Origin of the sequence: Rhizobium sp. AG207R, from assembly GCF_027109195.1 — a bacterium.
GTDB classification, from domain to species: domain Bacteria; phylum Pseudomonadota; class Alphaproteobacteria; order Rhizobiales; family Rhizobiaceae; genus Rhizobium; species Rhizobium dioscoreae.
Map to the genome: position 1 here is coordinate 228046 of NZ_JAEPVT010000010.1, position 57671 is coordinate 285716.

Below are 57671 nucleotides of genomic sequence, written 5' to 3' on the forward strand. Positions count from 1 at the left end.
GAACCGGCTCGTTCCTGATGCTCGCCTTCGTGACCCTCGCCGGCTTCGGACTCTTGAAGGCGACGGCGCATACGAAGCTGCTCAATTTCGGCTCGAATCTCGGCGGCCTGATCGTCTTCATCTTCTCCGGCGCCATCCTCTGGAAAGTCGGGCTGACGATGGGGGCCGGCCAATTCCTCGGCGCCCAGCTCGGTTCGCGGCTCGCCATGCGCATCGGTGCGAAACTGATCAAGCCGCTGCTCGTGATCGTCTGCATAGCCTTTGCGATCAAGCTGCTGGCGGATCCCACCCATCCCGTCAGGATCTGGCTGGGACTGTAAGAAACGCACCTTTGATTACCTCCGACGTAATTGATAGTGCTTCGGTACGCGCCGATGATCGCTCTGCCTGAACGGTTCAGGCGATCCAAAGGAGTTGACCGATGATTGATGCGAACACCATCGCAGACCGCTATATCGCCATCTGGAACGAGGCCGATACCGACCGCCGGCGTGCGCTCATCGCCGAGGTATGGACGGAAGACTGCAGCTATGTCGACCCGATGATGCGCGCGGGCAATCGCGAAGAGATTCACGCGCTGGTCACGGCGGCGCACGAGCGCTTCCCGGGCTTTCGCTTCACCCTCCTCACGAACGGCGATCGCTACGGCGACCATCTCCGCTTCTCCTGGGGTTTTGGCCCGGCCGATGCGGAGCCGCTGATCAAGGGCACGGATTTTGCAATTCTAGAAGGCGAACAGCTGAAATCCGTTCACGGCTTCATCGACCAGCTGCCGGCCGCCGCATGATGAACCCGGCCCGCTCTCTCGGCGACCACCTGCGCGAATGGCGGCAGCGCCGCCACCTGAGCCAGCTCGAGTTCGCCCTTGAAGCCGAAATATCGCAACGGCATCTGAGCTTCATCGAGAGCGGGCGGGCGCTCCCAAGCCGCGAGATGCTGATGCATCTCGCCGAACGGCTCGGCGTTCCCTTGCGTGAACGCAATCCGATGCTTCTGGCGGCTGGATTTGCGCCGGTCTTTCCAGAGCGCAAACTGGACGACCCGGCGCTTGCTCCGGCGCGGCGCGCCATCGACATGCTGCTGAAAGGACACGAGCCCTTCCCAGCCCTGGCTGTTGACCGTCACTGGACGTTGATCGCTGCCAATGCCGCCGTCGCACCATTGCTTGCCGGCGTGACGGATGCCTCGCTGACCGAAGGGCCGATCAATGTCCTGCGGCTGAGCCTGCATCCACATGGCTTGGCGCCGCGGATCGCCAATCTCTCCGAATGGCGTGCGCATCTGCTGGAGCGCCTGCGCCAGCAGATATCGGCAACCGGCGATCCCGTGTTGACAAAACTGCTGGCGGAATTATCCGCCTATCCCGCACCGGCTGCGCCAAAATCGACGGCTCCGGAACGGGATTTCGCCGGCATTGTCGTGCCGCTGGAGCTTGTCACCGATACGGGACATCTCTCGTTTCTGTCCACAACGACCGTCTTCGGAACGCCTGTCGATGTCACCCTGTCGGAGCTGGCGATCGAATCCTTCTTTCCCGCAAACCCGCAGACGGCGGAAAAACTGAAGACGATGCTGCCGGGCGGTTGACAGCCGCCCGCGATCAGAACTCGACGCCCGGCTGCCCTTTGATACCCGAGCGGAAAGGGTGCTTGATCAATTCCATCTCGGTTACGAGATCGGCAATCTCGATCAGCTCTTCCTTGGCGTTGCGGCCCGTCAAGACGACATGGGTCATGTAAGGCTTTTCGTTCTTGAGGAACTCCAGCACCTCGTTGATGTCGAGGTAATCGTAACGAAGCGCAATATTGATCTCATCCAGCAGCACCATGGAGTTGCGCTCATCGCGGATCAGTTCCTTGGCCTTTTCCCAGGCAGCCGTGGCCGCCGCAACGTCGCGGGCGCGATCCTGCGTCTCCCAGGTAAAGCCTTCACCCATCGTATGGAACTGGCAGAGGTCGGAGAAATGCTTTTCGATCAGGTCGCGCTCGCCGGTCCACATGGCGCCCTTGATGAATTGCACCACCGCGCTCGGCTTTCCATGGGCGATGTGGCGGAAGATCATACCGAAGGCGGAGGAGGATTTTCCCTTGCCCTTACCTGTATGGACAATGATCAAGCCCTTCTCGTCGGTCTTGGTCGCCATGATTTTGTCGCGCGCGGCCTTCTTCTTGGCCATCTTGTCGGCGTGACGGGCATCGTCGTTCTTCGGCACGCCCGCACCGGTTTCGGCCAATTCGTCGCTCATTGCATTCTCCCTGATATTATCGATTTCTGTGCCAGCGGCCCGCCACGCCAGATGTAGAGCGCGACAAGCGGCTGATCTTCCGTGCGCATCGCGTGGCGGATATTCGAGGGGTGATGGATGATCTCACCCGACCAGCGCGGCAGGAACGGTTGGGCATCCTTGCTCCACAGCGAGCCGTCGGTCAGAGGAATATAGATTTCCTCCGCCTCGTGATGATGATCCGGATAGTGCACGCCGGGACCAAGCAAGAGAAAACCGCCGGCCATTTCTTTGTTTGTGAAATGCCCGCGCGTGCCAAAAAGCTCGACCCAGCCGTATCTCTCGAGGAAATCCGCGTCGAAATCGGTGATGCTGTAGGTCTGTGCCCAATGCAGTTCGTCCGCGGCTTGAAAGAGCCTGCCAAGCAGCACGCCTTCCGCCCCATCGCGAGACTGATCATGTTTTCGAAGATAATCGACGACGGGCATGTCCTGCGGCACGAGCAAGCGCTTCTTCATCGACCAGTCGAAGCCTTCAATGAAATGCCGTAGCACTGGATCACTGCGCGATTGCAGATAATCCCGAAAGGCGGTCAGAAGCTCGTCGACCGTACTCATACCGCCGCCTCCCGGCCCTCCTTCAGGCTTTCCAAATCGAACCGCGCCGAATTGCTTCTCGGTGTCCAAAGCTGGCGATCGATCGCCTCGAGCAGACGTTCTCGCATCTCCCTGAGTGCAGCCGGATTCTTCTCTGCCATGAAATCACGCACGCGCTGATCGATGATGAAGGCCTGGTAGACGGCCTCGAAGTGATGATTGCCGACAGCACCCGTCGTCGCGGCAAAGGCAAAGAGATAATCCACCGTTGCCGCAATTTCGAAGGCGCCCTTGTAGCCATGGCGCATGATGCCCTCGATCCACTTGGGGTTGACGACGCGCCCGCGCACGACCCGGCCGATCTCCTCTTCAAGCGAGCGGATCACCGGCTTTTCCGGCCTCGAATGGTCGTTATGATAGATCGAGGGGCGCGCGCCGCCAAGCTGCTCGGCCGCGGCTGCCATGCCGCCCTCGAACTGATAATAATCGTCGCTGTCGAGCAGATCGTGCTCGCGATTGTCCTGGTTCTGCACGACCGCCTGGATCGAACGCAAACGCTCTTCGAAGACGCCCCGCTCCGCCCTGCCCTCCTCGCCGGCGCCATAGGCATAGCTGCCCCAGACGAGATAGGCCTCCGCCAGATCCGCGCGCCGCTCCCAGCCTTTCTCATCGATCAGCGCCTGCAGACCAGCTCCATAAGCGCCGGGTTTCGACCCGAAGATGCGATAGCCCGCACGACGACTGGCAGACGCGGTGTCCAACCCGGCGACCTCAAGCCGCGCGATCTCGCCGCGCATACGCGCCGCAATCGGATTATCCGTTGCATCCTCATCGAGCATGCCGACCGCGCGGACTGCCCTATCGAACAAGGCGATCTGCTCGGGAAACGCATCACGGAAAAAGCCGGAGATGCGCAGCGTGACATCGACTCGCGGCCGCCGGAGCATGGCCGGCGGGATGATCTCATAGCCGGTGACGCGGCGTGAAGTCATGTCCCATACGGGCTTAACACCAATCAACGCCAGCGCCTGCGCGATATCGTCGCCACCCGTGCGCATGTTCGATGTGCCCCAGGCTGTCATGCCGAAGGAAACGGGCCATTCGCCATGATCCTGCACATAGCGGCGGATGAGCAATTCGGCCGACTTCCTGCCAAGCTCATAGGCAGCCGGCGTCGGAACCGCACGGCTGTCGACCGAATAGAAATTGCGCCCCGTCGGCAGAACATCCGGCCGGCCACGGGTCGGTGCGCCGGATGGGCCGGGAGGTACGAAACGACCGTCGAGGCCTTTGAGCAGAGCTGCGATTTCCGCGTCGCCGCAAGCGAGGATGGAAGGCTGGAGCTTCGAGCCAATCTCGCCGAGAACCATGCGAGTGTTGGGCCAGTTCTCCGGGCAGGCCGTTTCGCCATTCACGAGCTTTGCGGCCAGGAGTTCGATGCGTTCGACGGTATCGCCTTGGGTACGCCAGGAGGCGTCGGAGATGTCTTGGAGAATTGTGGGGCGCGGGCCGGTCCATTCGGCGGCCATGTCACAGTCTAGCGGGTCGAATGGCTTGTTCGGAGGGATACCCCCCTCTGTCAGCTTCGCTGACATCTCCCCCACAAGGGGGGAGATTGATTGGAGTGTGCCGCTTCGTTCTCCCGATTTATTACCAACAGCATCTGCGGATTCGACAGTCACTTGAGGCGATGGGGCAGCACGAGCAACCAATCTCCCCCCTTGTGGGGGAGATGTCGCGAAGGCGACAGAGGGGGGTATCGCACTCCCCACATCCTCGAACGCATCCCGAGCAATCGCCCGCTGCAGACTCTGATCGCCACCCTCGCCCAGCCCGCGCGGCACCCTTGCCAGCGCCACCGTCAAATCCGTCAACAACCGCCCAGCGGGCGAGACGCCGAAAATGTGCAACCCATCGCGGATCTGCATTTCCTTGAGGTCGCAGAGATAGGCATCGAGCTTGCGCAAGGCCTCGTCTTCGCCCTCGCCCTTGGCGATGCCGGCATCCTGATCTAGCCCGATATCGGCGACGAGATCGAGGATCTGTTTACGCAGCAGACGGATGCGGCGGGGATCGCCGCCGGAAGCCTCGTAATATTCGTCGACCAGCGCTTCCAGATCCTTCAGCGGGCCATAGCTTTCGGCACGCGTCAGCGGCGGCGTCAGGTGATCGATGATGACGGCGCTCGTGCGGCGCTTGGCCTGCGTGCCCTCACCAGGATCGTTGACGATGAAGGGATAGAGGTTCGGCAGTGGTCCGAGGATTGCTTCCGGATAGCAATTTTCCGACAGCGCCAGTGCCTTGCCCGGCAGCCATTCGAGATTGCCGTGCTTGCCCATGTGAATGATCGCATGTGCATCGAAAGAGCGGCGCAGGAAGGCATAGAAGGCAAGATAGCCGTGCGGCGGCACGAGATCGGGAGAATGGTAGCTCTCCTTCGGATCGATATTGTAGCCGCGCGCCGGCTGGATACCAACGAGCACATCCCCGAAGCGGGCGAACGGCAGGGCAAAGCCGTCATCCAACGCATAGGGATCGGCCTCAGGCTCCCCCCAGCGCGCGGTAATCTCATCTTGAATCGGTTTGGGAAGCGACGAGAAGAAATGCTTGTAGTCGCTGAAGGAAAGCGTCTCGCCGACCACGCGGCCATCGTACCCCGAATTTGTCGGCCCTTCCGCCAAGTGCCGCATCAGCGCATCGCCGTCGGCAGGCAGATCGGCAACGCCGTAGCCGGCCGCCCGCATCGCCTTCAGCACTTCGATCGTGCCGACCGGCGTATCGAGCCCGACACCGTTGCCGAGACGTCCATCACGATTGGGATAGTTCGCCATGACAAGCGCAACACGGCGATCGCCGGGCAGCGTATTGCGCAGCCGCGCCCAATTGGCTGCAAGCCGCGCCGTATAGCGCATGCGATCCTCAAGCGGTTCGCTGGCGACGATATTGGCCTCGACTCTCTCGTCATAGCGGGCCGCAGCCTTGAAGGACACGGCGCGGGCGAGAACGCGCCCGTCGACCTCGGGGAGCGCCACGTTCATGCCGAGATCGCGCGCCGAAAGCCCCTGCGAAGATTCCTCCCACGCCTCCTTCGATGAAGCCGAGAAGATGGCCTGCAGAACAATGGCGTCACCAGTCTCCAGCACTGTTGGCTGCCGATCCGCGCCCGGAGCTGAAACGGCAAAGCCCGTGGCATTGATGACCACGCCCGGTTTCAGCTCGGTAAAGACACTTTCGAGAATACCGACCGACACGACGTCCTTGAGGCTATAGGCAAAGACCGGCAACGGCCGCATGCCCTCAGCGATAAGCGCCTCTATCATGGCTTCGACAGGTCTGGTTTCACCGCTCTGAACCAACGCCCGATAGAAGGAAATCGCGACGGTCGGAGGTTCGAATCCTGCAGGGATCACCATCTCCGCTTTGGAGACTCTCCTCCACTCCTCGACGCCGATCACGCCCCGCCCTGGCCACCAGATCCCGGCCTTCATCAAGGGTACGGCGGGCATCGGCTTCTCGGCGCCTGAGAGCATCGCCTCGGCATAGGCGAGAAACGCCCGCGAATTCGCCTCGCCGCCCTCGATCAGATAGGACCAGAGCGCATTGAGATCATCGAGTGCGACGTTGGAAAATGGCGTTAGCCCGGGATCGGGTTTCGAATCTCCCGGCAGCACCGCGATCAAGGCACCCTGGCGCGCTGCACAGGCATGCAGCGCTTCCAGCGCATAGTGGAAGTAGCTTGCTCCTCCGAGCGCCCGCACGATGATGAGCTTCGCATACCGCGCCGTTCTGTCAATATAGGTATCGACGGACATCGGATGCTTGAGGCTCATCAGGCTTGCAAGCCGAAGGGAACGGCCGCCCTCTCCGTGGGCTGCGGCAATCGCCGCAAGCTCGGTATCGGCGGCCGACAGAAAGAGGATATCGCCGGGCGACTGCCCAAGGTCGATCGCCTCCTCTCCGTCGCTGATGGTTCCCTTTTGGGCTAGAAGGAGGTGCATGGACGTCCCTTAGACCAATGCTTCGATCGCCTTGCGAACGATCGTCTCGTCCATCTCGTGCAGGCCGATCACGACAAGCCGGGTCGCGCGGGCTTCACCCGGCGTCCAGGCGCGATCGAAATAGGTGTCGATGCGGCTGCCGACGGCCTGAAGCTGCAGGCGCATGGGCTTGCCGGGGACATCGACGAAGCCCTTGAGGCGCAGCACATCATGCTCCGCAATCACGCCCTTCAGCGCATCGACGAAGGCGGCCGGATCGGCAATCGGGCCGAGTTCGACGACGAAGCTGTCGAACTCGTCGTGGTCATGCGGCGTGCCATCCTCGTGCTCCAACTCGTGGTGAGATTTGCGGTTGACGATATCGTCTTCCGTGCCGATCCCGAGGCCGAGCAGGACAGTGGCGGGCACATCGCCGTTCTTGGCCTCGATGATTGTCGGCTTGCGGGCGGTGCGCGAGGCTACTTCGGCGCGGACGCGGCCGAGACCATCAGTGTCGATCAGATCGGTCTTGTTGAGCACGATCAGATCGGCGCAGGTCAGCTGATCCTCGAACAGTTCCTCGATCGGGCTTTCGTGATCAAGCGAGTCGTCCTCGACGCGAGCAGCCTCTACGGCGTCGTGATCGTCGGCGAAACGGCCGGCGGCAACAGCCGCGCTGTCGACCACCGTGATGACGCCGTCGACGGTGACATGGGTGCGAATGTCAGGCCAGTTGAAGGCGGCAACCAGCGGCTGCGGCAGGGCAAGGCCTGATGTTTCGATGACGATATGATCCGGGCGCGCATCGCGCTCCAGAAGCTTCGTCATCGTCGGGATGAAGTCGTCGGCGACGGTGCAGCAGATGCAGCCATTGGTCAGCTCGATGATGTCATCTTCCGTGCAGTTCTCCGCACCGCAGCCCTTCAGCACGTCGCCATCAACGCCGAGGTCGCCGAACTCGTTGATGATCAGCGCGATCTTCTTGCCGCCGGCATTCTGCAGGAGGTTGCGGATCATCGTCGTCTTGCCGGCTCCCAGGAAGCCAGTGATGACGGTGGCGGGAATCTTTTCCTGGTTCATATGGATCAGCCCTTCATTTTCAGCGGCAAGCCCGCTGCGATAAAATAAACTTCGGCACTCGCCGCCGCGACCATCTGGTGCAGGCGGCCGGCATGATCGCGAAATTCGCGCGCCATGCGATTTTCTGGTACGATTCCCAAGCCCACCTCGTTGGAGACGAGAACGAGCCTTGATCGCGCAGTCGGCAGAAATGCAGTGAGAGCGGCAAATTCTGCCGCCATATCCCGCTCGGCCATCATCAGATTGGTCACCCAGAGCGTCAGGCAGTCGATAAGCACCGCCCGCCCCTCCGCGTCGATAGCGGCAAGCTGCCCGACGAGATCCATAGGCTCCTCATGCGTCTGCCATAGATCGCCGCGATCGGCACGATGCTTGGCGATGCGCTCGCGCATCTCGTCATCCCACGCCCGCCCTGTCGCCACATAGTGACATTCGAGGCCGGTATCCGACACCAGCGATTCTGCAAACCTGGATTTGCCGGAGCGCGCGCCGCCAAGAACGAAGACCGCTTGGGAAATCGAAGACGACATGCGTTATGCCCGCTCTCGAGCAAAAGCGAGGGTCGGCAGCACGTCGCTGGAACCGGGAAACAGGCGCCTACACGCCGAAAACTCGTCTTGCGCCATGACAACCTCCGTGCTGGCAGCGGAACTCGCGTCCCAAAACAGGCTCTGCGCCCGGCACGCATGGCAGGTCTCCTGGCTCGCGGATGAGGCGACGCGACGGGGGCGGACCGAAACCGGTCGCCCCCGATCGTGCGCCAGCGGATCTTTCTCACCTTCCCGGCAATGCATCATGAAAAGGCGGACGATTCGTAGAATAAGAGGCGTCCAGCCCCGGTTAATCATGATGCCACACCAGTGGCTTTTTCGATTTGCGCCTGCCTCGCCCCCGTTCGCCCCATGCGAACCATCGACGAAATAGACTTCAAACCGAACGAAAGACCCTGACCGCTCTACAGTCGCGGGGTCGGCTGTGATGAGAACGCCCGGATTGGGTCCGCCCCTTCACATTCCCTTTTCATCCCATGCGGCAGATCGCCGCTCAGGAACCATTCGTTATGCCGCAATGATTAGGCTTTCACTGAGTTCAAGTCAATCAAGGGCATGGATGCGACCTGCGCCATCCTGATTGCGAATTCGGTTGAAAATTCCCATAAAACCAGCGGCTTTTTTGCCGTATTTCTTTGATGTTAGGAGTTTATAGAGGGTAACCCCTCACATTCGAGCAAAACGTATCGTCCGCTTCCAATGCTGCAGAAATTCCAACCGCGACGTCTCGGCGTCTTCTCGGTCCTATTCGATCTCGGTCGCTTCAGGGCATTGCTGCGCCGTGGCGAGCTGGGACTTGTTTTTGCCGGCGCGCTGGTGGGAATAGCGTCCGGCTGTGCCGTCACCGCGATGAGCTATATCTCGCGCAAGCTTCACAGCGTCATCTACGGTATAACCGACTACGAACGCTTGAGTTCGGCAGCAATGGCGATTCCCGACAAATCGGTGTTGTTCATCGCACCGATCGCAGGCGGCATCATTCTCGGCATATTGCTCTACATATTGTCGCGCACGCGCAAGAAGCCGATGGTCGACCCGATCGAAGCCAATGCGCTGCATGGCGGCCGGATGTCGCTTACCGACAGCATCATCGTCGCCGTGCAGAACCTGATCTCGAATGGATTCGGCGCGTCCGTCGGGCTTGAAGCGGGTTACACGCAGCTCGCGGCCGGCATTGCCTCCAAATTCGGCTATAAGATGCAGATGCGCCGCGCAGACCTGCGCATGCTCGTCGGCTGCGGTGCTGCGGGTGCTATTGCCGCAGCATTCAATGCGCCGCTCACCGGTGCCTTCTATGCCTTTGAGCTCATCATCGGCAGCTATTCGATCCTGACGCTAACCCCTGTCGTCGTCTCGGCACTGATATCGACGATGATTGCAAGACTGCTTGCCGGCGATGACTTCGCCATCGATATCGATCATTTCGGGGCGATCGTTCCGGCGGATTATCTTCCAGCTATCCTGCTTGGTGCCTTCTGCGCCGGTATCGGCATCCTGATCATGCAGGGCGTCGCCTGGGTCGAAGAATTGGCACGCAAGAGTTCCATCGCGCCGCCTTTCCGGCCCGCGCTCGGCGGCCTGGTCGTCGGAACACTGGCGTTGATTTCGCCGCAGGTCCTATCTGCCGGCCATGGCGCGCTGCATCTCAATCTGTCTACGGACGTGACGCTGGGCGCCTTGCTGGGTCTATTCCTGCTGAAATCGCTCGCCTCCGCAATATCGATCGGCTCCGGCTTCAGAGGCGGCCTCTTCTTCGCTTCGCTGTTCATGGGCGCACTGCTCGGCAAGATCTTCGCCTATTGTGCACCCTATTTCGATCATGCCACGCTGACGCCGGTCGTCTATGCCGTCGTCGGCATGAGCTCGCTGGCCGTTGCCATCATCGGCGGCCCGCTGACCATGACCTTCCTGGCGCTTGAAATCACCGGGGACTTTCCGATCACTGCCCTGGTGCTGGCTGCCGTCATCACCTCATCGCTGGTGGTGCGCACGACCTTCGGCTACTCCTTCGCCACATGGCGCTTCCATTTGCGCGGCGAGAGCATCCGCAGCGCCCACGATGTCGGCTGGATCCGCAATCTGACGGTCGCCCGCATGATGCGCCCCGACGTGCACACGGGCAGCATCGACATGAGCATCGAGGAATTCCGCAAGAATTTTCCGATCGGCTCGGCGCAGCGCGTCATCCTGATCGACAAGAACGAGAAATATTCCGGAATGGTTCTCGTGCCCGACGTCTATGCGAGCCCGATCGAAAAAGACGACGAGGAGCACGGCCTTTCCGATTTCATCCGGCTGCGTAACGAATTCCTGCAGCCGCAGATGAACGCCAAGCAGGCAGCCGCCATGTTCGAGCAGACGAAGAGCGAAGCGCTCGTTGTGGTCAACGATTTGATCGAGCGTAAAGTCATCGGTCTGCTGACGGAGAGCTATACGCTGCGCCGCTACAGCGAAGAACTCGACCGCCGGCGGCGGGAAGTGTCGGGGGAACTTTAGGCGACCAGACCGTCGAGCCAGGCGGGATCGAGTACACTTTCCAGCTCTGCCGCAACTTCGTCCAGCGCCGCATCGACGCTGGCGCGATAGTTCATGCGCTCGCCGGAAAGACCGAAGCTTGCCAGCAGCTTCGCCCGGTAAGCATCGCTGCCGAAAAGACCATGCAGGTATGTGCCCATAACACGGCCATCCGGCGATATGGCTCCATCGGGCCGCCCGTCGATCATGGTCGATGGCCGCTCGCAGTCCGGACCCCGCGTGACGCCAAGATGGATTTCATAGCCCGATAGCGGCACATCATATTCCTTGGAAACGGCAGTGCTATTCCGTACCGTCTTTTCTGGAGCCATTTCCGTCTCGATATCCAAAAGACCCAATCCGGGCGTCTCGGTCACCGATCCCTCGATACCGAGCGGATCGTAAACGGTATGGCCGAGCATCTGATAGCCGCCGCAAATGCCGATGACGCGACCGCCGCGGCGCACATGGGCAGCAATATCGCGATCCCACCCATGCTCACGCAGATCGAGAAGGTCACCGATCGTAGACTTCGAGCCAGGTAGCACCACAAGCCCTGCATCGGCGGGCAAACGCTCTCCAGCGCGAACGAAAACCAGATCGACATCGGGCTCGGCTCGCAGCGGGTCAAGATCGTCGAAATTGGCAATCCGCGACAGCACCGGCACGGCGACCTTGAGCGCGCCGGACGAGCCACGAGCAAGCCGCTCCAGCACAACGGAATCCTCCGCCGGCAGACGCGCCGCCGCCTTCAGCCACGGCACGACGCCATGGCATTGCCAGCCAGTGAAGCCGCCGATGGCCGCTATGCCCTCACCGAACAAGGAGACATCGCCACGAAACTTGTTGATCAGGTAGCCACGGATCATTCGCCGGTCTTCCTCCGGCAATATATGATACGTGCCGACCAGTGACGCGATTACGCCGCCGCGGTCTATGTCACCGACCAGCACGACGGGGACATTGGCGCGTGTCGCAAAGCCCATATTGGCGATATCGCCGCGTCGAAGATTGATCTCGGCAGGCGAACCAGCTCCCTCGACGACAACGAGATCGGTTCCTGCCCGCATCGTGGCGAAGCTTTCGAGTACGGCACCAAGCAGCTGCGGCTTCAGCGCCTGATAGTCCCTGCCCTTGGCATGGCCCCAGACCTTGCCCTGTACGATGATCTGGCTGCCGGTTTCCGATTGCGGCTTCAACAGCACCGGATTCATGTGAACCGATGATGGCACCCGCGCCGCAAGCGACTGCAGCCATTGGGCGCGCCCGATCTCGCCGCCATCCTCCGCAACGGCGGCATTGTTGGACATATTCTGCGGCTTGAACGGGCGCACCCTCACGCCTCTGTTCGCGAACAGCCGACACAGACCTGCGACTAATACCGTTTTTCCGACATCGGAGCCGGTTCCCTGCAGCATGATCGCTCTTGTCATTCCCCACCACCTCGATGCGCCACAGCCACTGAAAACGCTAGATTCCGCCTTGATTCTGCCGCGATCCCGGGCCTCCGGAAAGAGCGAGCACGATACAAAAATGCACCACCCTCAAACATGCTCTGTTTGCGACATTGGATGACGATTTCATCCATTGTGAGTTACGCGGAAGAGGATTATCTCCATCGCGAAAACAAACAACGAAACCGGCCGGTCCGGGTCGGAGGATACCCCAATGCTCTTCATCTTCAACAGACAGAATTCCATCCAGATCGCCTGGAATGGCAAGCTTCCGGTTCGCCGCCCGGAGAGCCGCCTGCAGCAGCTCGATACGCGCTTCGGTACGGTTGGCTTCATCCGCACCTATAATGTTGGCTAATAGCGCGTCAAGCCGCTAGCCGACACATGAGAAGCCGCCATGCGATAGCATCGGCGGCTTTATTTTTGATCGTTATCGAGATGGAACGGGTGCCGCTTCGGGCAGATCAAACTGCCTCGTAAAGGCACCCTCTCAAGCGCGAAAACCGCGCGATCCGGAGATCGACGCGGTTTGCCAAAAACGCCGGCTTCCCTGCACATACACCGCAAGGTTCGCTTTCCCCGGTACGCAATACCTGATCCAGGGAAGCAGCGGTATGTCCCCCGCCACGCATCGATTGATAAACGGACATCGTTACTGGAGGGTTATTAAGTGCTTAAATTAGAGTGAATCTGAAAATTTTTTGAAAATTTTCCTCTTTGCGTTGAGAAAGCGTAAACGGCGCAAATAAGATATAAAACGTCTTCCAGGGACGCGAGATTTAAGCGCCATTCAAATCCGTCTGAGCAACAGAGCTTTGAGGAAGCCATGTAATGGACGTTTTGCAGCCACGAATGGCAGAAAACAGGCTAATTCAGGCGCTTATTTAAGCTTCTCCAAGAGGCACGATAACGTCCATTACCCGATGGGCTGTTGATTTCTTCATCCAAATCCTTACGCTGATTGATGTCGATGCAAAGAATGCCCGGCCGCGACAGAATTCGGCGGTCGCAAAAAGACCAAATGCACGACAGCAGCAAAGGGGACCGTACGGGCGTCGTCAGCGGCGTATGAACGGTTGCAATCAGACCGCGCTGACAGGGGATCGACAGAAATCGAACGCGTTGGAGTCGATTTCCGCAACGTAACGAAAAATTGGGAGACGATATCAATGAAGAAGCTTCTCGCTTCAGCCATTTTTGCATTCGGCGCCTATGCTTTGGCTGGCTCGGCGCAGGCCGCAGATTGCGGCAGCGTATCCATCGCTGAAATGAACTGGGCATCCGCAGGCGTTGCCGCGCAGGTCGACAAGATCATCCTGCAGAACGGTTACGGCTGCAATGTCACCCTGGTAACCGGCGATACACAGCCGACCTTTACCTCCATGAACGAAAAAGGTCAGCCTGACGTCGCACCCGAGCTTTGGGTCAATGCCGTGCGCACCGCGCTCGACAAGGCCGTATCGGAAGGCCGTCTGATCGTGGCTGCACCGCTTTTGAGCGATGGCGGCGTCGAAGGCTGGTGGATTCCGAAGTTCGTCGCCGACGCGCATCCCGACATCAAGACCGTTCAGGACGCGCTGAAGCATCCTGAACTTTTCCCGGCCCCGGAAGATCCATCCAAGGGCGCCGTCTATGACTGCCCGGCAGGCTGGAACTGCCAGATCTCCACGACCAACCTTTACAAGGCTCTCGGCGCCGACAAGCTCGGCTTTACTCTCGTCGACACCGGCTCGGCCGCAGGTTTGGACGGTTCGATCGCCAACGCCTTCGAAAAGAAGACCGGCTGGCTCGGCTACTACTGGGCCCCGACCGCGATCCTCGGCAAGTACGACATGGTTCGTCTGAGCTTCAACGTGCCGCACGACAAGAAGGAATGGGATGCCTGCACGTCGCAGCAGGACTGCGCCAATCCGAAGGTGAACTCCTATCCGGTTTCGGATGTCTACACCGTCGTCACCAAGGACTTTGCGGCCAAGGCCGGCATTGCCATGGACTATATGAAGACCCGCAAATGGGATAATGCCACGGTTGGCAAGGTTCTCGCCTGGATGACCGACAATCAGGGCACGAACGAGGACGGCGCCAAGTACTTCCTCAAGACCTACCCCGATATGTGGACCAAGTGGGTTGCCCCGGACGTTGCCACCAAGATCAAGGCTTCGCTCTAATCCATGCTGCGGAATCGGCGGCGGCCTTGTGCCTGCCGCCGATTTTACATTCGCACAGTGCAACCCGAATGACCCTCATACCGACAGAGTGACATGGCGCAAGGTCGCAACGAGTGCAGATTGATGGTGGCGAATATAGTAAGAATGCAGGGGCAGCCTGAAGAACCGGTCGCAGCGCTGCAAGCCATCCACGCGTGAAGGCCACATGCGTGGAGCGGGACAAAACCGGACTAAGAAGGGGAAATACATGGCTATCCAGTGTACGATCCTGCCGAATGTGCTCTGCAACTTTCCGGCAATAGACGAGTCAATCATCCGCCTCGCACGCAAGAATATCGATGACGGCTTCAGGGCGTCCGTACGCGCCTACGGCACGCTCATCGACGCCATCGTGCAGCCGCTGCAATGGTTTCTGAACTATCTCGAATGGGCCTTCACCAATACGCCCTGGTTCATCGTGCTCATCGTCATGATGCTCGTCGTCTATGCCGCGAGCCGCAATCTCAGAATTGTCGCCGGCACTGCGATCTCCATGATCCTCATCGGTGTCTTCGGCCTCTGGACCGACACGATGGTCACGCTTGCCATGGTCACCGTCTGTACGCTCATCGCCATCGTCATCGGCCTGCCGATCGGCATCCTGATGGCGCGTTCGGACCGCCTGCAGTCGATCGTCAATCCAATCCTCGACGTCATGCAGACCATGCCGAGCTTCGTCTATCTCATTCCTGTCGTCGTCATCTTCGGCATCGGCAAGGTGCCAGGCCTCATCGCCGTCGTCATCTATGCCGTGCCGCCCATGATCCGCCTGACCAATCTCGGCATCCGCCTCGTGGACAAGGAGGTGCTGGAAGCCGCCGACGCTTTCGGCTCATCGCACCGCCAGAAACTCTTCAACGTGCAGATACCACTCGCGCTGCCCACCATCATGGCCGGCATCAATCAGACCATCATGATGTCGCTGGCCATGGTCGTCGTCGCCTCCATGGTTGGGGTCGGCGGTCTCGGCAAGAACACGCTGCAGGCGATCAACAATCAGTTCTTCACCGTCGGCTTCCTCAACGGTTTCGCGCTGGTCGCCATTGCCATCATTTTCGACCGTACGAGCCAGGCCTATGGCAGAAGGCTCCAGAAGCACTCGGAGGTCATCCATGGCTAGTCACGCGATCCAGATCAAAAGCCTCTATAAGATTTTCGGTCCTCGCGGACGCGATTATATCGATCAGGTCAAGAACGGCTTGGGCAAGGCCGAGCTCAATGAAACGCATGGCCATGTGCTCGGCCTGCAGGATATCAACATCGATATGCCCGCCGGCGCCATCACCGTCGTCATGGGCCTGTCCGGCTCGGGCAAGTCGACGCTGATCCGCCATATCAACCGCCTGATCGAGCCGACGGTCGGCGAAGTGCTCTATGACGGCGTGGATGTCTGCAAGATGAGCGAAAACGACCTGCGCGAATTCCGCCGCCACAAAACGGCTATGGTGTTCCAGAAATTCGCGCTACTGCCGCACCGCACCGTCATCGAGAACACGATCTACGGCCTGGATATCCAGGGCGTACCGCGCTCCGAGAGCGAGAAGAAGGGCCAGTACTGGATCGAGCGCGTCGGGCTCAAGGGCTTCGAAAGGCACTTTCCGAACCAGCTTTCCGGCGGCATGCAGCAGCGCGTCGGACTTGCCCGCGCACTGACGAACGATGCCGATATCCTTCTGATGGACGAAGCTTATTCGGCGCTCGATCCGTTGATCCGCGTCGACATGCAGACCGTCCTCCTCGATCTGCAGAAGGAGCTGAAAAAGACCGTCGTCTTCATTACCCACGATCTCGACGAGGCGCTGCGCCTTGGCGACAAGATCGCGATCCTGCGCGACGGCAAGGTCGTGCAGCAGGGCACTGGTCAGGAGATCGTGCTGCAGCCGGCCGACGACTATATCACAGCCTTCGTGAAGGAGGTGAACCGCGGTCGCGTCATCCAAGCCCAGACCATCATGAAGCCGCTTGCCGGCGAGCCGGGCGGTGCACGTGTGCCCGGCGACATGACACTGGAAGTCGCCGCCAAGCAGATCACCGAGGCGGGCCAAACCGGAGCCATCGTCATGGATGCGGGCGGCAAGCCTATCGGCACGATCGATCTGCAAAGCATCATCGCCGCCATGGTCACGCCGACATCGCACGAGACGGCAGAGATGGCGGCAGCCTAGCGGCTGATCTTCATCCCAAACGATAGAGCGCCCTCACCGGGGCGCTTTTTTCTGCCGCCATGGCCGTGTCGACATATGGGTAGCCATCTTGTCGTTGTATTCACATAAAGAAATGTTTATATCTGCATTTGATATCCGAACATCCGACGTATCCGAGGACGCACTATGACCGTCGCCACCAATCCGCTGACCGATCTTCTCGCCGAAAAGGGCGTACTGCTTGCCGACGGCGCAACCGGCACCAACCTCTTCGCCATGGGCCTTGAGGCGGGTGAAGCGCCCGAGCTCTGGAACGAACAGCATCCCGACCGGATCACGAAGCTGCATCAGGATTTCGTCGATGCCGGCGCTGACATCATCCTCACCAATACCTTCGGTGGCACCCGTCATCGCTTGAAGCTCCATCATGCGCAGGATCGCGTGCATAGCCTCAACAAGACGGCCGCCGAGATCGCCCGCGCCGTTGCCGACAAGGCCGACCGCAAGGTCATCGTCGGCGGATCCGTCGGGCCGACCGGCGAGTTGCTCATGCCGCTCGGCGCCCTGACCTATGAAGATGCCGTCGCCGCTTTCGTCGAGCAGATGGAAGGCCTACAGGCGGGTGGTGCAGATGTCGCCTGGATCGAAACCATGTCATCGCCGGAAGAAATCCGAGCTGCAGCAGAAGCCGCCGCCAAAGTCGGCCTGCCCTATACCTATACCGGCTCGTTCGACACGGCCGGCAAGACCATGATGGGCCTGCATCCGAAGGATATTCATGCCGTCGCCACCGATATCGGCGCGGGCCCGCTCGCCGTCGGCGCCAATTGCGGCGTCGGCGCTTCCGACATCCTCTCCAGCCTTCTCGACATGACTGAAGCGGATGCTTCCGCGATCGTCATCGTCAAGGGCAATTGTGGCATTCCCGAATATCGTGGCGCCGAAATCCATTATTCCGGCACGCCGCCGCTGATGGCCGATTATGCCCGCCTTGCCCGCGATGCCGGCGCCAAGATCATCGGCGGCTGCTGCGGCACCTCCTGCGGCCATCTCGCCGCCATGCGGGAGGCGCTGGACAGCTACGTAGCCGGGCCTCGCCCGACGCTGGAGACGATCATCGAACGGATCGGTCCCCTGCGCAATAAGACCGCCAACGAAGGCGGCGCGGCCCCGGCTCGCGAACGTCGTCGACGATCCTAAGGAAAAAGAAAGCCCGGTTGCCGGGCTTTCTTTTATCATTCAAGTGCTTCCACAGGGATCTTCCCTCGGCCGCGTCTTCAAAGCATGCCGAAAGTGAGCCGGCGCCTGCAGCCCTCTATTTCTCACCACCGATAGCACGCCCCTCGGTGAAATGCGGGACGATGCGGCTTTCGAACGCCTTCAAGGCCGCGCCAATCGCCTGGTGCATGTCTAGATAACGGTAGGTGCCGAGCCGCCCGCCGAAATGGACATTGGTCTCTGCCTCGGCGCGGTCGCGATAGCGCAGGAAGACCTCCTTGTCCTGACGTGTATCGATCGGATAGTAAGGCTCGTCGGCGCGCTTGGCCGAGCGCGAATATTCCCGCACCACGACCGTCTTCTCATTCTGATAGCTGCGCTCCGGATTGAAGTGGCGAAACTCCAGGATACGGGTGTAGGGGATCGTCTCGTCGGCATAATTCATGACCGCCATCCCCTGGAAATCGCCGGTATTCAGCGTCTCCTTTTCGAAGTCGATGGTACGCCAGCCCAACTCACCCTCGGAATAGTCGAAGTAGCGATCGATCGGGCCGGTATAGACGATCGGCAGATCGGCCGGCAACGAGGATTTCAACGAAAAGAAATCGACATCGAGGGCGATCTGGATTTTCGGATGCTTCAGCATCCTCTCGAAGATCGCGGTATAGCCGTCGACCGGCAAGCCTTCATATTTGTCGTTGAAGTAGCGGTTGTCGAAAGTGTAACGGACCGGCAGGCGCGTGATGATATGTTCGGGCAGGTCGCGCGGATCCGTCTGCCACTGCTTGGCCGTATAGCCACGAATGAACGCCTCGTACAAGGGCCGGCCGATCAGCGAAATCGCCTTCTCTTCCAGATTGGCCGGATGACGGCCGGCCATTTCTGCCGCCTGATCCGCAATCAGGGTCTTCGCCTGGTCGGGCGAAAGGCGCCGGTTGAAGAACTGCGAGATCGTTCCGAGATTGATCGGCATTGAATAGACCTGATCGCGGTAGGTCGAATAGACGCGATGCTTATAGTCGGTGAAGGCCGTAAATCTGTTGAGATAGGTCCAGACCACTTCGTTCGGTGTATGGAAGAGATGCGCACCATAGCGGTGAACCTCGATCCCGGTCTCGCCATCGAACTCGCTATAGGCATTGCCACCGATATGGCTGCGCCGGTCGATCAGAAGCACGTTCTTCTGGAGCTCGTTCGCGACCCGCTCCGCGATCGTCGCGCCGTAGAAGCCGGCACCGACGATCAATAAATCTACCTTGGAAAAATCGATCATGCTCTAAAACTCTCGCTACCACCAAATATCGGTCGCGGCTGCAATCGAAGGTGCCAAACGGAATGGGATATATCAGGGTGACGGCGGCGCGGATCTGTCGGCAGCACTTGGAAAAATCCAGGCACGCTACCAGACGCCAGCATATTTCAGCGGCGTATATTGATACGTCCTGAAGAGTGCAGCCTGTTCTTCCACCGCTGCATTGACGTTGTAGGTCGCGCCCAGCGGCCGCGTGTGAGCGACGGAAATGGCATCGATAATCGCCATGCGCGCCGCCGGCCGCCCGAGGAATGACGGCCAAAGATGATCGAGACCGTATCCGGATTCGACATCCTTCATGGACTCGATGCAGATTTGCAGCGCACGCCGCGAGAAGACCGGGCACATGATTTCGACGAAACCCTCGAAACGCACGACGCTGTTGGGTCGCTGAACCGTCAAAGGATGATTGGGATAAGAGCCTGGTCCTTTTTTGAGGGACGGCTGGGCGAGATCCAGACCATGCTTGTGCGACAGGTGGAACATCCTGTTGATGTCCTCGCCATCGCACAGCAGATCGTCATCCGGCAGCCAGATTCGCTCATAATTCCAAAGCGGGCTGCCTTGATGGAAGAGGTCGTAGATGATCTTGAACTTCTTGGTCTTCGGCAGATGCGCCAGATATTCGTAGGGGCTATTGGAAACTTCCGGAGTCTCGGCACCATAATAGCCGATGCAGAGATCCCAGTTGCGCGAGGCATCATCGATCTTCTCGAACCAGCGCGGATGAAGCGACTTCGAACCGGCGGGCACGACAACGAGATTGGGACGCCTTAGCCCTTCCTGCGGCTGCACGAGAAACTTGGCCTTGCGCTCGACACCTACGGGCGTTGAAAACAGCGGATGCGGTGGGTGATCGGCCGGCACCAGCAGATAGGTGCTATCGACACCTCCAATAACGCCCCGGCCCGCCAATGCCATGAGATTGCCGTCCTCGATATGGGCAGAATCGAAAATGACCGACGGCAGCCCATCTCTGTCGATCAGGCAAAGCCGGCCGGCCATCACATGCCAGAAATCGACGGCGGGATCGAAATAATTGCCGATCATGCCCTCAGGCGCCAAAACCATGAAGCGAGAGAACATCCCGCGGTTGACGTCGCCAAGGCTCCAAAATGTGCCGTTCAACATGTCCTGGGTCAGCGGCGGCGCATCGGACCATTGTATCTGGCTCGCCGGATGCACTTCGTAGGCGGGCTTATGCAAGCTGTTCGCTGCCAATGACATGTGGACTGTTCCCTAATTCCGAACCCCAAGTAACGGCCCGATCCGAGGAAAGCAGTCAGACGACATGGCTCCCGGAGATTCGCTCGCGATCGAGCTCGTTTGATCGGCACTTTGGCCACCATTCCTTTTGCGAAGCTTGTGCAGGAAATCAAAGGCCGCCTGCCGCCCGGAACACCGTCGCCCAGAACGCATTTCGAGCAATCCAGCCTCGCGAAAGTTGGTCGGCATAATCTCGGGGCTGGGATTTCTGTGCGGGGGACAATCGCGCGTTCAGAATATTGCCAAGAACGTCGGTGCTCGGCGGACACGAAGGTCGGTCGTGTCGTCCGTCAGGTCGAGACTAAGAACCACTCGTCTCTTTTACGGTAGCAGAAGATGCATCAGAAGAAAAAGCTGGCCATAATCATCGAAGTCGATAGCTTCATCGGCGACATATTCCAACATCTGTCGAAGACCTACGAAGTCATGGCCATACAGCCGAAGACTTTCAAGGAGATCGAGACGGCTGTGGAATGGGCCGACATCGTCTGGTTCGAATTCTGCAACGAGCTCTTCGTCCACGCGATCAACCAGAACATCAAGCGGCGCGGCAAGCGTGTCATCGCGCGCTGGCATCGCTTCGAGATCGTCGAATCGAATTTTCCCGATCGTATCGATTTCGGCGCCATCGATGATCTGATTCTGGTGTCCCATGACATGCTGCGTGTCCTGAAACTCAGGGCACCTCAGGTCACCCAGAAAACCCGCACCCACGTCGTGTGGAACGGCCTCAATCTCGACAAGTTCAAGCCGATCCCTTCGCTCGATAAGAAGAAGATCGCCTGGGCCGCCAAGCCCTTCATGCGCAAGAACCAGCCGCTGTTCCTGCAAATCATGCACTCGCTGGTGAAGCGCGATCCTTCCTACACGCTGCATGTGGCCGGCGAACAGGAAGAGTACGTCATGATGCCGTACCTGAAGCGCACGACGGAAAAGCTCGGCCTTACCCGCAACGTCTTCTTCCATGGCTGGCAGCGCAACATGCCGGCGTTCCTCGCCGACAAGGGCGTGATACTGTCGACCTCGGTGCACGAGAGCTTTGGTTATAACATCGCCGAAGCCATGGCTGTCGGCGCCCTGCCGGTGATCCATGACTATCCCGGTGCGGAAGAATTCTGGCCCGACGAAATCCGCTTCTCATCGGTGGATGAGGCCGTCGAAAAGATCATTGCCGGTCAGACCCATCAATGGACGCAATATGTCCACGACAAATTCCCGCTCGCCAAGCAGCTGCGCGAACTCGATATCGTCATGGGCGACCGGGTAGCCGAAGCACCCAAAACCTTGAATTGGGCATCTCTGGAACAGCAGGCCGGCTCGCCTATGAAGCGGCCCGTTCCACTCTGGCTGGCGCACCGGCCGGCTGCCACACATCAGGCCCAGCAACCTGCACCTATTCCGCAGGCCATATCGGTGCAGCAGGTTCGCGAAGCCATGCCGGTTGCCGAGGTGGCGATGCAGCCGATGCAGCAGCCCTATCCGGCACAGCCGCGGCCCATCCCGGCGCCATCTGTGGAGCGACTTGCTCCCGTTACACCGCTGGAACAGCCGATACGTCGATCGGAAGCTGCGCCTTCCTTTGACTCCACCGGCTATTGGGAAGGCCGTTACCGCAGTGGCGGCAATTCGGGTGCCGGCTCTTATGATGTGCTCGCCAAATACAAGGGGCAGTTTCTAAATAGCTTCGCCCGGAAGAAAGGGCTGAAATCCTTCGCGGAGATGGGCTCCGGCGACGGCAATCAGCTGAAATACTTCTCGTTCGACCGCTATACCGGCTTCGATGTCTCCAAGACGGTCATCGAACGCACGATGATGATGTACAGGGATAAGCCGAACTACAATTTCGTCTGGCTGGGCGATCAGTCGCTTGACTGGGAAATGCACGAGGACGCCTATGACTGCGCCTTGTCGCTCGACGTCCTCTACCATTTGGTTGACGACAATATTTACGTCAATTACCTCGACCAGCTTTTCTCCCTGCCGCAGCGCTATGTGATCATCTACGCCTCCAATTTCGACGGCCCGGATATTCGCGGCGCGTCGCATGTCCGGCACCGCAAATTCACGACGGACATCGCAAACCGGTTCCCGCAATGGAGCCTGCTGAAGCTGGTGGAGAACCCATACAAGTTCAAGGAATCAACTGAAGCGGATTTTGCGATCTACAGTCGCGACGAATTCGAGAACGCGTTGGATCTGAACGAACTCGACGCCATCAGATGAACCAGCCTGAAATGGAAGAGAGGCGCCGTGGTCATATCGCGGCGCCTCTCTCTTTTTATTGCGAATACAGCAGGTGAAGAAAGTTATCTTAGCCGGCTATCTCGGCGTCTTGCCGAGTATCAAATGAGGGGCCTGTTTCAGCCTGAGCGCGATATCCGCAGTCTCGAACGACTGCCTGCGCACGTTCTCATAGTCAGCCTGGCCATAGTCTTCATAGCATTGCCGAACCAGCGCGAAGAAACGCTCCCTGAGATCGAACGGCAATTGCGGGTAGATCCAATCGAGCAAATCGAACTTGCTGCGAAGGAACCACTGGTAATAGGCCTCTTTCATCCGCGGCAGGCGCGCAAACAGCGCTTCCACCTCCGCAAAAGCCTTGAAGACCTCGAACCGCTTTTCGGTGAAGACATTGGTCAGCTGCGCCCTGTCCTGATAGACGCGGTGGCCGATGAGATAACGATTCATCATGCCGATCTTCCGGGCGTGCAGATAGATATGCCAGTGAGCATAGATATCGTTATGGACACGGGTCTCCGAGAAGCGGAGATCCGTTTCCCGGCATAGCCTGGCGCTCACGATCTTGTTCCAGGGGAAATTCACGGTGAACAGCAATCGCCCGCACTGGTCGAGCGTAAAAACGCCTATGTCGGTATCGCCGACCAGCTCCCGCCAGGCATCATTGTCGATCGGCAGCATCGGATCGAGACGACCGTTCCTCTCGGTGACGTAGCGATAGCGAAACACCATCACATCGCAGGCATTGGCTTCCATGTGATACACGACTTCATCGATCGAGCGATGCGCTACCATGTCGTCGGCGTCGAGAAAGTAATAATAGCCGCCGCGGGCGGCGGCCATGCCGGCATTCCGGCTGTATCCCGCCCCGCCATTTTGCGGATTGCGCAGCAAGCGCACCCGCTGATCGCGCTGAGCATGTCGCTCGACAATCATCGCGGTGGCATCGGGAGACATGTCGTCGACGACGATCACCTCCAGAACGTCACGATTTTCCAGAACCGCGGCAATCGTTTCACCGATGGATTCCTGCGCCTTATAGGCGGGAATGATGACACTGACTTTGCTCACAGGGTCTCCTGATACTGACATGGACGCCAAACCCTGGAGGTATCGGCGATCCATGTGCCTCGGGCTATCCGGCCATTTTCGAGGAAGAGGCAACCTCGAAAACGGCAATCGCTTCCTGCCGGGATTGCAGGATGCGCTGGCAGGAGCATAAAGAGCGGAACTTGCACTGAACTGGAGCATAGGCAATTCCCACAATCGGATCGCTCAAAACTCTCCAGCCCCGCGAAAGCAATCCCGCTTATTCATGGATCAAAGTCCGTGCATAGAATCGCGCTGATGCCTCGTGGAGAATATCGATGTCTTCTGCCCAAGTCCCCGTCCTTTCGGTCTGCGTTCCGACCTATAACCGTCAGTTCATGCTCGAGCGGAACGTCAATTTCCACCTGGAAGAGTTTCGCCGACTGGGCCTCCCTTTCGAAATCGTCATTGTCGACGATTGTTCGACGGATGAGACCGCAGCCTACATTCAGTCGATCTCGCATCATCCGGAAATCAGCGCTTATCGCCGGGCTCGCAATTCCGGTTTCATCAGCAACTACGCTTTTGCGATGCAGAGAGCCCGCGGCCATTACGCGGTTTTCCTCGGCGACGACGATTTGCTGATCCCGGAAAAAGTCGTCGAATATCTTCGTATCATGGTGGACGACAAGAATATCGGCATGATCCAGGCGCCGTGGCTCCTCGTCGATGGCCGGCCTGGCGGCGGCGATATGGAACCCTTCTATCACCTCTCCTATCCGACGCGTCACGCCAAGGGTGATTTCCGCTCGATGCTGGAATTCATTCTCGACCGTCATATCTTCCCCGAATTCATGATCATCCGGCGCGATGTTCTGTTGAAATCAATTTCCAGCCCGACGCCGTTCATCTTTTGGGCATTCCTCTATACGACCCGCGCATTGGACAAGGCCGACGTGCTGTTTATGCCGGAGCCTTTCGCGCGCGTGACCGCCGTTTCAGACGATCCGCGCCTGCAGCAGGGCAACAAGGAATGCATGTTCCAGTGGGATACCTACAGAGGCGGCCTCGAATACCTCGCCTCGCAGGCGCTGCGCGATAACCGCTATCCGCCTGATTATCGCGGCTCGCTGATGCCTCGCATCACCGAATTCATGCTGCAGCGTCAGGCGGTCGCCATGCGCCTGCATGTCAACGCGCAGAACTGGGTCGAAGCCTATATCATGTATCACCGCATGGCGGCCTACCTGCCGACGCCATTGCCGCCGGAATCCTATGATCAGATCCGCAAGCTGGCAGGCATCTCCACCGCCGCGACGGAAGCGATCGCTTTCAATGGAGAACCCGTCATCATCGAACCGATCATCGACGACGCCACGATCAACCTTCTCCCGCAGTCGATCCGGCAGCATCTCTCGAGGGAAGCGCCGCAGACCGGCAGCTATGGCGGTAAGCCAAGGGCCTATCTCCGCTTCACCGAGGATTTCCCGGCCAATCCGGGTCCGAAGGACGGCCTGTTCAGCATCATGACCTATATCGATCAGTTCGTCTGAGATTTGATAGCTACAGCCAAGGGCTCCGCGACGCACTGCGGAGCTCTTCACATTTCCGGCGCGCCTTAGCCCGGCAGCATTTCCGTCACTGCAATGATCGGCCCGAGCGGAAACAGGCTGTCGCGCCTTTGCCATTCCGGGATATCGAGGCTGGAGATGCTGCCATCGAGAAACAGCGCATTCGGACATTTCAACTCGTCGCGAAATAGCGTCGCAAAGTCGTGGAAACGCACCGCGCCATCGGAAATGGCGAAGACGACCTTGCCGTCTGAGGTAACACCCACGCCGTTTCGTGTCTTCAAGCTCGGACTATCCGCCAGAAATGACGGATGAAGCCTGCCGCTGATGACCAGCATCGGGCCGGACTGCGTCGCATAAAAAGGTTTGATGCCGGAAGCTGCGAAGGCCTTGCTTTCCATGATCCCGGCCTTGCCCGCCCCGAGATAGAAGACCCCGTTCGGCAGGAGATGAAAGTTACCCCAGCCCTTGTTGGTGTTGATCGCCTTCACCTCACGTCCATTCTCGACGAAGAGACCCACGGGAGACTGGTCATCGAGATACATGCCGCCATTCATGGCGAAGCGCACATAGATGCGATCCTGACGCAGATCATTTTCCAGGGCACGGAAAGAGCCATAAGGTTTGCCGTTGCGATCGTTCTGAAAAATCTGAATGTCGTCGCTGACCGCATCGAAAGTGCAGACCGTATAGCCGTCCCCGAGATGCTGGACCTTGCGGCAGGCTTCGCCGGCCGACGCGGTGGCGGCAAAGGCAAGAACGGCAAGAATGACCATCAATCGAATCAAGCGCATAGCCCCGTATCAATAAACAGGCTTCAGAACGCATCGCAATGCGGCGAAACAAGGAAGGCGTGAGACCTAGAGCTGGAGTGCAGCCATATGGAATGCAAGCTGTTCGGCCGGATAACGATAGTTGGCTCCGACCGGGCAGGCATTGCGTGCAAGGCAGCCGCCGGCCATGCAGCCGACCTGCTCTTGCGGTGTGCGCAAGTGCGACCGGCAGCCTGAAAGATCAAAGCCGGCTGCCGCTATCGCCCCAACGGGACAGGCGGCAAGACAAGGTTTCTCAACGCATAGATCGCATGGATGCGGAGAAAACGGCGACACCTCCATTCCTTCCAGCGCATCGGCAAATCCCAATGCGCCGCGATATCCATGCCACAAACCATAGTCCGGATGGATCAAGATGCCGAGCGGCGACGCTTTCAAGCGCTCGGCCTGCATGGCCCATCGCTGGAACGGTTGCCAGGGAGGATCCGAAGGAAAATAGGCAGTGGCCGCTAGCCCGCTTGCGACCGGCCGGATAATCGCCTTCGACCAGTCATCAAGGGGATTTTTGCGCGTCCTGTTGACGGGCATATCCAGCCATTTCGAAAACGCCGGCCAGATCGAGCCGCCGATATTGCCCAGCAGCACGACACCGCGTGCAGGCGTGCCATCCGTCAGCAACGGCCCCTCGCCTTCATGGAAGGACAAGCTGCCACGAACGAAAACTCCGTGGACGCCGAGCGCCGCACGGAGCTGTTCGAAGATGGCAGGGCCGCGGCTCACCGTGGCCCCTTATATTCATAGTGCGGCCGCCAGACTTCCTTCTGGATGAGATCGGCAACACGTGTCGCACCGCCTTGCTCCCTGGCGGCCTCGGGCTCTCTTCAGGTGAAGGCGTCCGGCATCGAGTCCTTGCGCTTCTGGATATAGGCGAGCAGGGCCTCGTCGATAGCCGGATCAAGCGGCGGCGCTTCGTAGTGATCGAGCCAGGAGCGGCAAAGCGCGTTGGCGCGCTGCTCGATCCGCTTCTGACCTTCGATCTCCCACTGCTCGAAGGAGTTGTTGTCGGCGAGCGGCGAGCGATAGAAGGCAGACTGGAAATTCGCCTGCGTATGGCCGCAACCCAGATAATGGCTACCGGGGCCGACTTCGCGGATGGCATCGAGCGCCTGGCCATTTTCCGAGAGATCCACGCCTTCAGCCATCTTCTGCATCATGCCGAGCTGGTCCTGGTCGATCATGAACTTCTCGTAAGAGGAGACGAGACCGCCCTCGAGCCATCCCGCCGCATGCAGCACGAAATTCGTGCCGGCCAGCAGTGTCATGTTCAGAGTATTGGCGGATTCGTGCGCGGCTTGCGCATCCGGCACCTTGGAAGCGCAGAGCGAGCCGCCGGTGCGGAACGGCAGACCGAGGCGACGCGCGAGCTGTGCTGCGCCATAGGAGACAAGCGATGGCTCCGGCGTGCCGAAGGTCGGGGCGCCCGACTGCATCGAAATGGATGCGGCGAAGGTGCCGAACAGAACAGGCGAGCCCTTGCGGATCAGCTGCGTGAAGGAAGCGCCGGCCAGCACCTCGGCCAGAATCTGCGTCAGCGTGCCTGCGACCGTCACGGGGCTCATCGCGCCCGAGAGAATGAAGGGAGAAACCACCGAAGCCTGATTGTGCCGCGCATAGACCTTCAAGGCGCCGAGCATCGTTTCGTCGAACACCATCGGCGAATTGGCATTGATGAGGTTCAGCGTTACACAATTGTTTTCAACGAAATCGTCGCCGAACACGATCTTTGCCATAGCGATCGTATCTTCTGCACGCTCCGGCGCGGTGACTGAGCCCATGAACGGCTTATCGGAATATTTGATATGGCTATAGACCATATCGAGATGGCGCTTGTTGACCGGGATATCGACAGGCTCGCAGACCGTGCCGCCGGACGAATGCATCGACGGCGCCATATAGGCGAGCTTCACGAAATTGCGGAAATCCTCGATCGTCGCATAACGGCGGTTGCCCTCAAGATCGCGCACGAAAGGCGGGCCGTAGACTGGCGCGAAGATCGTCGCCTTGCCGCCGACATGGGCATTGCGGGCGCTGTTGCGCGCATGCCAGGTGAATTCCTTCGGCGCGGTCTTCAGAAGCTCGCGGCAAAGTCCCTTCGGAAAATGCACGCGCTGACCGCGTACGTCGGCACCGGCTTCCTTCCAGAGCGCCAGAGCTTCCGCATCGTCGCGAAATTCGATGCCGATTTCCTCCAAAACCGTGTCGGCATTGCGTTCGATGAGCTGCAGGCCCTCTTCGTCAAGCACTTCATAGACGCCGATCTTACGGGTGATATAGGGGAGCGAAGGACCCGGCCCGCCGCCGCTGCGCGAAGCGCGCCGCGCTGCCGCACCCCTGCCCTCACTGCGCGAACGCCGTCCGCCGCCATCATTGCCTGCAGCCGGTTGCTCAATCATATCGTCCATGATGTTTCCTCACTCCTGCGCATGGATGCGTCTATCAGGCCCCATGCTACCTGATTCCGACAAGCGGACGTTCCTTAATGCGCCAGCAATTAGCATAGGACAGACATCGGCTGACAATATCAACTGTTCTTCGTCCGTCGCGATTGTTCCGTGCGACGTCGCATTCAAAAAGAGTTTTGGCGGCCTTCCGGTCTATCCGTAATGGCGGCAGTGTTTTATACAAGTCTCTGATGCTGCACGAAAATGGGATGGAGCGCATGTCTGACGACGAAATCATTCTCTCGGAACTTTCTGATGAAGAGCTCGTGCAGCAGATGCATGACGACCTGTATGACGGCTTGAAGGAAGAAATCGAGGAAGCGACCAATATCCTCTTGGAGCGCGGCTGGGCTCCTTACGATGTTCTGACCCAGGCGCTGGTCGAGGGCATGCGTATTGTCGGCATCGACTTCCGCGACGGCATTCTCTTCGTTCCGGAGGTGCTGCTTTCGGCCAATGCGATGAAGGCCGGCATGGCGATCCTGCGGCCGCTGCTGGCACAGACCGGTGCACCCAAGCTCGGCAAGATGGTGATCGGCACCGTCAAGGGCGACATTCACGACATCGGCAAGAACCTCGTCGGCATGATGATGGAGGGCGCCGGTTTCGACGTCATCGACCTCGGGATCAACAATCCGGTCGAAAACTACCTCGACGCCATCGAGCGCGAGCAGCCCGATATTCTTGGCATGTCGGCACTGCTGACCACGACCATGCCCTACATGAAGGTCGTTATCGATACGCTGAAGGAAAAGGGCCTGCGTGACGACTATGTCGTACTGGTCGGCGGCGCGCCACTGAACGAGGAATTCGGCAAGGCCGTGGGTGCTGACGCCTATTGCCGTGACGCTGCCGTGGCGGTGGAGACTGCCAAGGAATTCATGAAGCGCAAGCACAACAGCCTGGCTGCGGGCGCCTGATTGCAAGAAACTGAGTGCCGGCGACAATCAACGGGTTGCCGCCGGCACATTGGTATCCCAAATTAGCTATTGAGCCGCCTTCTTGACGGTATGACCGGCGTCCTCGGTTGCGTTCACCGCATTTGCGGTATCTCTGCCCATGCCACGTATAGTATTGGCGCAAGAGGCAAGCACCATGAGAACGACGCAGGCGGTGGCAATTTTCGTGAGTGTCGGTGCAGTCATGATTGGGAACCCCCTCTGAGTGGATATCGATCAAAAAAATGCGGAGAAGAACCCTCCGCGCGATAAACGCGCACAAACCCAAAAAGTTCATGTGATTGCGTGCGGGGCAATCGCGCGCGAAATACTAGCGGTCACCAGAATAAACGGGCTCGATCACATCGACCTTCACTGTCTTCCCGCAATCTATCATTCCTATCCGCAGAAGATCGCACCAGCCCTGGAAGAGGCTATTGCCGATGCGCGCGCGCGCGGCTTCGAAAAGATCTTTATCGGCTATGCCGATTGCGGCACAGGCGGCGATATCGACAGGATCTGCCAGCTTGAAGGAATAGAGCGCCTTTCCGGTCCGCACTGTTATTCCTTCTTCACCGGCAACGAGGCTTTCGCCGCGCGCGACGATGACATCACATCGTTTTTCCTGACAGATTTTCTCGCCCGCCAGTTCGAAGCCTTTGTCGTGGTTCCGCTCGGCCTCGACCGCCATCCGGAGCTGCGGGACATTTATTTCGGCAACTACCGCAAGGTCGTCTATCTCTCGCAGGAAGAAGATCCGGCGCTACAGGCAAAGGCAAGGGACGCTGCCGCCTTTCTCGGCCTGGAATACGAATATCGCTATACCGGCTACGGCGATCTTGCCCGCGAATTATTGGCCGTCTGATTACGACATCTGCGTCGGTTTTCGATCTTCCTCTTCTTTGCCGAGACCGACATGCTGGACGAGTCAAAGACATTCAATCACAGTTCGAACCCGTCCGTTTCAAAGGATAATAAGCTTGGGGGATGCTTGCAGGCGAGGTTTCGATATCGCGTCGCTTTTCGGCATGTGCCGCGTCGTGGCGAGCGCAGTCCCGAGGTCTGCCGGCGTGCATTCTGGCGTGAAGAGGAGATTTTGCGCATGGCAGATCGCATTGTCGTTTACTGGCGGGACATTCCGGCCCAGGTCATCATCAAGAAGGGCAGGCAGACGGCAAAACGCGAGCTTTCGCTGCGCTTTACCGAAGCGATCGACATGTGCGCCATGCGCACCGGCGCGGCCGAAACCGACGACTATCTGGCTGAATGGCGCAAGGCGGATCCCGTACCGGTCTCCGACGATCTCGAGGCCGAAGCAGACAAGGCAGCCGGCGAGATCGAGGCTGCCTATGATCGCGAGCGGCTGGTGGCGCTGGTGAAGGCCGGAGGCCGCGACAATGGCTGATGCCGTCCAGAAGCCTGGCAATGCCGCCGCGGGCGCAAAGGCGGCCAGCGGCGCCTACACGCCGGCCGGCGTCTCCCCTAACCGCCGCGCCCGACGCAAATATACGGTCCGTCTCTGGGCCGTGCGTCATTCGCGTTTTCTCGAATGGTTCTACCGTCGTTTCGCCGACACATTCCTGCTGCTTCATCCGCTGTGGAAAGCGTTCGGCTATGAGCGCGTGGAGCGCCCGATTACCTTCATCGAACGCAATGTGAAGGGCTTCCTGTTCGATTGCCGCATGTGCGGCCAGTGCGCGCTGTCGTCGACGGGCATGTCCTGCCCGATGAACTGTCCCAAGCAGCTGCGCAACGGCCCCTGCGGCGGCGTTCGCGCCAACGGCAATTGCGAAGTCGAGCCCGACATGCCCTGCGTCTGGGTGCAGGCCTGGAACGGCTCGCGGAACATGATCCAGGGCGATGCAATCTTGAAGGTGCAGAAGCCCGTCAATCAGTCGCTGCGCGAGACGTCATCGTGGCTTCGCGTCACGGCAGAGGCGGCCGCAGCCCGAGAAGCGGCGAAAAAGGAAGCCTGAGCGATGTCGCATATCGATGAAAATCCGCTTGGCGCGCATCTGCCGCTCGATCCCCTGCCCGGCCATTCTTCGCTCGGGCGGCTGGAGCGGGTGCTTCGCCGTGGCGAATTCGCCGTCACCGCCGAGCTGAACCCGCCCGACAGCGCCAATGCCGAGGATGTCTACGAGCGCGCCGCCATTTTCGAGGGCTGGGTAGACGGCATCAACGCCGTCGACGCCTCCGGCGCCAATTGCCATATGTCCTCGGTCGGGATCTGCGCGCTGCTGACGCGCATGGGCTATGCGCCGATCATGCAAATCGCCTGCCGCGACAAGAACCGCATCGCCATCCAGGGCGACGTGCTGGGTGCTGCCGCCATGGGCGTGTGCAACATCATGTGCCTGACCGGTGACGGCGTGCAGGCGGGCGATCAGCCGGGCGCCAAACCAGTCTTCGATCTCGATTGCATGTCGCTGCTCGAAACCGTGCGCATCATGCGCGACAACGCGAAATTCCTGTCCGGCCGCAAGCTGACCTCGCCGCCGAAAGTCTTTCTCGGCGCCGCCATCAATCCCTTCGCGCCGCCCTACGACTTCCGCCCCTACCGGCTTGCGAAGAAGATCGAAGCCGGAGCGCAGTTCGTCCAGAGCCAGTATTGCTACGACGTGCCGATGTTCCGGGAATATATGAAGAAGGTGCGCGATCTCGGCCTGACCGAAAAATGCTTCATTCTCGTCGGCGTCGGCCCGCTGGCATCGGCAAAGACCGCCCGCTGGATGCGCTCCAACGTACCAGGCGTCCATATTCCCGACGCAGTGATCAAGCGCATCGAAGGCGCACAGGATCAGAAGAAGGAAGGCAAGCAGCTCTGCATCGACATCATCAACGAGGTGAAGGAGATCGAGGGCGTTTCCGGTATTCACGTCATGGCCTACCGCCAGGAAGAATATGTTGCCGAAATGGTTCATGATTCCGGCGTGCTGAAGGGCCGTCAGCCATGGAAACGCGAGGCAAGCCGCACCGATGCGCTTGTCGCCGAGCGGCTGCACCAGATCAGCGAAGGCAGGGAAGAAAACCAGCAGGCGATGGCGGAGATTGCAGCCCACCATACGCCGCCGCAGGCACATTGAATTCGAGACGATAGCAGCAGGCCGGGAGAGGAACCGGTCGGCTTGTAACCCAGATCACCGCACGATAGACCAGCTATCGGGCCAACTGACCAGAGGATCAGACATGACGCGTACCATCGTTGCCTCCGCCACCCGCGAGATCATCATAGGCTTCGACCAGCCTTTCTGCGTGATCGGCGAACGCATCAACCCGACGGGGCGCAAGAAGCTCGCCGCCGAGATGATCGAAGGCAATTTCGACACCGTCATCAAGGATGCGCTGGAACAGGTCGCCGCCGGTGCGACCATGCTCGACGTCAACGCAGGCGTTACTTCGGTCAACCCGAACGAGACCGAACCGGGCCTGCTGGTGCAGACGCTTGAAATCGTGCAGGGTCTGGTCGACGTACCGCTTTCGATCGACAGCTCGGTCACGGCGGCAATCGAAGCGGCCCTCAAGGTTGCCAAGGGCCGGCCGCTGGTCAATTCGGTGACGGGCGAAGAGGAAAAGCTCGAAGCCATCCTGCCGCTGGTCAAGAAATACGACGTGCCCGTCGTCGCCATCTCGAACGACGAGACCGGGATTTCCATGGACCCTGACGTTCGTTTCGCCGTCGCCAAGAAGATCGTCGAGCGCGCCATGGATCACGGCATCAAGCCTGAGGACATCGTCGTCGACCCGCTCGTCATGCCGATCGGCGCGCTTGGCGATGCTGGCCGTCAGGTTTTCGCGCTGCTGCACCGGCTGCGCAACGAGCTGAAGGTCAACACCACCTGCGGCCTCTCCAATATCTCCTTCGGCCTGCCGCATCGCCATGGCATCAATGCCGGCTTCATCCCGATGGTCATCGGTGCAGGCATGACCTCCGCCATCATGAACCCCTGCCGCCCGCAGGAAATGGAAGCCGTGCGCGCCGCCAACGTGCTGAACGGCACGGATGCCAATTGCACCAACTGGATCATGACCTATCGTGACTACAAGCCTGCAGAAGGCGGCGTCGCAGCCGCCGCAGCAACGGCTGCCCCAGCCGGCGGTGGGCGCCGTGGCGGCCGTGCCGCGCGCGCCGGTGCGGGAGCAGCGAGGGAATAAGATGGCATCCGGTCGCGGCCTCTCCAATGATCTTGCCACGCTCTGGCTGCAGGCGCCCGTCGTGATCGGCATACGGCTGCAGCAGATGTGGATGGACGCGCTGGCCGGCAGCGTGAACGCGGCCGAAATGAACCGGATGATCTCGGAGAAGATGATGGCAGCGGCGGAAAGCGCCGTTGCCGTAAACGCAGCAATGGTGCAACAGGGTTTCGCCGCTCTGACGGCCGCAGGCGCGACAAGCCAGCGCAGCATCGCCGATGCGGTCGCTCACGCCGCGATAAAACCCTATAGCAGGCGTGTTCGCTCGAACGTGCGCCGCCTTAGCAAATAGAAAGGCTGATCCGTGGCCGAAGCCAGCGACAGCGCCAAACCTCTTGTCCTTTTCATGCCATCCGGCAAGCGCGGCCACTTCCCCGTGGGAACGCCCGTGCTGGAGGCAGCCCGTCAGCTCGGCGTCTATGTCGAGAGCGTCTGTGGTGGCCGTGCGACCTGCGGGCGTTGCCAGGTCTCCGTGCAGGAAGGCAATTTCGCGAAGCACAAGATCGTCTCGTCCAACGACCATCTTTCGCCGATCGGGCCGAAGGAAAAGCGCTATGCAGAGGTGCGCGAATTGCCTGAAGGCCGCCGGCTTTCCTGCTCCGCTTTGATCCAGGGCGATCTGGTCATCGACGTACCGCAGGATACCGTCATCAACGCGCAGGTGGTGCGCAAGGCGGCCGACGAACGCGTCATTGCTCGCGACGCGGCCGTGCATATGTGCTACGTCGAGGTCGAGGAACCCGACATGCACAAGCCGCTTGGCGATCTGGATCGCCTGAAGGCGGCAATCACGGCGGATTGGAAATACGACAATCTCGAAGTGGATTTTCACCTCATCCCGCAAGTGCAGTCGATCCTGCGCAAGGGCGAATGGAAGGTGACGGCCGCCATTCATCGCGATCAGGACAGCGAGCGCCCTCGCCTTATCGCGCTCTATCCCGGCCTGAAGAACGAAGCCTACGGCATTGCCTGTGATATCGGCTCGACGACGATCGCCATGCATCTGTCCTCGCTGCTGTCGGGCAGAACCGTGGCATCAGCCGGCGCCTCCAACCCGCAGATCCGCTTCGGCGAGGATCTGATGAGCCGCGTCTCTTATGTGATGATGAATCCTGACGGCCGCGAGGCCATGACCAATGCCGTTCGCGAAGCCTTGAACGGCTTGATCGACAAGGTCTGCGCCGATGGCGGCGTGTCGCGACAGGATATTCTGAACGCCGTCTTCGTCGGCAACCCGATCATGCATCACCTTTTCCTCGGCATCGATCCGACAGAGCTTGGTGGCGCGCCCTTTGCGCTTGCCGTATCCGGGGCCGTGCATCTGAAATCGGCCGAGATCGGCCTGCCGATGAATGCCGGCACGCGCATCTACATGCTGCCCTGCATCGCCGGCCATGTCGGCGCCGATGCGGCCGCCGCGACACTTGCCGAAGGGCCGCATCGCCAGGATGAGATGATGCTGCTGGTCGACATCGGCACCAATGCTGAAATCGTGCTCGGCAACCGTCACCGCGTCGTCGCCGCCTCCTCGCCAACCGGCCCGGCCTTCGAAGGCGCCGAAATTTCCAGCGGTCAGCGCGCCGCACCCGGCGCCATCGAACGCGTGCGCATCGATCCCGTCACGCTGGAGCCGCGCTACCGCGTCATCGGCATTGAACCTTGGTCGGATGAGCCAGGCTTCGAAGAAGCCGCCGCCAAGGTCGGGGTCACCGGCATCTGCGGCTCCGCGATCATCGAGGTTGTCGCTGAAATGTTCCTCACCGGCATCATCTCGGAAGATGGCGTCGTCGACGGCGCCATGGCTGCACGCTCGCCGCGCATCCTGCAGAACGGCCGCACCTATTCCTATCTGCTGCGCGATGGCGAACCGCGCATCACGGTGACACAGAACGATATCCGCGCTATCCAGCTTGCCAAGGCAGCGCTTTATGCCGGCGTCAAGCTGCTGATGGACAAGCAAGGCATCGATCATGTCGATCGCATCGGCCTTGCCGGCGCCTTCGGCACTTTTATCGATCCGAAATATGCGATGGTGCTGGGGCTTATTCCCGATTGTGAACTCGACAAGGTCAAGGCCGTCGGCAACGCCGCCGGCACGGGCGCGCGCATGGCTCTGCTCAACCGCGGCCATCGCCGTGAGATCGAGGAAACTGTCAGGAAAATCGAGAAGATAGAGACGGCGCTTGAATCAAAGTTTCAGGAGCATTTCGTCTACGCCATGGCCCTGCCGAACAAGGTCGACAGCTTCCCGGAACTGTCCAAGGTCGTGACCCTGCCGGAGCGCAAGCAAATCTCCGACGATGGCGGAGAAGGCGGAGGCCGCAGACGCCGCCGCAGCCGCGAGTAAGAAATGGCTGGCCGCGCGCTACGCGGCCATCTTGCGCCCTATCTCGACAAAAGCCTGGCGAATGCTGTCTGCCACCGCCTTCATAGGCCCGGTCATCTGCGATGCCGTCAGCAGACGAATGTCAAAGGACGTCAGCTCCGGCAGGCCCTCGTTCGGCCCGAGGATTTCCATATCATCCGTGATGTAGGAGCGCGGGAATGGCGCGACGGCTAGATCGGAGACGATTGCCGCACGCTGTGCCATCGTATGGGCACTGAGATAGGAAACGCGATAGGCTCGCTTCTGCCGCTCCAGCTGCGCCATGGCTTCGGACCGCCAGATACAGCCTTCCTCCCAGATGGAAATCGGCAGCGGATCGCGGCGATAGGCGGTGCCGCACTTGGCGCCGGCCCAGACGAGGCGCTCCGTAAAGATAACCTCCCCTTCGGTTGGGAAAGGCCGCGTGGCGCAATTGATCAGCGCGAGGTCCAGCCGTTGCTCCTCGATGCGCTTCTTCAGCTGGATGCTCATATCGACAACGACATCGACCATGATGCCAGGATAAGTCTCGGAAAAGCTCTTAAGGATGGTCGGCAGCAAGCGCTCGCCAATATCGTCAGGTGCGCCAAGCCGCACCACACCGCTGAGTTCGGGCATGATGAAGCGCGAAACCGCCTCGTTGGAGAGTGCCAGTATATTGCGCGCATAGGAAAGCAGCATCTCGCCGTGCTGCGTCAGACTGACCGAGCGCGCATCGCGCAGGAACAGCGTCACGCCGAGCTGCTCTTCCAGCTTCTTGATCTGCATCGAAACAGCTGACGGCGTGCGAAAGACAGCATCGGCCGCAGTCGAAAAATTCCCCGTTTCGGCAATCGCGACAAAGGTACGCAGAACTTCATTGTCAAGCAACGGTATGGGCCGGCGGAACGGTACGGTCATATCGATTACCTTTCAATTTTTCTGATCCTAAACACCATATCATTTCATTTGTCTGAATGTCAACGAAGCACCATATTAGACCTAATGGAAATTCATCGCAGACAGCCTCGAAGGAGCAAAATCATGGCTGGCACGGTATCAAACGAAGCCTCACGGCTTTTCTCTCTTCTACGCCTCCGCAAAATTCAGCGGATGGCACAGCACACACTCGACGAGATTGCCGCCCGCTTTCCCGCTCATCTGATCGATGACGTCAATGCGCGCGGCCTCCCGCCGGATCGTACGTTGTCCGTGCTGGAGCGCAAACCCGGCAAGCTGCGTTCGTTCAAGAATACTAATGGCAGCTATAAGATCTATTCGTTTGATTGATGGATCTGCCGAGCCCATATTAAACCCGTGACATTTTGAACGGTTGACACTGAAAGGACCCTGAAAATGACGACCATCAGCTATAGACAGACCGGCGCGCGGAACCCGTTTCCGTCAGGCGGAAGTTATATGCCCTTCTTTTCTCGCCTTGCTAATCGTTGGCAGCAGTGGCGCTCCCTTCGCGAGCTCGAATCTCTATCCGATGACATGCGCAAGGACTTAGGCTGGCCGGCCGCAAACGAAATCAAGAAGCCGAAAGCCACCCGATGATAATGAAAGAGCATAACAACTAAAGGCGACGCTCAACCCGAACGCGTCGCCTTTTGAACATTTGCGCATCCAGATGCGAACTGCACTTTAATCTTGAGAATTACCCGCAAATATATTTTACCCCTTGAGCATATCGCTCGGCTCCGCTTCGCTTCCCTCCTGCAGCCCCCTATTTTTCATGGTAGACGCAAATATCCCTTTGCGGCCGCGATTATCCATGCCAATGTCGCTTATAGACCATCGGGCCGACGTATTTGACGCAAGGAATACGTAACGGCCCTGGAGCATGGATTTTCACGACATGAGCAAGACCCCGATCAAGACGCGTTCCCTGGTTTTCTTCCTTGTTCCGCATTTCACCATGCTGCCGTTTTCCGCTGCGATCGAGACGCTGCGGATTGCCAATCGCATGCTGGGCTATCCCGCTTACACATGGCGGCTTGCCTCGACGGACGGGCAGAAAGTCTATTCCTCCAGCGGCATCGGGCTGGAGGTCAATTCCTCCCTTACCGACGAGCGTCGCTATCTTGGCGGAGAGAACCGCCCGAACATGGTGCTGGTCTGTTCCGGCATCTATGTCGAGGAATTCCACAACAAGTCGGTCAATGCCTGGCTGCGCGAGACGTACAATCGCGGCGTCGCCGTCGGCAGCCTCTGTACGGGCGCCCATGTGCTTGCCCAGGCGGGCCTGTTGAACGGCAAGCGCTGCGCGATCCACTGGGAGAACCTGCCTGGCTTTTCGGAAACTTTCCCGCAGGCGGAAGTCTATGCCGATCTCTATGAGGTCGACAGCAATCTCTACACCTGCGCCGGCGGCACCGCCTCGCTCGACATGATGCTGAACCTCATCGGCCAGGATTTCGGCGAGAACCTCGTCAACCGCGTCTGCGAGCAGCAGCTGACTGATCGGGTGCGCAGCCCGCACGACCGGCAGCGCCTGCCGCTGCGTGCGCGTCTCGGCGTGCAGAACTCCAAGGTCCTATCGATCATCGAGCTGATGGAGAGCAACCTCGCCGAGCCGTTGTCGCTTCTGGAAATCGCCGACGATGCCGGCTTGTCGCGCCGCCAGATCGAGCGCCTGTTCCGCCAGGAAATGGGCCGCTCGCCGGCCCGCTACTATCTCGAGATCCGCCTGGATCGCGCCCGGCATCTGCTGGTGCAGTCCTCCATGCCGGTGGTAGAAGTGGCGGTCGCCTGCGGCTTCGTCTCCGCCTCGCACTTCTCCAAGTGTTATCGCGAACTCTACAATCGCTCGCCACAGCAGGAGCGCGCCGAGCGCAAGCTGACCATGTCGACGAACCGGACCGGCATCGTCGTCTGAGGGCGGTGGAAATCAAAGCAAGCGATCAGGCAGGCGGCCTACTGGGCCGCCTCTTGGGCCATCTTGAAATCGGAATAGACCTGGTTTCGGCCATTGTGCTTCGCCATATAGAGAAACTGGTCCGCGGCGTTGAGATAGTTGTCGAAAGACTCGTAGCCGGCAATCTCCGCTACGCCGATGGAAACAGTCACCGAAAGCTCTTCGTCGTCGGCATGAACCTTCAGGCTGGCAAGGCTGAGGCGGACCTCGTCGCATAGCGCGGTCGCCGCGCGCGAGTTCATTTCCGCAAACAGAATGGCAAACTCTTCGCCCCCAAGGCGGGAGAGCAGATTGTCGGTGCCTTCCAGTAACCCGTGAAGCCTCCCGGCAACGGCCTTCAGCACCTGATCGCCGATCTCGTGACCATAGGTGTCGTTCAGATTCTTGAAGTGATCAATGTCGAGAATGGCGACGGAGCTTGGACGTTGGCGCCGCAAGCATTCATTGACCAGACGCGGGCCATGATCATAAAAATAGCGCCTGTTATAGAGCCCGGTCAGATAATCGCTCGCCGCTGCCGCTCGCAATTGCTTCAGCTGCGACAGTGTCTCGACATTCAACGCGATACGGCATTGCAGCTCCTCCTGAACGAAGGGGCGGTAGATGAAATCGCTGGCACCCGCCTTCAGGAAGGTCGCAGACAGCAAACGATCGTTCGAAGACGAAATACCGATGATCCGCATCCGATCCGAGCCATAGCGGTGGCGGATGCGGCGGGTCAGTTCATGGCCGTTCATGTCGGGCATATTGTAGTCGGTGACGACGATTTCGATGTCGTCGAATGTCTCAAGCATTGCCAGGGCTTCGACACCCGTGCCGGCTTCGGCGACCTTGAATTGCTGAGCGTGCAGCAAATCCGTCAGCATTTTCCGGGCAGATGGCACATCGTCCACAACCATAACGCGGACAGACCGATTGGCGATGGCGCGCCGGACGGAGGAGACGAGATTGTCGAGGGCGAACTCGCCATCCTTGAGCACATAGTCGACGACATTGCGCTCCATGATCCGATTGCGCGTCGCCATGTCAAAAGACGCCGTGAAGACGATGGTGGGAATGTCATGGGCGACGGCAACATCCAGGGCTTCTCCATGAGCAGCATCCGGAAGGTTCAGGTCGATCACCGCCATCGTGAAGCTGCGATCCGCCTCTGCCAGCACCTCGTTCAGCACTTTCAATGAAGAGCAATGGATGACAGCAAGACCGAGTTCGGTTTCGAACCGATGCGACAGCACCGCGGAAAACATGCGCGAATCCTCAACCAGAAGTATTTTCTGGCTGCCATCGCGGTGACCGATGCCGCCGCCAATGTTTCCCGCATGCAGTACCATTTCCCGTCAATTCCTCCCACACCATCAGGTGTATGAATAGTCAGTCAATTGCAGGTCTGCCAAACCGTGTTGCACGTATCCTGAACAGGATTCGTGAAAAATTTGGAACTGCTGATTGCGGAGATTTACATAAAAGTGATTTTTCCTCACTTTTCTTGGGATTATTTCAGGCGATTTATCCAGCCCGTATCTCCCTGGCGGGCGGCTGAGCCGACTGAATCTGCAACAGCGTGTCGAGATTCTGATTCACGCGGCAGTAGAACTCCTCATCGATGAATGGCCGCAAGATGAAATCATTGCCGCCCGCTTTGAGGAAACGAGCGGAAAGCAGCCGGTTGTTGGATGAGGAGACGCCGATAATGCGCAGCTCATGGGAGCCGGTGGTCGCGCGAATACGGCGCGTCAGCTCGAAGCCGTCCATGTCGGGCATATTATAGTCCGTGACCATAAGGCCGATATCCGGGCTGGTCCTGAGGATTTGGAGCGCCTTGGCGCCATTCTCAGCAACGCTGACGCGGAAATTATAGCGCTTCAGCCGGCTGGACAGCAAAGCGCGCGCCGTCGCGCTGTCATCGACGATGAGAACATGGTGACGATGGTTGGTCAGAAAACGGCAGATCGATTCCGCCAGCATATCCACGGCAAAGACATTGTCCTTAAGAATGTAATCCACCACATCCTTGGCGATCAACTCGTCGCGCGTGCCTTCGAGAAAAGTACCCGTGAAGGCGATCGTCGGAATGCTGAGATCGAGAAGATAGGCCAGGGCTTCGCCCTTCTCGGCGCCTGGGAGATTCATATTGGAGATCGCCAGCTTGATCGGCTCCGACGACTTGTCATAGGCAAGCTGAAGCTCTTCGAAATTGCGACAGATTTCGACGTCGATATCCAGAAGCTCCTTCAGCTTGGCCCTGACCATTGATGTAAAAAGATTGGAATCCTCGACGAGAAGAATGCGCGAGCCGGCAAGAGACGCACCGGAGTATTGCATCCCCGAAACACCCAGAAATGGCATAATGAAAACCTGTTTTTGAAAATGATCCCCTCTGTATTTTTTTAGAACAAAGCCTTTGCGGATTTGTTAAGCCGACTGGTTTCCCGGAGGTGAAGAAAATTGCCCCATTCGCGGCTTTCCAGGCATGCTATCGCCAGAGTTCTCGCGGCAACGACATGCGCGAGATCCCTAACCAGACCGAGAGAAACAATCCTAAAGAGCGCGACACGCTCCCCTCGAGGAACGCAAACCGCGAACTTCCGAGCAGAACCGGCGGAAACGATGACCGCATCATTCCCACCGGCGACAACATGGCTCTGTTTCAGCGGGCTCTGCCGGTAATCGGATCACTCCGCCGCGGTCCTGCCACGGCGCCGGCCAGTGCTCTTCGCTTCCGATACCTTGCCTTCGGCCGACAAAGCGGAATCTTCTTTTACGTCATCCTCAGCTTCAAGCCCGTCTGCAAAATCCGTCAAGGCATCGGCTGCGATATCCGACTGCCTGCCTCGTCTGCCCTCGCGAACGATATGCAACTCCTGATGCGGATAGGGAATGGAAATCCCCTCCTCCTTGAAGCGCCTCAGGATTTCGATGCGCAGATTGTTGCGGATCTCCATGCCATCGGAGAGATCCGACAAATAAAAGCGCATCTCGAAATCGAGCGATGATGGACCAAAACGCAGGAACTCTACATGCGGCTCCGGATTCCTGAGCACCTTCGGAATCGAGCGTACCAGCTCCAGCAGGATATCCATCACCTTGCGCGGATCGGCATCATAGCTGACGGATACCGGGATTTCGGAGCGGGCGAGCCTGTTGCGATGCGTCCAGTTGCCGACGGACGCATTGATAAGTTCGGAATTCGGCACGATGATCGACTGCTTGCGGAAGGTCTCGATCTCTGTCGCACGCACCGAGATGCGCTTGACGATGCCTTCCGAAGTGCCCGAGACGATCCAGTCGCCGACCTTGAAAGGCCGCTCGACCAGCAGGATCAGGCCGGACACGAAGTTCGACACGATGTTTTGCAGGCCGAAACCGATACCGACCGAGAGGGCACTGGCGACGAGGGCCAGGCTGGATAAATCGATGCCGGCAGCGGAAATGGCAAAGATCGCCGCCAACGCTATGCCCAGATAGCCGATACCGGTTCTCACCGAGTTGCGGACACCCAGATCCACCTGCCCGCGCGCCATGACATTGCTGTCAAGCCAGCGCTGGAACCAGCGCGTGACCAGATAGCCGCCCGCAAACAGCAGGATGCCGACGAAAATGCCGAGCAGCGAGATCGACATGTTGCCGATCTTGATCTCGGTAAAGAGCCTGTAGGCAAATGTTTCCAGATCCTGAATGTGAAAGCCCCAAGAGAGCAGGATCAGCGGAATGCCGGTCAGCAGCGCGACGGCGTAGGTCGCAAGCCCAGCTGCAAGACCGGCCTGATCGAGCGCCACTTCACGCAGCTTCAGGCGATTTTCCAGAAAGCGTCCGATGATCGTTTCGGCAAAGACGCCCTGCTTGGATACGGCCTTGCCGAGCTGAAAACCGAGATACATGGTCGCGATGACGGCGCTCGTCACGATCATCTGCGTGGCCATGAAGCGGGCCAACCCGACATAGCCGATGAACGAGGTGAAGATCACCAATATGCCGAGAACGCGAAGAATGATGGCCATGCCATGCGGCCAATGGCGGCCTGGCGCATCCGGATCGCCATTTTTGGCAAGCATCGGCGAACCGAAGGAGGCTGCAATCAGAATGAGGCCGATCAGCAGTGCCGCCAGAAAGCTCTTGGCCACGGTAACGACGACCGGCGACCCCATGGACTCGCTGATGCGGTCGAAGACGTAATCCAGCCCGTTGACCACAGCCATGGCCTGCAGGCACCAGGTCAGCGAATGTGCCCCCTTGTTCGACAGCTTGACCAGCCGCCAATGCGGCCGGAAGGGCGCGAAGACAGCATTGCTCAGGCGACCGACAAAATAGACGAGTCCGATAAAAGCGAAAACCGCAGCCAGTATCGGCGCGATGTCAGGCCGCAGCACATTGAAATTCGAGAGGAAGAAGAAAGATGTAACGAGAAAGGCAGCCAGCGACAGCGTGCGGATCAAGGTCGACCAGAAGGCGACAGAGAGTCGGCTGATATAGGGCGGATTCTCGACGGCCTCGTCCTGCACGTAATAGCGGCGGAATAGCCGATAACCACCGAAAAGAAAGATCAGAGCAGCGCCAATCGACAGGCAGACAGCGGCCAGGAATGAAGCAAGCTTTGCCTTAAGCACGAAGCCGATCCAGCTCGTCACGGCGGTACTGAACTTGACGCCCTCGTCGACCAGAGCCGCCCCTGCATCGTCGAATGTCGCCGTGGAAATCTCCGTCCGCTTGAATAGCGTCTCGGCAAACAGCCTTCGGCGCATCTCCATGAACTGCATCGCAAGCCGATTGGTCTCTGCGGTCAGATTGTCGGCATCGAGAATCGCGGCGCTGATCTGGGAGCGTTCGGCATTGAGCCGATCGCGCTCCTGCGCGACGATCGGAGCCTCAGGCGGCTGGCCTTCCTTGGGCGCAGCACCGAGTTGGGTCAGGCGTGCATCGATTTCGGCGGTACGGGGTTTCAGGCGTGCGGAAATAGCAGCTGTGGTGCGGTTGAGTTCGTCGACCTGGCTGGACAGCGCCACGAGCGTCTCGTCATCCGATGTTGCCTGTTTCGCCGCGTCCTGAAGCGATGCATAAGTCTTCTTCGCTTTGCCAAGATCGGTAACAGCTGCGTCCAGCAGCCCATTGGCGAGCTGCCCGGGCTGTTGGTCCGTTTGCTGCGACGCTTGGGCCGGCTGCTGATCCTGCGCAAGGGCAGCCCCCGCCAGCGGGATGATGGCGGTAAACACACCCAATCCCAGCAACAAAAGGGACAATAGAAAAAGACGAGATTTCAGCGGGCGCAAGCAGAGCTCCTCGTTGCACATGAAGTCGCAGGCAGTGGATGACCGAAATCGCCGCAAAAATGGAGACCCGAGTCGTCCTATAGTAGGATTGCGAATTCCATAGTCTTTACGCGTACGCCTTGTAAGACAAAGAAAGGCGACACGAAGGCATTCCATGCCGTTATCCCGTCCGGACTCTCCTTCAAAACCGGATATCGGCCGCTCTCATCTTGACGACGACCTGCCGCGCCGATCATCGCCCGCCCGGAAATAGGCCAGGAAAACACCTTGGCAATGGGTCGATCTATGCGCGCCCGCTCCGCAATATCAAGATGAAGGCGACGCCTCCGGTAAGCCCGGTGACCACGCCGATCGGCATGTCCTCCGGAGCCATCACCAGGCGCGCGATGACATCAGCCCAGATCAACGTCAGTGCGCCGAAAGCGGCGCTCAGCGGCACCACGCGCACATTGTCGCCGCCCACGATCAGCCGCACGAAATGCGGCACCATCAACCCGACGAAACCGATTGCGCCTGAAAAGGCGACCATCACGCCGGTCAGCAGCGCCGTGATGACGAAGAGTAGCAAGCGAAATCGTGCAACGGCAATGCCAAGCGTGACGGCCGTTTCATCGCCCATCGCAAGTGCATTGAGCTCCCTCGTCTTCGGAAGAAGTGAAACGAGGCAGAACAGCAGGATGCCGGCGGGATAGATAAGATGTTGCCATTGCGCCAGTCCTAACCCGCCCAGCATCCAGAAGACAACGGTGTTGGCGGCTCTCGGATCGCCCAGAAAGATCAGGAGGTTGCCAAGCGCCGTGAACACGAAGGCTACCGCCACGCCCGACAGGACGAGCCGATCGGCCGAATGCGAGCGCGTCAGCCGCGTCGTCAGCCCGACGGCCGCGGTTGCGAGCAAGGCGCCGGCAAAAGCGAACAACGGCACCGTCAACAGGCCGAGGATCAGCCCGGTATGCAATAGCGCCAGAATGGCGCCGAATGCCGCCCCGGAGGAGACGCCGAGGAGATGCGGGTCCGCCAATGGATTTCGCGTCAGCGCCTGCAGGACGGCGCCGGTGATGGCAAGCCCCGCCCCGACGAGCGCCGCCAGAACGACGCGCGGAAAACGGACGTCCCAGACGATGCTTTCCTGCCCGCTGGACCAGGTGGCCGGAAAGGCACCAACATGCAGTCTGTTGCCGACAATCGACCAGACGGTGGAGAACGGAATGGATGCCGAACCGAGCGACACACCGGCGGTGATCGACAGAATGAAGCCTATGGCGAGCAAGGGGATGAGGATGGAGAGATTGAGGCGCATGCTTGAAACTTGAGGAAGGGATCCGCCCCATGATCGACTGGTGCGGATCGGCATTGCAGACGATTACATGGCGCTCGGGTGAAAGGCCTTGGCCAGCGTGGCGATGGCCTCAATGTTGCGCGGCCCCGGCGTCGCCTCCACATAGGGCAGCACGACGAAGCGGTCATTCTTCACGGCATCGATATTCTTGAAGGCCGGATTGCCCTTGAGAAAGGCGATCTTCTGGGCGGCGGTGACCTGGCCGTAATCGACGATGACGATCACTTCCGGGTTCTTCTCGATGACCGGCTCCCAGGACACTTCAGTCCAGCTCTTCTCGACGTCGTCCATCACATTGACGCCGCCGGCAGCCTCGATCAAGGCAGTCGGAATGCCGTAGCGCCCCGATGTGAACGGCTTTTCCTCACCGGAGTCATAGACGAAAACGCTGGTCGGCTTGGCGACATGACCGATCCTCGCCTGGATCTCGCCAAGCTGCTTGCGATAGCCGGCGACCAGCGCTTCCGCCCTGTCCTCGACGCGGAAGATCCTGCCGAGATTGAGGAGATCCACGAACATGTCGTCCATGGTCGGCTTGTTCTTCTGCATGACGAAGATGCAGGATTCGGTCAGCTCATAGACCTTGATGCCGAAGGGGGCGAGCGTTTCCGGAGTTACCTCGCCGCCGACCTTCATGCCATAGTTCCAGCCGGCAAAGAAGAAATCCGCATTGGCGCCGAGCAGCACCTCTTTGCTCGGATATTTCGGCGACAGCTCCGGCAGTTCCCTCACGCCGTCACGCAGCTTCTCATCCAGCGTCTTCCAGCCGGAAATGCCGGTATAGCCGACCATGCGGTCCTGTAGCTTCAGCGCCAACATCATCTCGGTCAGGTTGACGTCGTTGGAAACGGCCCGCTCCGGCGCTTTGTCGAAGGTCACATCGCGATTGCAGCTGCGCACGGTGACAGGCTCGGCGAGCGTCGTGCCCGCAAACAGGCTTCCGATAAGCAAGGCCGCGGCAGACAGGGACATGCGAGAAAACATGAATAACTCCAATGATCGTATTATCGAAGGGAAAAGGAAAAGCGCTGCGGGCCGCCGTCGGTGTGATGCAGCCGCGTACCAACCCTGAAAGCGTTCGAGACATGCTCCACAGTCAGGACTTCGGCAGGTTCGCCGTGGCCCATAAGCCGCCCGCAATCCATGACGGCGATCTGCGTCGCAAAATCAGCAGCGAGATTGATATCGTGCAGCGTCGTGATGATCGTCGGGCCGAGTCTCTTGAGTAGCTCAAGAATCTCGAGCTGATGGCGGATGTCGAGGTGATTGGTCGGCTCGTCGAGGATGATGAGTTCCGGCTCCTGTGCCAAGGCGCGGGCGATCAGCGTCCGTTGCTTCTCACCACCCGACAGCGACGCGAATTGCCGCTGTGCCAAAGACTCCAGTTCCAGACGGGCAAGCGCCTTGGTCGTGACCTCATGGTCGCGATCGCTCCAGCGTGCCATGCCCTTGCGGTGCGGGATGCGGCCCATCAACACCACGTCCCGCACGCTGAAGGGAAAATCACCTGGCGTCTCCTGCGGCACGACGGCGATGCGCTGCGCCGCCTCCCGCGGACCTATGGACCAAAGATCGATGCCGTCGAGACGCACCGAACCTCGCTGCGGCTTGAGGCCGCGATAGAGGCAGCGCAGCAAGGTCGACTTGCCGGCTCCATTCGGACCGATGATCGCAAGCCGGGCGCCGGCCTCGACTGATAGCGTGATGCCACTGATGATCGGCATTCCCTTCTGGGGACCCCAGCTGATGCCGTCTGCTTCCAGTCGTGCGCTTCGTTCGGACATGACCCGGCTCCTATTGCAATACGACCAGCTGGCGTTCGGCTGATACGATGGCGGCGGGAATGCGCGCGAGGGTCTTGCCTGCCAGCGCTCTCGGGCGTTCGCTTTCGCGGGTCAGCCCATCGGGGCGATCCCGATAAAGCTTCGCGAAGGAGACGAGCGCACCGATATCGCTCGCATCCTCGATGTCACCGAAGAGGTACGTCGACTTTGGCGTGGCCTGGAAAGCGACCGTGCACGGCCGTTCGCAGCCCGCCATACAGACGCTGCCCTCCAGGCTGAAATCATCTGCGAGTGCGGCGTCAGCCTGGGAGATCGCCATCTGCAGATGTTTCAGGAGTTCGAGGCCCGGCCGGCACGGTTTGCCGACATGACGGCAGTTGGTGCACACGGTGATCCGGTGCGTCGCCTCTTTTGTATTATCCATGAGATGCCTCCCGGAGATTTCGCCGGAGGCACAGTCAAGATGGGGCCAGCGGACGCAGCGGCGCCCTCGCCCAGCCACTGATTTTCCATCGGAACACCCCGTCCGTTGCGGTTGATATCGTCGATGGCAGGTCTCCTGGCTCGCGGGTCACAACTCGTTCGCGCCTTCCCGGCTTGACGCCAGTGGCATATTGCGAACGCGCTCTCCGCTTACAGTTGCGGGGGCAGCCACGGTCTTGGCCCCTGATGGGTAATCCGCACCGTGTTCCCTTTTCAGCCGCCATCCGGATCGATCCGAAAGCAGCACCATCGGCGGTATTCATGTCATAGAAAGCGGATGCGGGCAACGGGGATGTCATATGCGCTTTCATTTGTCCTGGAGCTTCGGCCTGAGTAGGCAATCGTTACGTTATTACATAACAAATGACAAGCCATTATCTCCGCTCGAGGCCGCAACTGCGATATGCATATGCGGCAGCACTCAATCGCGATCCAGAATGAAAGAAACCGCAGGGCTGTCAGACCGCCTTGCACTGAGGATGAAAACGCTCCGCGACGCTCTCTGCCGCCGCATAGGCCTGCGTCACGATCTCAGGCACCAGATCGATGTCGGGGAGACTTCCAAGTCCCAGGGGACCAATCGCAAAAAGCCCGTCTGTCGTACGCCCGTTGACCTCAAGCGAGCCTGTCGCGTCCACGGCGAGACCGAGGCCAAGCTCGTCCGGCACCGCGAGACCGGCATCGATGAGGCTACGCAGCAAGGGTGCATTCAAATCCGGCGCCTGGCACCGACAATCGATTACGTCGTCGGCATAGAGCTGCTCGGTCTCCTGCCGGCCAGCCGGCTTCAAAACCAGCCCGGTCGGCGTGCGGCGGATAAAATGACCGCGCCGCAGCAGCGTATTGCCCTCGGCAAGCTCCTGATTGAGGCGTACATGCAGCGCCTCGGGAAGCCGATTGCGATGGCTGTCATAAAGCGCCCGCAAATGGCGGTTGAACTGCTGCTTCTGCCCGGCTGGCAGAGATCGCCAAAGCGAGCGCGCATGCTTGCGCAAGCCGTTCATGACGGATTGCCAGCTCTGGCCGTTCGCCTCCGCCTCGACGCAAGCCTTGCGGACGAAGCGGACGATCTCGCTGAGTTTGCCGGGCATCTCGTCGGCAGGGAAAACCGGATCGGCATTGTTGCGCGTGTGGCTCTGCGGCAGAAAGCCTCGCCGCGAAACGATGGTGATCTGTCCCGTATAGCCGTTCTCACGCATCTGCAGCAGCCGATCGACGACGCGCAGGCCGCTTCCGAGCAGGATCGTATGCGGTCGCGACACGAGACGGCGCGCCCGCACCGTCGTCGGCACGGTCACGAGATCGCTGGCCTGGAATTCGTGATCGCTAATGCCATAGCCTGTCGCCAGCACCACCATGTCGAAAGGCGCATTGGCGGCGCCATCGCTTTCCACTACGAAACGGCCGCCCCGAACACGCCGAAGCCCGAAGACCGTCTCGCTGCTGACCTGCACCGCCACATCCCGCCGTGACGAGAAGGCTTCCGAAAAGCGCTGATAGACGTAGTCGCTGAAAATGCTCTTCGGTACGAAGATCTGCAAAAAACCGGGTATGGCGGCGGGGACGGCGCTGCGGAAAGGCGCATTACCGCAAAGCCATTGATTGAAGTCGTCGGGATCTCCCGCGGAAACGGAAAGATCGCGAACACGGCTGTTGAGAATTTCACTGCTATGTCCGGAGGCGAGCGCCTGTCCTCCGCTGACGGTGGAATTAGGATCGAAAAGCTGCAGATGGAAGGGAAAGCGAACCGTCTTCATCAGGGCGATCGCCATCATCATGCCGGAAAAACCGCGCCCGATCACGGCAATGCGAGGCATCGCATAAGGCCGCGCTGTCGCGTTCGTCCTGGCGGAAAAGAATCCCTGAACCGTCATATCAACTCCTGGGGCGAGAGGTGGTCGATCATGCCTTTCTTGGGCTTGCTGACTTCACAGGTCCGGAAACACAGAGCCGATATCCGGGCCTCGGCAACCTTGGGACTGCGGCCGACAGAACGCACGAAAGCCGCTTCCGTTCTCAATACGCGTCGCGCTTCTTCAATCAGGATCCTTCCAAAATGAAAGATGCGACAGGCAGGTCCAACTCTGATCCAACACCAGATGCCTGCAATCAGCCGCCATATGATTACTTCGTCAAAAGCCATCAGGCAGCAGGATTATTGCCATTGTCTACTTATTTAGTCGTATATGAAAGCGCGAAAACGCTCCGCTAGCAAGTGCTTTCTTGTCCGGGCGGAATAGGGTCGACGAAGCTGCGGTACAGAAAACGGCGGGCGACCGGACACCTCCTTCGTATCCGGCACCTGCGTCGATCGGCAAAAAGGGAAAGCAATTCCAAGCCCTAGGATCAGCTTATGAAGCAGCTTTCGCTATTCGTTGGCCCCAGAGAAGAGGGTTCGCAACCACCATCCTCAACGCATTATATCGGGCCGCTCGCTTACAATTTTCGCGGTCGGCGCCTATCGTGCCCGAGGGCGCAAGATGAATGCGCCAGGAAAATCCGTTGTACACTCCATCTATCGAAATTAAGATCGCAGGGATTTGCTGCGCCTGAGAAACCGACTTGGCGCTGGCCGAGGAGTGGTGAATGGGGACTGTTTCGCAGTTGCACGAACGTGTCAGGCCGCCCGCCCATCGCGTCCAGAGCGAAGAGGAAGCGCTCGACATCGCACGTTCGCTCGCCGCCGGTTTTGCTCAGCATGCAAGCGATCGCGATATCAATCGCATCCTGCCCTATGACGAGGTCGAAGCCCTGTCGCAGTCAGGCCTGCTGGGGATTTCCGTTCCTTCGGAACATGGCGGTATCGACATTTCGAACTGCGTTCTCGCCGAGGTCGTTGCGATCCTCGCCGAGGCAGATCCTTCCATAGCACAGATATTGCAAACGCATTTTCATGTGCTGGAAGCGGTAAGAATTGGGGGCGGCGAGGACCAACGGGCATCCCTTTTCGACCGCGCCATTATCGGCGATCGTTTCGGCGGCATCTTTTCCCAATCCGGTGCAAGCGGCACCGACCAGCATCCCTGGCATCTGACAGCGGACGGGCTCGGCTTCCGCCTCAGCGGACGGAGCCAGCCTTCCGCCAGCATTCTGTTTTCGGACTGGATTGCGCTATTCACGACCGACAAACGCAAGGGGCTGATCGCCGCTGTCGTGTCCAGAGATATGGAGGGCATCCAGTTCATCGACGACTGGGATGGCTTTGGTCAGCGCACCTCCGGAAACGGCACGATCATATTGCATAATGTCTATCTCAATGCCGACGCCCTTCTTCTGCACCGAGAAAAGCTGGCTGAGCCCACAGTGATCGATAGTGTGAACCAGCTCACCGGCGCCGGCATCAATCTCGGTATTGCCCGCTCCACGCTGGCGGCGACGATGGAATTGGTGCGGACCCGCTCTCACTCAGGCAACGGGGATGAGCGAGCCGTCAACGATCCGCTGATCGTGACAAGGATCGGCGAGATTGCCATCCGCATTGAGGCGGCGACGGCGATGGTGGAGCGCGCCGGCGGCAAGATCGATGCCGCACAGATCAATCTCACCGAAGATCATGTTATCGACGCCGCACTCTCCGTTGCGGCGGCCCAGACGATTACTGCCGATATCGCGATGGAAGCAGCCGACGCGCTGTTCGAGCTTGCGGGCACGGAGTCTGCGCGCATCGGACTCAACCTTGACCGCCACTGGCGCAACGCCCGCATTCACACCCTGCATGAACCGGCCCGCCGGAAATACCACATCGTCGGCAACTACCATCTCAACGGCGTAAAGCCATCGAAGACCTCATTGCCTTGATGGGCGCGGGAGAATCGACAAGGTCAGCCGATATGTGAGGCCCGGTGGTTTTCCCGTTCCGGGATATCGGCGTCAACGCCACCGGCAACGAATTCCTCCAGCGACATGTTGTCGAGAATCTCGGCAATCGCGTCACGCACCTCGGTCATCGAGCGCCGGACCTGACAGCGTTCCGGATCGGAACAGTCGTCGCAGGCTTCGTAAGCCGTACGGCTGGCGCAACGGATAGGCGCCAACGGGCCGTCCAGGGTACGAATGACATGGCCGATACGGATTTCCGATGCGGGGCGCGACAGCGAATAACCGCCGCCTGGGCCTTTCTTCGAACGCAATACGCCGGCATTTCGCAATTCGAGGAGAATGGTATCGAGAAACTTCTTCGGAATATTGTTGCGTAACGCGATATCGTTGATGAACGCGGTTTCACCCGGACCAAGGCGTGCGAGATCCACCAGCGCCTTCAGTCCGTATTTTCCTTTTTTCGTAAGCATCGCCGTCCGCTTTACTGCAAAGTCGATTGTTGAAAACCCGGCGTGGCTCAAAAGAGACTCAACGGGCCGGTCCTGTCAGCACAGATTGCGGAAGTAACCCCGCAGCCCCTTACGAACAAGACAGTAACTCACAAATTGTATAGTTTATATGAGTAAATTTAGGCAATTGTATCGCCTAAGCAACGAATTTGCGGCTTTTCTTGGATTTAGGCGGCGCTACTGTCCAAATATGCCTTCTCTTGCCCACGCCTGAAGTCGGCAACCGCACCCGCCACCTGGTCGGCCACCAGAACGGCATGCTCGACCACCTCGGGCAATCCCATCAATTCGCCGAAGGTTCCGCGCGCAAGCGGTCCGGAGATAAACAAGGATGGAACCACCGTTCCATCGCCGGCAAGCGCCCGTGATCGCATATCGCAGGAAAACCCCAGCCGTGCGGGATCCATTGCGAGATATCCGGCCTTCGATAGCTCGTCGATCCAGCCCTGCGATTGCAGGATCCCGCGGTGCCCTGGTCCGGTGGTGACCACGACCGCATCGAATTGCCTTTCAACGGATCGCTCCGAACGGCTGAGGCGTAGGGTGCAGTCGACCACGTCATCTGCAACGCCGACCGCCGCGACCGAAGCCGCCAGTATTTCCAGCCGGCCGCTTGCAAGCGCCCCTTCGCTGACAGCCTCCACCTGCGGCGCAACGCGAAACCGATGCACATCCCAGAATGGCCTCAAATGCCGGACGAGACGTCGCCGTTCCGCGATCGGCAGCGCGTGCCAGACATGCCGGCCTTGCGCCCTCACCTGGTCGATGACAGCATGCCAGCTGCGGCCTTCGTCCTGCGCCTTGCGGATGGCGGTACGTACGTTGCGCAGCAGCTCGACTGCCGTCTTCGACGGCTGAGTGGCGAAATCGCCGAATGGCTCCTGCCTGACTGCCGCATGGCCGCGCGAGCGCAGGCCGCGTCGGGATATGGCAGTAATCGGCCCCTTATGGCCTCTGAGCCCGAGCGAGGCAATGACGTCGGCCGAGGTCAAACCATTGCCGACGATCAGAACGCGATCCTCGGAGCGAATGGCCGCAAGCGCATCCGGTCGTGTCGGATCGGGAATGAAGCGCGGGTGATCGGCAAGCGCATCCTGCAGCACTTGCGGCGGCAAGGGCGACGGATGACTGGTGGCGATGACGAGAATGTTAGCATCCACGCGCTGTCCATCAGTACCGGTGACCGTCCAGCGGTTGCCCGTCCTTTGAATACGCTCGACACTTTGCCTGACATGGAGGAGCCGCCCATTCTCGACGAAAGGACGGATCATGCTATTGATATAGTTTCCAAAAACGGAGCGTCGCGGAAAAAAACCGCCATTCACGGCGACCGCCGCATCATCATTGGCAAGCGCGTCATTCTCCAGCAGCCAGCGCTGAAAATGCTCGATGTCGTCGGGCAACAGGCTCATTTTCGCTGCCGGCACATTGATGCGGTGGGCAGGATCTTGCGTGTCGTAGGCAAGCCCTGCCCCCAAACGCTCTCTTGGCTCGAATATAAAGAGCTGACAGCCCCGCCCAGACTGATTCTGTAGCAAATGGAAGGCAACCGCCGTCCCGGAAACGCCGCCGCCAACTATGACAATAACAGGCAGATCAGACGCCTGGTGGTCCGAGCCGATGGTCAATAGCCAACTTCCTCCAGATCGATCGCCACGCGAATTCTACATCCGCCGGCAACCCAATTATCGTGAGGCAGTGATATACTCTATAAAATTTGTTGACAATACGATTGCAGCGCGTGCCTGCCCTCTCTGCAACCAACGGCAGTCAATACGGTGCTGATATGCCTTTGCAAACAAACGGTTATTTGTGCCGCGCACAACATTGTTTTTGCATCGCAAGATGTAAAAAACTTGGCATACACCTGTTCGAGGAACATACTAATGGTTGTTCTGGTTCGTGTTCTCTGTGGGAGGAGAAACATTATGGAACTACTTCGTCTGCTCACCGCATTCGACTATACGTTGATGCTCATTCTGGCCGCGATCTTTGTGTTCAGCGTCATGGAAGGCGTGCATAAGAAGCACTGACCGGATATGGTCGAAAGCGATGGCCGTAGCCGTCAGGCGGACATGTCTGACGTGGCTTAAAGCGCGCAGCTGAACCAGCTGGCAAAGCCATCAATCCGACGTGGTCGGCTCATATGGGCAGCCGCCTATAGCAGCGACAGGATCTGCCGATGCAGACAGGTCGCCGCGTGGCGAGCCTCTCCCCGTCGAAACCTCCAATCATCCTGTATTTCCCCCAAATAGGCATCGCGAGCGAGCTGCATGGTCGTTCGGGCTACGTGTTCGGACAAGAGCGGCATGACCCATTCAGCGGCGATGTCCTTGCTGACGAATTCCCCAGTCGCCGCTGTTCTCCACATACGGGCCAGTGTCAGCAGAACATTCCGCTCGTCTCCATATAGATTGGCAAGCAAGGCCGGCAGCGCCTCCCGTATAGCGCGCCCTATGTCTCCAGGCGGAATTTCAACAAGAAGATCATCAAGGGCCGGGCCAAATAGCGTTAGGGCCTGCTGCCGCGCCTGAGCCAGGACGAGCGTGACCTCCGGATCACAAAGAGGCTCAGGGATTCCGCCGGCCTCGAAGTCGTCGCGCAACCATTCGCCATAGACAAACTCACTACATGCCGGAAAAGGTGGTGCGGAAAGATGATCCTTCAGAAACACCATGAGCTCGATGCAGCGTGAAGCACCGGGCCGGACTGGGTGACGACCCGAAGTCGCCAGTAGACGAGCAAGCAGGCGTTTGCGCATGGAATCGGTCATCGGGAGATCGATGATTGCCAAAACATCCACATCGCTTTGCGGACGCAGTCCTCCCGCGACCGCTGATCCGTGCAGATAGACGGCTTGAAGGTGATCGCCGAAAACTTCCTTGGCAATTGCCAAAGCCGCTCGGGCTTCTGCCGGAATTTCCGATGTTGCAGTCCGCATGCAATCTCCGATCGCGATCATCCGGATATAGCGATCGAAGAGCCGCTTTTGCACCCCCAACCCAAGCTCTTCATCTTCGTAATCGTCAAACCAAAGTGCATGGATCTAACAAGACATCCCAAAAGAGCCGGATCAAAGTCCGTTTGCTTTGAGAGTGAGATTTCTTGATTATACTTGCAAAAATCAAGGCAAATATGCAGCGCTGGATTGTATAATCCGACACGTCTATTCATCGATCTAAGAAAAATGTTCCGCAAGCTTCGCGCAAACAATTCCTGGGATATTTCTCGACGTCGATAAGACATGAAGCAGAGAGGATATACTTATGAGTTACGATTGGGAGGGCGTAAAGACACGCCGCGTGAGAAGGTTGAAATATGGGCTGTCCCTATTTCTCTTCACGATGTCGCTAACCGCGCCAGCGGCATTTCTGTTGCATCTGCGCTGAACCGGGCCTTCTCTTCCGGCAGCGGATCATCAATTCCATTCCCGTTTAACAGACTTCAGCATCCAGACATCAATTCATGGCGGACGGGAACCTAAGCAAGCCTCCGTTCGTTCCTAAGGGCACTTCCCCCTATCAAGGAGAACATCATGGCCGACGTCTCGCTGGACAAGGATATCAACGCTCAGATCAACGAGCTCCGCAGCCAGATCGATAAGCTCTCCACCGAATTGGCAAGGCGCATCGACAGCGCCTCGGATCGCGCCGACGAGGCTCTTTCTTCGACAAGGGGAAAAGTTGCAAGCATCGCGGACCATGCCCGCTCCGAGGGCCGGAACGTGGTGCAGGCCGCAAGGGAAAATCCGACAGCCACGGGCTCGGTCCTGATCGTGACGGCGTTACTCGGTCTATTTACCGGCCTTCTGCTGGGCAGGCTATCCGATTGACCGACGGCCTCAACAGCCGAAAACCCTAACGCGTTGCAAATTGCCTAACGATTTCAAGGAGTTTTTGGTGGGTGATGTAGGGCTCGAACCTACGACCCGCTGATTAAGAGTCAGCTGCTCTACCAACTGAGCTAATCACCCGTACCGCTTGCTGGCGGCGTGACCGGGCATATAAATAGGATCAGTTTGATTGTCCAGCGGCCAGACGAATTTTCTTTGTTTTTTTGTCAAAAAAATTTCAGAGGTCGCCGAAAACTCAATGAAATCAAAGCTCAAGAATTCCTGATGCAACACGCACCGCCTGGCCGCCGATACGTGCATTGGCGATCAGGCCGCCATCGATGTCGAGGTGAAGATGAATCAGCGACGGCCGGCCCATCTCGATGCCCTGCTCTATGATGACCGGATGATGTCCATCCGGCAGGGCGTCGAATTGATTGATCGCACCGGATAGCGCCGCCACCGCAGCACCCGTCGCAGGGTCCTCGACGATACCCATTCCCACGGGGAACATGCGCGCATGGAATTTGGCAACGTGATTGACGCCGCCGCGACAATAGATGAAAGCCGAGGCAAGCGCGCCGTCGACGAACGGCACCGTCTTTTCCCAGAGCTGCTGATCGAATTCCAGCCTTTCCGCCGCGCCGACGTCGTGAACCGGCACCAGAAGAAACGGTACTCCGGCACTCCAGATCGAGGGCACATGATTCTCGAAGCCGATTTCGGTGATCTTCAGGCTGAGTGCATTGGCGATATCGGCCCTGTCGAGCGGCAGCAGGATCTCCTGCGACTTTTTCGGCAGGTCGAACTCTGCAAAGCTCGCCTTGTTCTGTCGCAGCTTGATGGCGCAGCGCACCGGCCCGACGCGCTCGTCGAGAACGGAAACGAGATCGAGATCTCCGCCATGATTGGCATGGGCCTTCTCCGCCAAGGCGATCGCCGTGCCGACGGTCGGATGCCCGGCAAAAGGCAGTTCGCGACCAGGCGTGAATATCCGCAGATTTGCCGTATGGGCGGGATTTTGCGGCGGTAGCACGAATACGGTCTCTGAAAGGTTCATTTCCCTGGCGATCGCCTGCATCGCCTCGTCGCTCAACCCTTCGGCATCGAAGATGATCGCGAGTGGATTGCCCGCCAGTTTGCTGTCGGTGAACACATCATAGACACTGTAGCTGCGCGCCAATCCGGCCTCCATCATGCTTCCAGACTTGAATATTCATAACTGCAAGCGACTCCAGTGCAAGCCCAAGCTATTTGTCGCTGCCGAAGAACCAGGCGAGAATAGGAAGCATCGCAATATTGTAGGGATGCGCCGTTGGGTCGGCCGATCGAATAGCGACCACGCCATCGACCTCGTCCTCTTCGGAAACGAGCATATGCGCCTCGATCCGCCGAAGCATGTCCTCGGCCGTCCATGGAAAACGGAAGACTCGAAGAAGCGTGATCGAACGCCTTATATGCATTGCGTGATATCCGGATACCGGCGCGGCATCATTTAGATCGAGACCAGTCTCCTCCAACACCTCGCGCCGCATATTGCCTTCGACATCGGCACGCCCGTCGACGATATCGTTCTCATCCATCGATCCG

Annotated in this window: 52 protein-coding genes, 1 tRNA gene and 2 riboswitches (2 of these 55 only partly in view); of the genes, 25 read left to right on the forward strand and 28 right to left on the reverse strand. The window is 59.1% G+C overall.

Annotation, left to right across the window (positions count from 1 at the left end):
* From JJQ51_RS23920 to JJQ51_RS23930, 3 genes are all read left to right on the forward strand, one after another.
* Positions 1-320 carry the 3' portion of a TSUP family transporter gene (locus JJQ51_RS23920; RefSeq protein WP_269245381.1) on the forward strand. It extends 466 nt beyond the left edge of the window, so 320 of the gene's 786 nt are visible here — the last part of the coding sequence; its start codon lies beyond the left edge, outside the window; the stop codon is at positions 318-320.
* A gap of 101 nt (positions 321-421) precedes the next feature.
* Positions 422-787, forward strand: coding sequence for a nuclear transport factor 2 family protein (locus JJQ51_RS23925; RefSeq protein ID WP_269245382.1), 366 nt, complete (start codon positions 422-424; stop codon positions 785-787).
* On the forward strand, positions 784-1587 hold the full coding sequence (locus tag JJQ51_RS23930) for a helix-turn-helix domain-containing protein (protein WP_269245383.1): 804 nt from the start codon (positions 784-786) through the stop codon (positions 1585-1587). The genes JJQ51_RS23925 and JJQ51_RS23930 overlap by 4 nt, the downstream gene beginning before the upstream one ends.
* A gap of 13 nt (positions 1588-1600) precedes the next feature.
* Here JJQ51_RS23930 and cobO read toward each other — a convergent pair whose 3' ends face one another.
* Genes cobO through cobU form a run of 5 tightly spaced genes read right to left on the reverse strand, consistent with a single transcriptional unit; the run spans position 1601 to position 8407 of the window.
* Positions 1601-2245 (reverse strand): cob(I)yrinic acid a,c-diamide adenosyltransferase, encoded by a 645-nt coding sequence (gene cobO / locus JJQ51_RS23935; RefSeq protein ID WP_113333029.1) that lies wholly within the window; start codon positions 2243-2245, stop codon positions 1601-1603.
* Positions 2242-2841, reverse strand: a complete 600-nt coding sequence (locus tag JJQ51_RS23940; protein ID WP_152096080.1) for a dimethylsulfonioproprionate lyase family protein — start codon at positions 2839-2841, stop codon at positions 2242-2244. The genes cobO and JJQ51_RS23940 overlap by 4 nt, the downstream gene beginning before the upstream one ends.
* A complete protein-coding gene (gene cobN, locus JJQ51_RS23945; protein ID WP_152096081.1) occupies positions 2838-6818 on the reverse strand; it encodes a cobaltochelatase subunit CobN in 3981 nt (1326 codons plus the stop codon). Before cobN ends, JJQ51_RS23940 begins: the two co-directional genes overlap by 4 nt.
* Positions 6819-6827: 9 nt before the next feature.
* Positions 6828-7877 carry a cobalamin biosynthesis protein CobW gene (gene cobW / locus JJQ51_RS23950; RefSeq protein WP_113354627.1) on the reverse strand — a complete coding sequence of 350 codons (1050 nt, stop codon included), beginning with the start codon at positions 7875-7877 and terminating at the stop codon, positions 6828-6830.
* A gap of 5 nt (positions 7878-7882) precedes the next feature.
* A complete protein-coding gene (gene cobU / locus JJQ51_RS23955; protein WP_113354552.1) occupies positions 7883-8407 on the reverse strand; it encodes a bifunctional adenosylcobinamide kinase/adenosylcobinamide-phosphate guanylyltransferase in 525 nt (174 codons plus the stop codon).
* A gap of 141 nt (positions 8408-8548) precedes the next feature.
* Positions 8549-8948, reverse strand: a riboswitch (cobalamin riboswitch).
* Between the two features lie 179 nt (positions 8949-9127).
* Here cobU and JJQ51_RS23960 point away from each other — a divergent pair.
* A complete protein-coding gene (locus JJQ51_RS23960) occupies positions 9128-10924 on the forward strand; it encodes a chloride channel protein (protein WP_113354551.1) in 1797 nt (598 codons plus the stop codon).
* Here JJQ51_RS23960 and JJQ51_RS23965 read toward each other — a convergent pair.
* Entirely contained in the window at positions 10921-12375 is a 1455-nt protein-coding gene (locus tag JJQ51_RS23965; protein ID WP_113354550.1) for a cobyric acid synthase, read from the reverse strand. The two genes, JJQ51_RS23960 and JJQ51_RS23965, sit on opposite strands and share 4 nt — an antisense overlap.
* Positions 12376-12610: 235 nt before the next feature.
* Between JJQ51_RS23965 and JJQ51_RS23970 the strand changes: the two genes are divergently transcribed.
* The 5 genes from JJQ51_RS23970 to bmt all read left to right on the forward strand — a co-directional run bounded on the left by JJQ51_RS23970 (position 12611) and on the right by bmt (position 17947).
* Positions 12611-12754 carry a hypothetical protein gene (locus JJQ51_RS23970; RefSeq protein WP_173002442.1) on the forward strand — a complete coding sequence of 48 codons (144 nt, stop codon included), beginning with the start codon at positions 12611-12613 and terminating at the stop codon, positions 12752-12754.
* Positions 12755-13565: 811 nt separating this feature from the next.
* The gene (locus tag JJQ51_RS23975; RefSeq protein ID WP_069613157.1) at positions 13566-14564 is read left to right on the forward strand and encodes an ABC transporter substrate-binding protein; all 999 of its coding nucleotides are present in this window, start codon (positions 13566-13568) and stop codon (positions 14562-14564) included.
* A 247-nt stretch (positions 14565-14811) separates the two neighbouring features.
* Entirely contained in the window at positions 14812-15723 is a 912-nt protein-coding gene (locus tag JJQ51_RS23980; protein ID WP_113333022.1) for an ABC transporter permease, read from the forward strand.
* On the forward strand, positions 15716-16768 hold the full coding sequence (locus JJQ51_RS23985; RefSeq protein ID WP_145632748.1) for a quaternary amine ABC transporter ATP-binding protein: 1053 nt from the start codon (positions 15716-15718) through the stop codon (positions 16766-16768). The genes JJQ51_RS23980 and JJQ51_RS23985 overlap by 8 nt, the downstream gene beginning before the upstream one ends.
* A gap of 165 nt (positions 16769-16933) precedes the next feature.
* A complete protein-coding gene (gene bmt / locus JJQ51_RS23990) occupies positions 16934-17947 on the forward strand; it encodes a betaine--homocysteine S-methyltransferase (RefSeq protein WP_145632745.1) in 1014 nt (337 codons plus the stop codon).
* Between the two features lie 115 nt (positions 17948-18062).
* On the opposite strand, the gene glf is transcribed toward bmt, so the two are convergent.
* Both glf and JJQ51_RS24000 read right to left on the reverse strand, forming a co-directional pair.
* Complete coding sequence (gene glf, locus JJQ51_RS23995; protein ID WP_145632742.1) at positions 18063-19238, reverse strand: UDP-galactopyranose mutase; 1176 nt, start codon at positions 19236-19238, stop codon at positions 18063-18065.
* A gap of 126 nt (positions 19239-19364) precedes the next feature.
* The gene (locus JJQ51_RS24000) at positions 19365-20504 is read right to left on the reverse strand and encodes a DUF707 domain-containing protein (RefSeq protein WP_113390291.1); all 1140 of its coding nucleotides are present in this window, start codon (positions 20502-20504) and stop codon (positions 19365-19367) included.
* Positions 20505-20879: 375 nt separating this feature from the next.
* On the opposite strand from JJQ51_RS24000, the gene JJQ51_RS24005 reads away from it, so the two are divergent.
* Positions 20880-22766, forward strand: a complete 1887-nt coding sequence (locus JJQ51_RS24005) for a glycosyltransferase (protein ID WP_269245384.1) — start codon at positions 20880-20882, stop codon at positions 22764-22766.
* A gap of 96 nt (positions 22767-22862) precedes the next feature.
* Here the strand turns inward: JJQ51_RS24005 and JJQ51_RS24010 are convergent, their stop codons facing one another.
* On the reverse strand, positions 22863-23852 hold the full coding sequence (locus JJQ51_RS24010) for a glycosyltransferase family 2 protein (protein ID WP_173002441.1): 990 nt from the start codon (positions 23850-23852) through the stop codon (positions 22863-22865).
* Positions 23853-24148: 296 nt separating this feature from the next.
* Between JJQ51_RS24010 and JJQ51_RS24015 the strand changes: the two genes are divergently transcribed.
* Positions 24149-25363: a glycosyltransferase family 2 protein gene (locus JJQ51_RS24015; RefSeq protein WP_113333015.1), complete on the forward strand. Its 1215-nt coding sequence runs from the start codon at positions 24149-24151 to the stop codon at positions 25361-25363.
* 65 nt (positions 25364-25428) lie between these two features.
* Here JJQ51_RS24015 and JJQ51_RS24020 read toward each other — a convergent pair whose 3' ends face one another.
* From JJQ51_RS24020 to JJQ51_RS24030, 3 genes are all read right to left on the reverse strand, one after another.
* On the reverse strand, positions 25429-26175 hold the full coding sequence (locus tag JJQ51_RS24020; protein WP_371864912.1) for a phosphodiester glycosidase family protein: 747 nt from the start codon (positions 26173-26175) through the stop codon (positions 25429-25431).
* Between the two features lie 66 nt (positions 26176-26241).
* A complete protein-coding gene (locus JJQ51_RS24025; RefSeq protein ID WP_152092706.1) occupies positions 26242-26934 on the reverse strand; it encodes a 4Fe-4S dicluster domain-containing protein in 693 nt (230 codons plus the stop codon).
* Positions 26935-27035: 101 nt separating this feature from the next.
* Complete coding sequence (locus JJQ51_RS24030) at positions 27036-28616, reverse strand: trimethylamine methyltransferase family protein (protein ID WP_069613167.1); 1581 nt, start codon at positions 28614-28616, stop codon at positions 27036-27038.
* A 257-nt stretch (positions 28617-28873) separates the two neighbouring features.
* Here JJQ51_RS24030 and JJQ51_RS24035 point away from each other — a divergent pair, with 257 nt between their 5' ends.
* Positions 28874-29575: a corrinoid protein gene (locus JJQ51_RS24035; protein WP_069613213.1), complete on the forward strand. Its 702-nt coding sequence runs from the start codon at positions 28874-28876 to the stop codon at positions 29573-29575.
* Positions 29576-29641: 66 nt separating this feature from the next.
* Here JJQ51_RS24035 and JJQ51_RS24040 read toward each other — a convergent pair whose 3' ends face one another.
* The gene (locus JJQ51_RS24040) at positions 29642-29800 is read right to left on the reverse strand and encodes an entericidin A/B family lipoprotein (RefSeq protein ID WP_047632875.1); all 159 of its coding nucleotides are present in this window, start codon (positions 29798-29800) and stop codon (positions 29642-29644) included.
* Between the two features lie 19 nt (positions 29801-29819).
* Between JJQ51_RS24040 and JJQ51_RS24045 the strand changes: the two genes are divergently transcribed.
* The 7 genes from JJQ51_RS24045 to JJQ51_RS24075 all read left to right on the forward strand — a co-directional run bounded on the left by JJQ51_RS24045 (position 29820) and on the right by JJQ51_RS24075 (position 36134).
* A complete protein-coding gene (locus tag JJQ51_RS24045; RefSeq protein ID WP_162748864.1) occupies positions 29820-30458 on the forward strand; it encodes a DUF1638 domain-containing protein in 639 nt (212 codons plus the stop codon).
* Between the two features lie 237 nt (positions 30459-30695).
* Positions 30696-30998 carry a virulence factor gene (locus JJQ51_RS24050; RefSeq protein WP_113354543.1) on the forward strand — a complete coding sequence of 101 codons (303 nt, stop codon included), beginning with the start codon at positions 30696-30698 and terminating at the stop codon, positions 30996-30998.
* On the forward strand, positions 30991-31569 hold the full coding sequence (locus JJQ51_RS24055) for a methylenetetrahydrofolate reductase C-terminal domain-containing protein (RefSeq protein WP_113354542.1): 579 nt from the start codon (positions 30991-30993) through the stop codon (positions 31567-31569). Before JJQ51_RS24050 ends, JJQ51_RS24055 begins: the two co-directional genes overlap by 8 nt.
* Positions 31570-31572: 3 nt before the next feature.
* Positions 31573-32679 carry a methylenetetrahydrofolate reductase gene (locus JJQ51_RS24060; protein WP_113354541.1) on the forward strand — a complete coding sequence of 369 codons (1107 nt, stop codon included), beginning with the start codon at positions 31573-31575 and terminating at the stop codon, positions 32677-32679.
* Between the two features lie 103 nt (positions 32680-32782).
* Positions 32783-33748: a methyltetrahydrofolate cobalamin methyltransferase gene (locus JJQ51_RS24065; RefSeq protein ID WP_113354540.1), complete on the forward strand. Its 966-nt coding sequence runs from the start codon at positions 32783-32785 to the stop codon at positions 33746-33748.
* Between the two features lies 1 nt (position 33749).
* Entirely contained in the window at positions 33750-34079 is a 330-nt protein-coding gene (locus JJQ51_RS24070; RefSeq protein ID WP_113354539.1) for a hypothetical protein, read from the forward strand.
* A gap of 54 nt (positions 34080-34133) precedes the next feature.
* Positions 34134-36134, forward strand: coding sequence for an ASKHA domain-containing protein (locus JJQ51_RS24075; protein ID WP_152092851.1), 2001 nt, complete (start codon positions 34134-34136; stop codon positions 36132-36134).
* A gap of 18 nt (positions 36135-36152) precedes the next feature.
* Here the strand turns inward: JJQ51_RS24075 and JJQ51_RS24080 are convergent, their stop codons facing one another.
* Entirely contained in the window at positions 36153-37052 is a 900-nt protein-coding gene (locus JJQ51_RS24080) for a LysR family transcriptional regulator (protein ID WP_113333007.1), read from the reverse strand.
* 192 nt (positions 37053-37244) lie between these two features.
* Between JJQ51_RS24080 and JJQ51_RS24085 the strand changes: the two genes are divergently transcribed.
* From JJQ51_RS24085 to JJQ51_RS24095, 3 genes are all read left to right on the forward strand, one after another.
* The gene (locus JJQ51_RS24085) at positions 37245-37421 is read left to right on the forward strand and encodes a hypothetical protein (RefSeq protein WP_233788700.1); all 177 of its coding nucleotides are present in this window, start codon (positions 37245-37247) and stop codon (positions 37419-37421) included.
* A gap of 66 nt (positions 37422-37487) precedes the next feature.
* The gene (locus JJQ51_RS24090) at positions 37488-37691 is read left to right on the forward strand and encodes a DUF1127 domain-containing protein (protein ID WP_113333005.1); all 204 of its coding nucleotides are present in this window, start codon (positions 37488-37490) and stop codon (positions 37689-37691) included.
* Positions 37692-37992: 301 nt separating this feature from the next.
* The gene (locus JJQ51_RS24095; protein ID WP_348627044.1) at positions 37993-39012 is read left to right on the forward strand and encodes a GlxA family transcriptional regulator; all 1020 of its coding nucleotides are present in this window, start codon (positions 37993-37995) and stop codon (positions 39010-39012) included.
* A gap of 38 nt (positions 39013-39050) precedes the next feature.
* Here the strand turns inward: JJQ51_RS24095 and JJQ51_RS24100 are convergent, their stop codons facing one another.
* The 8 genes from JJQ51_RS24100 to JJQ51_RS24135 all read right to left on the reverse strand — a co-directional run bounded on the left by JJQ51_RS24100 (position 39051) and on the right by JJQ51_RS24135 (position 49795).
* The gene (locus JJQ51_RS24100; protein WP_145317025.1) at positions 39051-40382 is read right to left on the reverse strand and encodes a diguanylate cyclase; all 1332 of its coding nucleotides are present in this window, start codon (positions 40380-40382) and stop codon (positions 39051-39053) included.
* 175 nt (positions 40383-40557) lie between these two features.
* On the reverse strand, positions 40558-41397 hold the full coding sequence (locus tag JJQ51_RS24105; protein WP_113333003.1) for a response regulator: 840 nt from the start codon (positions 41395-41397) through the stop codon (positions 40558-40560).
* Positions 41398-41723: 326 nt separating this feature from the next.
* Positions 41724-44315: a mechanosensitive ion channel family protein gene (locus JJQ51_RS24110; protein ID WP_269245385.1), complete on the reverse strand. Its 2592-nt coding sequence runs from the start codon at positions 44313-44315 to the stop codon at positions 41724-41726.
* 283 nt (positions 44316-44598) lie between these two features.
* Complete coding sequence (locus JJQ51_RS24115; RefSeq protein ID WP_269245386.1) at positions 44599-45615, reverse strand: FecCD family ABC transporter permease; 1017 nt, start codon at positions 45613-45615, stop codon at positions 44599-44601.
* A gap of 63 nt (positions 45616-45678) precedes the next feature.
* Entirely contained in the window at positions 45679-46638 is a 960-nt protein-coding gene (locus tag JJQ51_RS24120; RefSeq protein ID WP_269245387.1) for an ABC transporter substrate-binding protein, read from the reverse strand.
* A 20-nt stretch (positions 46639-46658) separates the two neighbouring features.
* On the reverse strand, positions 46659-47438 hold the full coding sequence (locus tag JJQ51_RS24125; RefSeq protein WP_113333000.1) for an ABC transporter ATP-binding protein: 780 nt from the start codon (positions 47436-47438) through the stop codon (positions 46659-46661).
* A 10-nt stretch (positions 47439-47448) separates the two neighbouring features.
* The gene (locus JJQ51_RS24130) at positions 47449-47862 is read right to left on the reverse strand and encodes a DUF1636 family protein (RefSeq protein WP_145632711.1); all 414 of its coding nucleotides are present in this window, start codon (positions 47860-47862) and stop codon (positions 47449-47451) included.
* A 108-nt stretch (positions 47863-47970) separates the two neighbouring features.
* Positions 47971-48187: riboswitch (cobalamin riboswitch) on the reverse strand.
* Positions 48188-48379: 192 nt separating this feature from the next.
* Entirely contained in the window at positions 48380-49795 is a 1416-nt protein-coding gene (locus JJQ51_RS24135; RefSeq protein WP_113332998.1) for an FAD/NAD(P)-binding protein, read from the reverse strand.
* A gap of 20 nt (positions 49796-49815) precedes the next feature.
* Between JJQ51_RS24135 and JJQ51_RS24140 the strand changes: the two genes are divergently transcribed.
* Both JJQ51_RS24140 and JJQ51_RS24145 read left to right on the forward strand, forming a co-directional pair.
* Positions 49816-50133: a hypothetical protein gene (locus tag JJQ51_RS24140; RefSeq protein WP_152096086.1), complete on the forward strand. Its 318-nt coding sequence runs from the start codon at positions 49816-49818 to the stop codon at positions 50131-50133.
* A gap of 374 nt (positions 50134-50507) precedes the next feature.
* Positions 50508-51719, forward strand: a complete 1212-nt coding sequence (locus JJQ51_RS24145; RefSeq protein WP_152096087.1) for an SfnB family sulfur acquisition oxidoreductase — start codon at positions 50508-50510, stop codon at positions 51717-51719.
* A 23-nt stretch (positions 51720-51742) separates the two neighbouring features.
* Here the strand turns inward: JJQ51_RS24145 and JJQ51_RS24150 are convergent, their stop codons facing one another.
* From JJQ51_RS24150 to JJQ51_RS24160, 3 genes are all read right to left on the reverse strand, one after another.
* Positions 51743-52210: an RrF2 family transcriptional regulator gene (locus JJQ51_RS24150; protein WP_113390310.1), complete on the reverse strand. Its 468-nt coding sequence runs from the start codon at positions 52208-52210 to the stop codon at positions 51743-51745.
* A 206-nt stretch (positions 52211-52416) separates the two neighbouring features.
* On the reverse strand, positions 52417-53877 hold the full coding sequence (locus JJQ51_RS24155; RefSeq protein ID WP_152096088.1) for an FAD/NAD(P)-binding protein: 1461 nt from the start codon (positions 53875-53877) through the stop codon (positions 52417-52419).
* A gap of 530 nt (positions 53878-54407) precedes the next feature.
* On the reverse strand, positions 54408-55190 hold the full coding sequence (locus JJQ51_RS24160; protein WP_152096089.1) for an aminoglycoside adenylyltransferase family protein: 783 nt from the start codon (positions 55188-55190) through the stop codon (positions 54408-54410).
* Positions 55191-55784: 594 nt separating this feature from the next.
* Between JJQ51_RS24160 and JJQ51_RS24165 the strand changes: the two genes are divergently transcribed.
* The gene (locus JJQ51_RS24165; RefSeq protein ID WP_152096090.1) at positions 55785-56081 is read left to right on the forward strand and encodes a hypothetical protein; all 297 of its coding nucleotides are present in this window, start codon (positions 55785-55787) and stop codon (positions 56079-56081) included.
* 65 nt (positions 56082-56146) lie between these two features.
* On the opposite strand, the gene JJQ51_RS24170 is transcribed toward JJQ51_RS24165, so the two are convergent.
* The 3 genes from JJQ51_RS24170 to JJQ51_RS24180 all read right to left on the reverse strand — a co-directional run.
* A tRNA-Lys gene (locus tag JJQ51_RS24170) sits at positions 56147-56222 on the reverse strand.
* Positions 56223-56346: 124 nt separating this feature from the next.
* Positions 56347-57264, reverse strand: a complete 918-nt coding sequence (locus JJQ51_RS24175; RefSeq protein ID WP_173004625.1) for a PhzF family phenazine biosynthesis protein — start codon at positions 57262-57264, stop codon at positions 56347-56349.
* A gap of 67 nt (positions 57265-57331) precedes the next feature.
* Positions 57332-57671, reverse strand: the 3' end of a protein-coding gene (locus tag JJQ51_RS24180; RefSeq protein WP_145632699.1) for an NUDIX hydrolase. It continues 398 nt past the right edge of the window; only the last 340 of its 738 coding nucleotides appear in the window; the start codon falls outside the window, past its right edge; it ends in the stop codon at positions 57332-57334.

Bases quoted from the DNA above. Each gene is read 5' to 3' on its own strand.
- JJQ51_RS23925 (WP_269245382.1), top strand. From the start codon at position 422: ATGATTGATGCGAACACCATCGCAGACCGCTATATCGCCATCTGGAAC.
- JJQ51_RS23930 (WP_269245383.1), top strand. From the start codon at position 784: ATGATGAACCCGGCCCGCTCTCTCGGCGACCACCTGCGCGAATGGCGG.
- cobO (WP_113333029.1), bottom strand. From the start codon at position 2,245: ATGAGCGACGAATTGGCCGAAACCGGTGCGGGCGTGCCGAAGAACGAC.
- JJQ51_RS23940 (WP_152096080.1), bottom strand. From the start codon at position 2,841: ATGAGTACGGTCGACGAGCTTCTGACCGCCTTTCGGGATTATCTGCAA.
- cobN (WP_152096081.1), bottom strand. From the start codon at position 6,818: ATGCACCTCCTTCTAGCCCAAAAGGGAACCATCAGCGACGGAGAGGAG.
- cobW (WP_113354627.1), bottom strand. From the start codon at position 7,877: ATGAACCAGGAAAAGATTCCCGCCACCGTCATCACTGGCTTCCTGGGA.
- cobU (WP_113354552.1), bottom strand. From the start codon at position 8,407: ATGTCGTCTTCGATTTCCCAAGCGGTCTTCGTTCTTGGCGGCGCGCGC.
- JJQ51_RS23960 (WP_113354551.1), top strand. From the start codon at position 9,128: ATGCTGCAGAAATTCCAACCGCGACGTCTCGGCGTCTTCTCGGTCCTA.
- JJQ51_RS23965 (WP_113354550.1), bottom strand. From the start codon at position 12,375: ATGACAAGAGCGATCATGCTGCAGGGAACCGGCTCCGATGTCGGAAAA.
- JJQ51_RS23970 (WP_173002442.1), top strand. From the start codon at position 12,611: ATGCTCTTCATCTTCAACAGACAGAATTCCATCCAGATCGCCTGGAAT.
- JJQ51_RS23975 (WP_069613157.1), top strand. From the start codon at position 13,566: ATGAAGAAGCTTCTCGCTTCAGCCATTTTTGCATTCGGCGCCTATGCT.
- JJQ51_RS23980 (WP_113333022.1), top strand. From the start codon at position 14,812: ATGGCTATCCAGTGTACGATCCTGCCGAATGTGCTCTGCAACTTTCCG.
- JJQ51_RS23985 (WP_145632748.1), top strand. From the start codon at position 15,716: ATGGCTAGTCACGCGATCCAGATCAAAAGCCTCTATAAGATTTTCGGT.
- bmt (WP_145632745.1), top strand. From the start codon at position 16,934: ATGACCGTCGCCACCAATCCGCTGACCGATCTTCTCGCCGAAAAGGGC.
- glf (WP_145632742.1), bottom strand. From the start codon at position 19,238: ATGATCGATTTTTCCAAGGTAGATTTATTGATCGTCGGTGCCGGCTTC.
- JJQ51_RS24000 (WP_113390291.1), bottom strand. From the start codon at position 20,504: ATGTCATTGGCAGCGAACAGCTTGCATAAGCCCGCCTACGAAGTGCAT.
- JJQ51_RS24005 (WP_269245384.1), top strand. From the start codon at position 20,880: ATGCATCAGAAGAAAAAGCTGGCCATAATCATCGAAGTCGATAGCTTC.
- JJQ51_RS24015 (WP_113333015.1), top strand. From the start codon at position 24,149: ATGTCTTCTGCCCAAGTCCCCGTCCTTTCGGTCTGCGTTCCGACCTAT.
- JJQ51_RS24020 (WP_371864912.1), bottom strand. From the start codon at position 26,175: ATGCGCTTGATTCGATTGATGGTCATTCTTGCCGTTCTTGCCTTTGCC.
- JJQ51_RS24030 (WP_069613167.1), bottom strand. From the start codon at position 28,616: ATGGACGATATGATTGAGCAACCGGCTGCAGGCAATGATGGCGGCGGA.
- JJQ51_RS24035 (WP_069613213.1), top strand. From the start codon at position 28,874: ATGTCTGACGACGAAATCATTCTCTCGGAACTTTCTGATGAAGAGCTC.
- JJQ51_RS24040 (WP_047632875.1), bottom strand. From the start codon at position 29,800: ATGACTGCACCGACACTCACGAAAATTGCCACCGCCTGCGTCGTTCTC.
- JJQ51_RS24050 (WP_113354543.1), top strand. From the start codon at position 30,696: ATGGCAGATCGCATTGTCGTTTACTGGCGGGACATTCCGGCCCAGGTC.
- JJQ51_RS24055 (WP_113354542.1), top strand. From the start codon at position 30,991: ATGGCTGATGCCGTCCAGAAGCCTGGCAATGCCGCCGCGGGCGCAAAG.
- JJQ51_RS24060 (WP_113354541.1), top strand. From the start codon at position 31,573: ATGTCGCATATCGATGAAAATCCGCTTGGCGCGCATCTGCCGCTCGAT.
- JJQ51_RS24065 (WP_113354540.1), top strand. From the start codon at position 32,783: ATGACGCGTACCATCGTTGCCTCCGCCACCCGCGAGATCATCATAGGC.
- JJQ51_RS24070 (WP_113354539.1), top strand. From the start codon at position 33,750: ATGGCATCCGGTCGCGGCCTCTCCAATGATCTTGCCACGCTCTGGCTG.
- JJQ51_RS24075 (WP_152092851.1), top strand. From the start codon at position 34,134: ATGCCATCCGGCAAGCGCGGCCACTTCCCCGTGGGAACGCCCGTGCTG.
- JJQ51_RS24080 (WP_113333007.1), bottom strand. From the start codon at position 37,052: ATGACCGTACCGTTCCGCCGGCCCATACCGTTGCTTGACAATGAAGTT.
- JJQ51_RS24085 (WP_233788700.1), top strand. From the start codon at position 37,245: ATGGCACAGCACACACTCGACGAGATTGCCGCCCGCTTTCCCGCTCAT.
- JJQ51_RS24090 (WP_113333005.1), top strand. From the start codon at position 37,488: ATGACGACCATCAGCTATAGACAGACCGGCGCGCGGAACCCGTTTCCG.
- JJQ51_RS24095 (WP_348627044.1), top strand. From the start codon at position 37,993: ATGAGCAAGACCCCGATCAAGACGCGTTCCCTGGTTTTCTTCCTTGTT.
- JJQ51_RS24100 (WP_145317025.1), bottom strand. From the start codon at position 40,382: ATGGTACTGCATGCGGGAAACATTGGCGGCGGCATCGGTCACCGCGAT.
- JJQ51_RS24105 (WP_113333003.1), bottom strand. From the start codon at position 41,397: ATGCCATTTCTGGGTGTTTCGGGGATGCAATACTCCGGTGCGTCTCTT.
- JJQ51_RS24115 (WP_269245386.1), bottom strand. From the start codon at position 45,615: ATGCGCCTCAATCTCTCCATCCTCATCCCCTTGCTCGCCATAGGCTTC.
- JJQ51_RS24120 (WP_269245387.1), bottom strand. From the start codon at position 46,638: ATGTTTTCTCGCATGTCCCTGTCTGCCGCGGCCTTGCTTATCGGAAGC.
- JJQ51_RS24125 (WP_113333000.1), bottom strand. From the start codon at position 47,438: ATGTCCGAACGAAGCGCACGACTGGAAGCAGACGGCATCAGCTGGGGT.
- JJQ51_RS24130 (WP_145632711.1), bottom strand. From the start codon at position 47,862: ATGGATAATACAAAAGAGGCGACGCACCGGATCACCGTGTGCACCAAC.
- JJQ51_RS24135 (WP_113332998.1), bottom strand. From the start codon at position 49,795: ATGACGGTTCAGGGATTCTTTTCCGCCAGGACGAACGCGACAGCGCGG.
- JJQ51_RS24145 (WP_152096087.1), top strand. From the start codon at position 50,508: ATGGGGACTGTTTCGCAGTTGCACGAACGTGTCAGGCCGCCCGCCCAT.
- JJQ51_RS24150 (WP_113390310.1), bottom strand. From the start codon at position 52,210: ATGCTTACGAAAAAAGGAAAATACGGACTGAAGGCGCTGGTGGATCTC.
- JJQ51_RS24160 (WP_152096089.1), bottom strand. From the start codon at position 55,190: ATGCGGACTGCAACATCGGAAATTCCGGCAGAAGCCCGAGCGGCTTTG.
- JJQ51_RS24165 (WP_152096090.1), top strand. From the start codon at position 55,785: ATGGCCGACGTCTCGCTGGACAAGGATATCAACGCTCAGATCAACGAG.